Annotated in this window: 46 protein-coding genes and 3 pseudogenes (1 of these 49 running past the window's edge); 4 read left to right on the top strand and 45 right to left on the bottom strand. The window is 47.8% G+C overall.

The annotated features are described in order from the left end of the window. The 11 genes from PG418_RS09780 to PG418_RS09730 form a co-directional block, all read right to left on the bottom strand. On the bottom strand, window positions 1-1,289 hold a 1,289-nt coding region (locus tag PG418_RS09780; protein ID WP_498837332.1), incomplete at its 3' end, for a relaxase/mobilization nuclease domain-containing protein. Between the two features lie 88 nt (window positions 1,290-1,377). Further along, window positions 1,378-1,668 carry a CD1845 family protein gene (locus tag PG418_RS09775; RefSeq protein ID WP_117552653.1) on the bottom strand — a complete coding sequence of 97 codons (291 nt, stop codon included), beginning with the start codon at window positions 1,666-1,668 and terminating at the stop codon, window positions 1,378-1,380. Window positions 1,669-1,753: 85 nt separating this feature from the next. Then, window positions 1,754-2,098, bottom strand: a complete 345-nt coding sequence (locus PG418_RS09770) for a plasmid mobilization protein (protein WP_005361131.1) — start codon at window positions 2,096-2,098, stop codon at window positions 1,754-1,756. Next, window positions 2,095-2,793: a hypothetical protein gene (locus PG418_RS09765; protein ID WP_118654718.1), complete on the bottom strand. Its 699-nt coding sequence runs from the start codon at window positions 2,791-2,793 to the stop codon at window positions 2,095-2,097. The genes PG418_RS09770 and PG418_RS09765 overlap by 4 nt, the downstream gene beginning before the upstream one ends. Beyond that, window positions 2,793-3,713: a DUF4316 domain-containing protein gene (locus tag PG418_RS09760; protein ID WP_064785837.1), complete on the bottom strand. Its 921-nt coding sequence runs from the start codon at window positions 3,711-3,713 to the stop codon at window positions 2,793-2,795. The genes PG418_RS09765 and PG418_RS09760 overlap by 1 nt, the downstream gene beginning before the upstream one ends. 13 nt (window positions 3,714-3,726) lie before the next feature. After that, the gene (locus PG418_RS09755) at window positions 3,727-4,320 is read right to left on the bottom strand and encodes a hypothetical protein (protein WP_442871277.1); all 594 of its coding nucleotides are present in this window, start codon (window positions 4,318-4,320) and stop codon (window positions 3,727-3,729) included. Between the two features lie 192 nt (window positions 4,321-4,512). Further along, window positions 4,513-4,881, bottom strand: coding sequence for a cysteine-rich VLP protein (locus tag PG418_RS09750; RefSeq protein WP_015542943.1), 369 nt, complete (start codon window positions 4,879-4,881; stop codon window positions 4,513-4,515). A gap of 5 nt (window positions 4,882-4,886) precedes the next feature. Next, a complete protein-coding gene (locus PG418_RS09745) occupies window positions 4,887-5,270 on the bottom strand; it encodes a hypothetical protein (RefSeq protein ID WP_015542944.1) in 384 nt (127 codons plus the stop codon). Continuing rightward, a complete protein-coding gene (locus PG418_RS09740) occupies window positions 5,267-7,375 on the bottom strand; it encodes a DNA topoisomerase 3 (protein WP_117650590.1) in 2,109 nt (702 codons plus the stop codon). Before PG418_RS09740 ends, PG418_RS09745 begins: the two co-directional genes overlap by 4 nt. A 3-nt stretch (window positions 7,376-7,378) precedes the next feature. Beyond that, window positions 7,379-7,504 carry a DUF3789 domain-containing protein gene (locus tag PG418_RS09735; RefSeq protein ID WP_117650589.1) on the bottom strand — a complete coding sequence of 42 codons (126 nt, stop codon included), beginning with the start codon at window positions 7,502-7,504 and terminating at the stop codon, window positions 7,379-7,381. A gap of 65 nt (window positions 7,505-7,569) precedes the next feature. Further along, window positions 7,570-8,079 carry an SLOG family protein gene (locus PG418_RS09730; protein WP_055158503.1) on the bottom strand — a complete coding sequence of 170 codons (510 nt, stop codon included), beginning with the start codon at window positions 8,077-8,079 and terminating at the stop codon, window positions 7,570-7,572. A gap of 149 nt (window positions 8,080-8,228) precedes the next feature. Here PG418_RS09730 and PG418_RS09725 point away from each other — a divergent pair, with 149 nt between their 5' ends. Next, complete coding sequence (locus PG418_RS09725; protein WP_005361112.1) at window positions 8,229-8,543, top strand: helix-turn-helix domain-containing protein; 315 nt, start codon at window positions 8,229-8,231, stop codon at window positions 8,541-8,543. Window positions 8,544-8,662: 119 nt separating this feature from the next. On the opposite strand, the gene PG418_RS09720 is transcribed toward PG418_RS09725, so the two are convergent. From PG418_RS09720 to PG418_RS09570, 31 genes and pseudogenes are all read right to left on the bottom strand, one after another. Continuing rightward, entirely contained in the window at window positions 8,663-9,076 is a 414-nt protein-coding gene (locus PG418_RS09720; protein WP_005361111.1) for a dUTP diphosphatase, read from the bottom strand. Next, entirely contained in the window at window positions 9,073-9,840 is a 768-nt protein-coding gene (locus PG418_RS09715) for an FAD-dependent thymidylate synthase (protein WP_270614381.1), read from the bottom strand. The genes PG418_RS09720 and PG418_RS09715 overlap by 4 nt, the downstream gene beginning before the upstream one ends. Continuing rightward, entirely contained in the window at window positions 9,836-10,153 is a 318-nt protein-coding gene (locus PG418_RS09710) for a hypothetical protein (protein ID WP_117650594.1), read from the bottom strand. Before PG418_RS09710 ends, PG418_RS09715 begins: the two co-directional genes overlap by 5 nt. 83 nt (window positions 10,154-10,236) lie before the next feature. Continuing rightward, entirely contained in the window at window positions 10,237-11,235 is a 999-nt protein-coding gene (locus PG418_RS09705; RefSeq protein WP_055158508.1) for a nucleotidyl transferase AbiEii/AbiGii toxin family protein, read from the bottom strand. Continuing rightward, the gene (locus PG418_RS09700) at window positions 11,232-11,849 is read right to left on the bottom strand and encodes a DUF6088 family protein (protein WP_055158509.1); all 618 of its coding nucleotides are present in this window, start codon (window positions 11,847-11,849) and stop codon (window positions 11,232-11,234) included. Before PG418_RS09700 ends, PG418_RS09705 begins: the two co-directional genes overlap by 4 nt. A gap of 181 nt (window positions 11,850-12,030) precedes the next feature. Beyond that, entirely contained in the window at window positions 12,031-12,513 is a 483-nt protein-coding gene (locus PG418_RS09695; protein WP_015542949.1) for a hypothetical protein, read from the bottom strand. Between the two features lie 62 nt (window positions 12,514-12,575). After that, window positions 12,576-17,486 carry a class B sortase gene (gene srtB / locus PG418_RS09690; protein WP_067536897.1) on the bottom strand — a complete coding sequence of 1,637 codons (4,911 nt, stop codon included), beginning with the start codon at window positions 17,484-17,486 and terminating at the stop codon, window positions 12,576-12,578. 39 nt (window positions 17,487-17,525) lie between these two features. Then, window positions 17,526-18,638 carry a DUF4366 domain-containing protein gene (locus PG418_RS09685; protein ID WP_055158513.1) on the bottom strand — a complete coding sequence of 371 codons (1,113 nt, stop codon included), beginning with the start codon at window positions 18,636-18,638 and terminating at the stop codon, window positions 17,526-17,528. After that, window positions 18,628-18,873 carry a DUF4315 family protein gene (locus PG418_RS09680; RefSeq protein ID WP_025577937.1) on the bottom strand — a complete coding sequence of 82 codons (246 nt, stop codon included), beginning with the start codon at window positions 18,871-18,873 and terminating at the stop codon, window positions 18,628-18,630. Before PG418_RS09680 ends, PG418_RS09685 begins: the two co-directional genes overlap by 11 nt. Window positions 18,874-18,891: 18 nt before the next feature. Beyond that, window positions 18,892-21,570, bottom strand: coding sequence for a CD1108 family mobile element protein (locus tag PG418_RS09675; RefSeq protein WP_118609720.1), 2,679 nt, complete (start codon window positions 21,568-21,570; stop codon window positions 18,892-18,894). A gap of 33 nt (window positions 21,571-21,603) precedes the next feature. Next, the gene (locus tag PG418_RS09670) at window positions 21,604-24,039 is read right to left on the bottom strand and encodes a VirB4-like conjugal transfer ATPase, CD1110 family (protein WP_373130278.1); all 2,436 of its coding nucleotides are present in this window, start codon (window positions 24,037-24,039) and stop codon (window positions 21,604-21,606) included. Then, the gene (locus tag PG418_RS09665; RefSeq protein WP_005361092.1) at window positions 23,978-24,412 is read right to left on the bottom strand and encodes a PrgI family protein; all 435 of its coding nucleotides are present in this window, start codon (window positions 24,410-24,412) and stop codon (window positions 23,978-23,980) included. The genes PG418_RS09670 and PG418_RS09665 overlap by 62 nt, the downstream gene beginning before the upstream one ends. Window positions 24,413-24,448: 36 nt before the next feature. Then, the gene (locus PG418_RS09660) at window positions 24,449-25,189 is read right to left on the bottom strand and encodes a hypothetical protein (RefSeq protein ID WP_235695189.1); all 741 of its coding nucleotides are present in this window, start codon (window positions 25,187-25,189) and stop codon (window positions 24,449-24,451) included. A gap of 2 nt (window positions 25,190-25,191) precedes the next feature. Next, window positions 25,192-25,749, bottom strand: a complete 558-nt coding sequence (locus PG418_RS09655) for an MT-A70 family methyltransferase (RefSeq protein WP_005361089.1) — start codon at window positions 25,747-25,749, stop codon at window positions 25,192-25,194. Next, the gene (locus PG418_RS09650) at window positions 25,749-26,201 is read right to left on the bottom strand and encodes a SpoVG family protein (protein ID WP_005361086.1); all 453 of its coding nucleotides are present in this window, start codon (window positions 26,199-26,201) and stop codon (window positions 25,749-25,751) included. The genes PG418_RS09655 and PG418_RS09650 overlap by 1 nt, the downstream gene beginning before the upstream one ends. A gap of 38 nt (window positions 26,202-26,239) precedes the next feature. Next, window positions 26,240-27,103, bottom strand: coding sequence for a VirB6/TrbL-like conjugal transfer protein, CD1112 family (locus PG418_RS09645; RefSeq protein WP_005361084.1), 864 nt, complete (start codon window positions 27,101-27,103; stop codon window positions 26,240-26,242). Between the two features lie 10 nt (window positions 27,104-27,113). Beyond that, on the bottom strand, window positions 27,114-27,329 hold the full coding sequence (locus PG418_RS09640; protein WP_005361081.1) for a Maff2 family mobile element protein: 216 nt from the start codon (window positions 27,327-27,329) through the stop codon (window positions 27,114-27,116). A gap of 244 nt (window positions 27,330-27,573) precedes the next feature. Beyond that, a pseudogene (locus tag PG418_RS09635) lies at window positions 27,574-28,623 on the bottom strand (VirD4-like conjugal transfer protein, CD1115 family); the annotation flags it as partial. Window positions 28,624-28,757: 134 nt separating this feature from the next. Continuing rightward, on the bottom strand, window positions 28,758-30,665 hold the full coding sequence (gene ltrA, locus PG418_RS09630) for a group II intron reverse transcriptase/maturase (RefSeq protein WP_129796045.1): 1,908 nt from the start codon (window positions 30,663-30,665) through the stop codon (window positions 28,758-28,760). Window positions 30,666-31,371: 706 nt separating this feature from the next. Continuing rightward, window positions 31,372-32,169, bottom strand: a pseudogene (locus tag PG418_RS09625) (type IV secretory system conjugative DNA transfer family protein); the annotation flags it as partial. After that, the gene (locus PG418_RS09620; protein ID WP_223385988.1) at window positions 32,166-32,642 is read right to left on the bottom strand and encodes a PcfB family protein; all 477 of its coding nucleotides are present in this window, start codon (window positions 32,640-32,642) and stop codon (window positions 32,166-32,168) included. The gene PG418_RS09620 and the pseudogene PG418_RS09625, both read right to left, overlap by 4 nt. A gap of 45 nt (window positions 32,643-32,687) precedes the next feature. Further along, window positions 32,688-33,503: a hypothetical protein gene (locus PG418_RS09615; protein ID WP_117442480.1), complete on the bottom strand. Its 816-nt coding sequence runs from the start codon at window positions 33,501-33,503 to the stop codon at window positions 32,688-32,690. A gap of 17 nt (window positions 33,504-33,520) precedes the next feature. Continuing rightward, the gene (locus tag PG418_RS09610; RefSeq protein WP_064786913.1) at window positions 33,521-33,937 is read right to left on the bottom strand and encodes a DUF3846 domain-containing protein; all 417 of its coding nucleotides are present in this window, start codon (window positions 33,935-33,937) and stop codon (window positions 33,521-33,523) included. Continuing rightward, window positions 33,934-34,764: a hypothetical protein gene (locus PG418_RS09605; RefSeq protein ID WP_117552643.1), complete on the bottom strand. Its 831-nt coding sequence runs from the start codon at window positions 34,762-34,764 to the stop codon at window positions 33,934-33,936. The genes PG418_RS09610 and PG418_RS09605 overlap by 4 nt, the downstream gene beginning before the upstream one ends. A gap of 18 nt (window positions 34,765-34,782) precedes the next feature. Continuing rightward, window positions 34,783-36,711: an LPD1 domain-containing protein gene (locus PG418_RS09600; RefSeq protein WP_223387514.1), complete on the bottom strand. Its 1,929-nt coding sequence runs from the start codon at window positions 36,709-36,711 to the stop codon at window positions 34,783-34,785. A gap of 126 nt (window positions 36,712-36,837) precedes the next feature. Beyond that, window positions 36,838-37,740 (bottom strand): hypothetical protein, encoded by a 903-nt coding sequence (locus PG418_RS09595; protein ID WP_187566420.1) that lies wholly within the window; start codon window positions 37,738-37,740, stop codon window positions 36,838-36,840. Between the two features lie 82 nt (window positions 37,741-37,822). Then, window positions 37,823-38,104 carry a helix-turn-helix domain-containing protein gene (locus tag PG418_RS09590; protein ID WP_005361060.1) on the bottom strand — a complete coding sequence of 94 codons (282 nt, stop codon included), beginning with the start codon at window positions 38,102-38,104 and terminating at the stop codon, window positions 37,823-37,825. A gap of 32 nt (window positions 38,105-38,136) precedes the next feature. Further along, window positions 38,137-38,361 carry a hypothetical protein gene (locus PG418_RS09585; RefSeq protein ID WP_055156485.1) on the bottom strand — a complete coding sequence of 75 codons (225 nt, stop codon included), beginning with the start codon at window positions 38,359-38,361 and terminating at the stop codon, window positions 38,137-38,139. Between the two features lie 13 nt (window positions 38,362-38,374). Further along, on the bottom strand, window positions 38,375-39,355 hold the full coding sequence (locus tag PG418_RS09580; RefSeq protein WP_055156483.1) for a toprim domain-containing protein: 981 nt from the start codon (window positions 39,353-39,355) through the stop codon (window positions 38,375-38,377). A gap of 77 nt (window positions 39,356-39,432) precedes the next feature. Next, entirely contained in the window at window positions 39,433-40,305 is an 873-nt protein-coding gene (locus tag PG418_RS09575; RefSeq protein ID WP_187566419.1) for a DUF6017 domain-containing protein, read from the bottom strand. 29 nt (window positions 40,306-40,334) lie between these two features. Then, window positions 40,335-40,856: a DUF5720 family protein gene (locus PG418_RS09570; RefSeq protein ID WP_005361050.1), complete on the bottom strand. Its 522-nt coding sequence runs from the start codon at window positions 40,854-40,856 to the stop codon at window positions 40,335-40,337. Between the two features lie 269 nt (window positions 40,857-41,125). Between PG418_RS09570 and PG418_RS09565 the strand changes: the two are divergent. Continuing rightward, window positions 41,126-41,290, top strand: a pseudogene (locus tag PG418_RS09565) (tyrosine-type recombinase/integrase); the annotation flags it as partial. A 139-nt stretch (window positions 41,291-41,429) separates the two neighbouring features. Here the strand turns inward: PG418_RS09565 and rlmD are convergent. The 3 genes from rlmD to PG418_RS09550 are packed head-to-tail and all read right to left on the bottom strand — an operon-like array spanning window position 41,430 to window position 45,137. Beyond that, on the bottom strand, window positions 41,430-42,824 hold the full coding sequence (rlmD, locus tag PG418_RS09560) for a 23S rRNA (uracil(1939)-C(5))-methyltransferase RlmD (protein ID WP_498837331.1): 1,395 nt from the start codon (window positions 42,822-42,824) through the stop codon (window positions 41,430-41,432). Window positions 42,825-42,855: 31 nt separating this feature from the next. After that, window positions 42,856-43,797 (bottom strand): 3'-5' exoribonuclease YhaM family protein, encoded by a 942-nt coding sequence (locus PG418_RS09555; protein ID WP_008368874.1) that lies wholly within the window; start codon window positions 43,795-43,797, stop codon window positions 42,856-42,858. A gap of 56 nt (window positions 43,798-43,853) precedes the next feature. Next, window positions 43,854-45,137, bottom strand: a complete 1,284-nt coding sequence (locus PG418_RS09550; protein WP_055155535.1) for a S1C family serine protease — start codon at window positions 45,135-45,137, stop codon at window positions 43,854-43,856. A 158-nt stretch (window positions 45,138-45,295) separates the two neighbouring features. Here PG418_RS09550 and PG418_RS09545 point away from each other — a divergent pair, with 158 nt between their 5' ends. Next, a complete protein-coding gene (locus PG418_RS09545) occupies window positions 45,296-47,671 on the top strand; it encodes an endonuclease MutS2 (RefSeq protein ID WP_498837330.1) in 2,376 nt (791 codons plus the stop codon). 17 nt (window positions 47,672-47,688) lie between these two features. Next, window positions 47,689-47,992, top strand: the beginning of a protein-coding gene (locus PG418_RS09540) for a response regulator (protein ID WP_008368880.1). It continues 398 nt past the right edge of the window; 304 of the gene's 702 nt are visible here — the first part of the coding sequence; it begins with the start codon at window positions 47,689-47,691; its stop codon lies off the right edge, out of view.

Here is a 47,992-nt window from a genome sequence, read left to right as displayed (position 1 = left end):
GCAGAATAGGCTTTCCGTTTTTGTTCCAGAAGATCGGTGTATTCCTCCCGGAGAGATTTGACAGAGGGGAGCTTTTTGATTCCCAGCTCGTCAAAATGATTCTTTGCCGCCTGGTGCAGCAGAATTTCAGCTTCATGTTCTGTTCGGAATTTTTTGCTGTACCCGGCTTTGCGATATTCTACATAGACAGCCCGCGTTTTCGCATAGTTTACGATCTGTTTTTGCAGCTCGGCATTGGCGTTCATTTTTGACTCCAGATCTTTGATCTGAACGGATAAGGTATTGAAATTAGTGGTAGTGGCGTTGGCTTTTTCCAGAAGATCCTCATAACCCATATCGCCATGTTCTTTTAAGTAGAGCACTGCCTGAGAAAGCTGCTTTAGGTTGAACACTTTTGCCCAGCGCTCATAACCAGGGCCCTTGCCGGAACGGATTGCAACTTCAATATCAACCAGCAATCCAACTTTGGAAACCGTTTTTTTAGAAAAGGCATGGCGGGGTTTTACTGTCCGTGTACCGGCAATCCGTTCTTTGATGGCTTGTTCTGTATAATCGCCTTTGAGCGTATCGCATCGGGTATAATTTTCTTGTCCCGGAACTCGGAACCGAAGATGTTTTCTTTCACGGTTGACTTCCAGCCCAGCAGTTTCCAGCTTCTGTAGAAGTTCCTCAAAATCTTTTGGCTTTTCCTCTAATGCAGCATCAATAGCAATGCGTATCTGCTCCTGAAAGGAAGGCTGCTTTTTATTCCCCAGCCATGTGCCATAATGCTCTCGGCTGGGTTTCGGATTTTCTACAATCGAAAGTCCATGTTCCAAACACAGCTTGTCATTCATTCGCCGGATTGCCCAGGTAGAACCCCAGAAGTTGCGAAATTTTTTCTGACAGTCCAGTGTAGTAGAGTTGATAATGATGTGATTATGGACATGGTGCTTATCCACATGGGTGCAGACAACAAAGGCATGGTTTCCTTTTGTGAGCTTCAGTGCCAGCTCCCTGCCGATCTGATTAGCTTCTTCTGGCGTAACTTCGCCGGGCTTAAATGCCTGACGGAGATGGTAGGCGATCACATCATCTGCACCCTGATTTCTGCCGGTCAGATTTGCATACTGTCGTTTGGACAGAAGAAACTCTGCATCAGCAAGCCGGGTATCACACTCATAGCCATAAATGAATTTTCCAAAATCGGTTTTCTGCGGATTTTCTACATAATCAATAATATCTGCAATCGCAGTAGAGATATTCCGACCTTTTCCTACATGCAGAGGCATCAGTCTTGTGGTCGCTATTTTCGTCACCTCCTTAACTTAATTTCAATCAGAGAAGTTATAATTGCAGAAAAAGAGCGGGGCTGCCTATGCGCCCCGCCAAATCTGCTTAACCAAATATAAAATCCTTTAAGGCACTGTTTGCCCCGCCAATGATCCCTACCAGCCATGCAGCCGCCAGAGGCAGACCGTATGGACTGATAAGAAAGGCGATCATAAGCCATGCAAGACCCGGCAAAAAACCTGCGACAAAGAACAGCACCAATGCCGCCAGAAAGATGATCCCGGAAAGAATCCCAAGTACCGCACCGGAAAAAACCACTAAAAATTTACATACCAGATAAAGAATCCCCGTAACCAGCATAAAGGGAAGTGCCAGTAATTTACCTATCAAACGCATACGCTTTGCCTCCTTTCAGAAGGGCATCTGCCCTTATAAAAATTTTACCGTGACGGCAAAAAGAAAGCAACGGCTTTCCGGCTGTTTATGAAATGTTTGCAAATCCCCGGATCAGTTTGTCCATGCCATCCCAAAGGCTGTCCAGACGGGTGCGGATGTCATCTATATCTGCGGCATAAATATTGCCGGTCTCATTGGCCCGTCTGGTATATTGGTTTAAGTTATTGGAACAAATGCGGAGAAGCCGGATCATTTCCTGAATATCTCCCATATCAAGGTGAATGATGTAACCGTCTACGGCCATCTTTCGCAGATATGCCGACAGGTTGGTAATGCCAAGTTCCGCCATGCGTTCTTTTACCAGTTCGGCCTCCGGTTCGGACATGACAAATTCGACGCGGACGGATTTTTTGTTATGCCCGCCCTTCATCGTTCCAACCCTCTTTTATGAGATGAGACCTCCTGTGTTGAAACCACCGTCTTTGCTCTTTTGAGTTTTTCCCGCAGGGTGGTCTTTTCCAGCTTATCAAGATATTCCTCCAGATTTCCGGCTGTCGCATGATAGCTGCGTTTGAAGCGTTCCCGTTTTAGAATCATCATCAGCTCCGGCTCATTTTCCGGCAGATAAGTCATTGTTTTAGGGACTCCATGCTCTGGCATAAACCGGTTCATAAGCTGTCTCCGTTCCTGATAGGGAATCGTGATAACATTTCCATCCGCAAATGCAACGGCTACATTTCCGATTGGACAGGTCAGCTTTTTCATCCGTTCCACATGTTCTCTATAATTTAGCGGATAGAGATTGCCAAATATTTTTCCGTCCCTGACTTCTTTCAAAGAGATGGCATAAGCCAAAACGGGATCATTTGTCTGTTCCTGGTAAAACCGCCACACTTTATTTTCATGGCTTCCATCCAGATAAACTTCCCGTTCGCGCAGGGTATAGGTTCCGCAAGGGCGTGACATCCAAAGAAGCTGTTTATCCTCTGAACGGTCTGACACAGCCAGTTTTGAAATCAGTTCCTTATCCAGGTCAAAGTCCTCTTTATAATGTTGGGTATGAAGATCTACGATACGGGAAAGAGCACCCAAAAGATCTACATCCTCAAATCTTACCCCGGCCATCAGCGTTCCCTTTCCGGCACAGGAGGGATCATCTGCCTTGCTTCATGCTCCGGTTTGTCTGCTTTCAAACGGTCCATCAAAGACGGCTTTGCTTCCGGCACCAGCTCCCGGATTTCTTCATCCGTCTGTCCGTCTGTCAGATCCGGGCGCACAGGAGGTTCGTTGTTCAGCCTGCCATCCAGCATATTGTAGTTCCCGGTTTGTCCTTCCTCATAAAGTTCCGCATTGCGAAGATAACTTTCCGGCGCCTGAAACGGCTGTCCGGCAAACAGAATTTCTCTTTGGGTGGTAAACTGTGCAAGGACCCCATTTTGCAGTCTCGCAAATTCTTCATACTGGCGCAAGGTAAGCCCTCGTTCCAACATTTCCGTCTGGGTATGCGCCCAGCCTTCTCCATAAAGAAAATAATACATATCGGGCTGATCACAGACAAAACACAGGGAACCGTCCTGATTGTCATAGTAAGATGGCTGCATATCCTGGTAATGGCAACGTTCCTCACGCCCCAAATACACACGGTTGTCCGCACCCAGCATAGCGACCATACCCGCGTAATTACTATGGACCGCAGAGCGGATTTCTACCAGCGGATCTGTTTGAGAAGGAATCTGTCGGCCCGGAATCTCGTTTTGTTTTTCCGCTGCATCATTTCTTGGTATTACTTCTTCATGGCTGCGCGCATCCAGTTCCGGTTGAGATGTTCCTTTCCGAACAGCGCCGGGTTCCGGTTCTTTTTCTTTCACATAGTATCGGACATTTGCTGTCGTATGCTCGTTGGCTTCCTTTGCATAGTTTTCAGCGTCGGCTTTGCTATCAAACTCCAACGGTTTTCCATTTTCCTTGCACCAGCTTTGTGCCGGTCCGAAAATAGAAGTGCTGCTTCGTACTGCCCATACACCATAGGTCCGTTTCCTTTCCATTTCGCATCCCTCCTTATCGTTCCTGCTGTTTGGAAGTTTGTTGCTTTTTTACTGGGTCTGCCGGTTTTGTTGCCTTTAGCTGCTGACGGAGAGAATTCTTATGCTCTGGTTCGGAATCTGTGATGTTGACATATTCGCCAATGATACAGAGCGCTTCTCCATAACTGCCGGAAGCAAATACCCGGTCAGACATTTCTTTTGCCTGTTCTTTTAGACCATGCTCCCGCAAAGTACGGGAAGCAATACCAAGCAGATTAAAAATGTTCCCATCTGCTCCGATCAGAGGGCAGTCCGGTTTATCTGCCAATGGTTCCGGTGTTTCTATAAATCCGCCTAAATAATTCGGCACAAAGTCCGACAGCCATGTGCCGCCATAGACTTCATGGGTCTGTAAACGCCACAGGGCAAGTTTCCCTATATCCAGTTTCACATCATCAAAAGGGTAAAGCAGACAGGTCAGTTCTCCGTGCTGAAAAGCAAACACATTTTCAAACTGGCTGCCATCTTTCAATATGCCTGCATTTGTCAACATTTCGTTGATCCCGTCCACCCATTCTGTCAGATCTCCGCCGCAGCCCTGTAAAATCAGTCCTTCCTTATCCGGCATACGGCGAAGATCCTCTGCAGTAATCGTGTTGATATTCAAAAAATCGCCTCCTATCGTTTTTGTTAAAATATAAGTTTTGTCCGCAACTTAACCTCATTTCAAAGCACCGGAGTATTCTTATACAGCTCCCTTAAAAACAGATGCGAATAGCCATTGAAAATCAAGGACTTTTGGGGCTAAGTTGCGGACATATCATGGTTGGTTTTGCCGCTGCCGACGTTTGCGTTTCCGCTCGGATTTCCGTCTTGCATAGACCCGGCAGGCATCGGAGCAATATGCCTGGCTGGTTATAGGAAGATATGATTTTCCACACACAGAGCATATTTTCTGTCTCATGGAGGTGTCCTCGCCGGTAATGGCTGATTCCAGTGCTGCATCCACCGGCAACACCGCTTTTTCAAAGTACCGGCAATAAGCACCGGTCCACCATTTATTCAGCATGTAGCAAGGGCTGTCCAGGGGAAGGCAGATCTTATCCTGAGAGTCATAGTTGGCGCAAAGCTCTGTAACCAGCTTTCGGATTGCAGACTGCTCCGAGCGTTTTAATTCCCTCTCTGCCATAATGCCTACCTTTCCGGGTCACTGCTTTGTCTGCCGCCGGAAATTCCGGTTGCATCAGTAACATTCCTGGACTGTGAAAGGGCATCGGCGATAGAGTTCCGCTTTTTCTGTTTTGGTTCATGGTAAATAAAAAGTTCGTTTTTTCCCGGTACATACAACAAGCCATTTTCTTCGCAGCGGAAAATATCACATTCTTTGTCAGTTGAAACAGCATAAAACCCTCTATAATCAAAGGGTACCTTTTGCCGCTCCTGATAGGTACACAGCCCTAAGTTGGGGTCACTTGCCAGCCGTTTCGATATGGCGAAAAAGTCGCCTTCTTTTTTGTAAAATTTTCGTATGGGCGTGAAGTGATAACCTCCATATTCAAAGGTTTTTCGATCAATCATTTGCGCCTGCCTTTCTTTACGGGAAATTCCAGCTTGAAATTCACATATTTACCGCCGGTATCATCCAGGATCACTTCCGCATCATAGGTCCTTCCTGTTTTTTCACTGTAAAGCCCGGACATAGAAATGCGGCCCTCTTTCAAAAGAGCCGCTGCCACAGACTTTGTGATAGATTTTTTCTTGCTGGAAAAGAAACGGTTATCTTTCCAAAGAGCAAAAGAACATTCCCTGTTGCCGCAGAAAAAACCTTTCTTTCCTTCAAATACCGGGGCACCGCAGCGGGGACATACCCCCACGGCTTCGTGTGCAGTTCCTTTGGAAGAAGGAAACAGATCCGCAAAACGTTCTTCCGGGGTAGTATGTTCTTTTACCAGCGTCCGGCTCATATCTGCAATCTGATCCATAAAAGATGTTGCCGACAGTTCGCCATGTTCCACTTGTTTCAGCATGGATTCCCATTCTGCAGTTAAGATGGGAGATTTGATATTGTCCGGCAGGACTGCGATCAGGTTCTTTCCTTTTTCCGTAGGAATGAGCTGCTTTTTCTTTCGCTGTACAAATCCGGCAGAAACCAGCTTTTCCAGTGTTGCCGCACGGGTAGCCGGAGTACCCAATCCTTTACGCTCGGCATCTTCCGGCATATCTTCCGCACCGGCAGTCTCCATAGCGGACAGCAGTGTGTCCTCCGTATAGTGCTTCGGCGGTGAAGTTTTCCCTTCACGGAGACTTGCTGATACAGCTTCAAAAGTCTGTCCTTCCTGCAGCACAGGGAGAGCGACAGCTTCATTTTCTTTGTGTTCCGTTTCACTCTGCCTGATACTCATACGGTGAATCCGTTCCACCTCTTTCCAGCCGGACTGTAAAATAGTCTTTCCTTTTGCCGTAAAAGTATATCCCTGGCAGTCCAATATAGCGGTGACCGCTTCAAATCGGTGTACCTGCGTTGTGGCACAAAGCAGTCTGACGGCAAGCAGGGTAAGCACATCCCGCTCCCCGGAAGGAAGCTCTGACAGGTCTGTCCGTGCGATTTCCACAGTTGGGATAATGGCATGGTGGTCAGTCACTTTGCTGTCATCTGTTACCCGGTCAATGTCCGGCTCTCCGGCGTAGCCTTTTCCAAAGGTCATATTGTCACGCAGCCACAGGATCAGGGAAGCGGCGGTTGCCTGCATGTCCTTCGTCAAATACTGGCTGTCCGTTCTCGGATAGGTTGCCAGCTTCTTTTCATAGAGAGATTGCACATAATCAAGGGTCTGTTGAGCCGTATAGCCATAAATACGGTTACATTCCCTTTGCAGAGTTGTAAGGTCATAAAGGCGGGGAGGCTGTATAGTTTTTACCTGCTTTTCCACAGAACGCACAAAAGCGGAGTTGTGGTCACAGTCCATACGGATTTTTTCAGCCTCGGATCGTTCCGTCATTTTTTCGCCGGAAGCAGTAAAACCTCCGCAGGTGATTTCCGGCACATAAAAAGGCTTACTGATGAAGGATTCAATATCCGACTCACGCTGTACCAAAAGTGCCAGTGTCGGTGACATAACACGGCCGACATTTAGGGTGACACCATACAGGACAGAAAAAAGCCGGGTGGCATTGATCCCGATCAGCCAGTCGGCTCCTGCCCGGCATACTGCCGCATCATAGAGCTTATCGTAATCACTGCCGGGACAGAGATGGTCAAAACCCTCACGGATCGCCGCATCCTCCATACTGGAAATCCAAAGCCGTTCCATAGGCTTATTACATCCGGCATATTCATAGACCAGACGGAAGATCAGTTCTCCTTCACGCCCGGCATCCGTAGCGCATACCACGGAATCAACCCGTTTGTCCTTCATCAGCCGGCACAAAAGAGCAAGCTGCGTTTTCTTATCCTTTGGAACTTCATATTTCCAGTTTTCCGGCAGGATCGGAAGGTCCTCATACCGCCATTTGGCGTACTGTTCTTTGTAAGCCTCCGGCTGTGCCAGTTCCAAAAGATGTCCCACGCACCAGCTCACCAGATAGCCGGAACCTTCGAGATAACCATCTTTTCTTTTCGTTGCGCCTAATACTGCTGCCAGTGACATAGCAACAGAGGGCTTTTCTGCAATCACAAGTTTCAATTTTTATTCCTCCTTCATAGTTTCAAATTCTTTATCCGCAAGTTTTCCGGTTTGCATAAGACACATCAGCATAACGCCGGAAGCCATTCCTCCGGCAAAGGTAAGGAAATATGAAATCAGGTTCCACATAAGCATTCCTCCTAAAAATGGGTAAAGAAAAACGCCCACTTCAAAGTGAGCGCATCAATAGGTATCTATTTTGTTTTTGGTTTCAAGTGATCCGGCAGGACGATCTCTCCAACCGGGATTTCCCGCAGTTCCTTCTTCATCCGATGGGTGAAGCGGATCGTCTTTGCCGTACCGCCGGTTTCCCGTCCGTCATATACAGCGATCACTCGGTCGGAGTGCTCCACCATATAGCGGTTTCTGTGGGAGTAGACGCTTGGGAGATATTTTTCCTGTATGACAACAACATCCGCACAAGCCTCCAGCAGTTCACGGGTTCTTGTTTTCTTATTCAGGCTGTCCAGACGCTTGCGGTAAGGGATCACTGCGATCAGCTCCAGCGCCGGATTGGTCTGCTTTCTTTCCAACACCAGCTCTGCAAAATACTGATCCACGCCATCTGCAAAGCCACTCATAAAACAGGTGAATCCATCTGTAACGGCAGCATCGATCTCATGTTCCAAAGCGGCTTTTATTTTGTTAATCTCATTCTGCGGCAAATCCCTGTGTCCGGTAACACAGCAAGTCTTTCCTTTCATCGGTCATCCCTCCATCTGATAGGTAAAATTCTTCACTTTTCACATAGTAATAGATTTTATTTAGCAAGTCAACGATAATACCCTTTTTCTCTTTGCGGATAATAAAGGGGTGTAAGGTACAATCTATTACAGAATGGGAGGTGAAGGCGATGTATGAAGATTTTGTCCCGGAACGATTAGCGAAGCTGCGGACACAAAAAGGAGTTTCCGCACGCGATATGTCTTTATCGTTAGGTCAGGCAAACAACTACATCAATAATATTGAGAATAAAAAGTCACTTCCCGCTATGCAGTCTTTTTTCTACATCTGCGAATATCTGGGTGTGACTCCGCAGGAATTCTTTGATGAAGGAAATACTTACCCGGAAACCTTGAAGGAATTCATTGCAGAGGCAAGACAGCTTGATCCTCAATCCATGCAATATATCCTCGGTATTATGAAAGAACTCAATAGCAGAAAGTAAGCGGTCACGGTAATGGCCGCTTTTTTCGTGACTTTCTTTATTATATTTTATAATGTTCTCGAAATGTCCGCTCCCTATACCGATAAGTATTCAAAAACTGTTCTCCAAACAGCCTTTTTCTATTCGCCGGTACTGCCAAAGCTGCCGGTTCCTCGTTCTGTTCCCAGATCGGTTACAAAATCCGCAATGACGATCGGCGTGATCACAAGCTGCCCGATACGGGCTCCCTTAAAAAGAGACTGCGCCTGATTGCTTACATTGCTGATGATCGCATGGATCTCTCCACGGTAGCCGGAATCCACAGGTGGCAGTTCACAGACCAGACCTTTTACCGCCATACTGGTACGGGGAAAGATATATCCTGCATACCCATCCGGTATTTCCAGTCCAAAACCAAGAGGAATTTTGGCGATTTCTCCGGGCTGTAAGGTGCAGTCATAGGGCAGATAAACATCTGCCCCGGCATCATTGCCATGCGGACGGTAAGGACGCTGGTGCTCCGGTACGCCAAAGTCAATCAGTTTTATTTTCATCGGCAGCCTCCTTCCCAAAGAGCAGGATAGTCTTTTTCTAAAATATCCTTTGGCGTCATATCTGCCTGCAGTTTTCGTCCACAGGTCATTTTACCTTCCAGACATCGATCTATCTGACAGAAAGGCCCGGTCAGTGACGGGGCAAACAAAGCAGGGCTTAGTTCATAAAGTTCTTTCCAGACCTTTAGCAGCACGATCCTTGTTTCATCTGTATTTCTCCGGCATACCCGCTGGCTGATGATATGTTTCCACTGATAAGGGGTGGCGCTGATGAGCAGTACATTCCGTAATCCCTGGGGCGTGGCATAGCCGGCCGCATCGTGCCCACTTCCGGCAGTGCACAGGGCTTCATAACATTTCATGCTTTCATTACAGCTTTTTAAGTACAATTCCCGTACCACTGCCGGAGCCGTCATAATAGAATACGGGACAGCGAAATCCGCCTGTCCCGTATAGTTGCTGTACTGCAGCGATGCACTCATAAATTTTACTTCGTTCTGGTGGCGGGTGATCTGCGCCAGAAAACGCCTGCTGGCGCCGACAATGGCTACCGTGATCACCGCAAATTTCTGGATGGTAGGATGGGGAAGCGCCCCCATAGCTGCTACTGTCTGAACGCTGAATGATTTTTCGTAGAGCTCCATCAGGTCGTCCATTGAGGCAATCTTATGTCCCTGCTGGGTAAGTCTTGCCGCAAAGACCATGTTTTTTTCTGCTTCCGCTACCGCCTGGCAGTTCAAAATTTTTACTTCAATCTGTTTAATTGGTATGTCCCTCCTTTACAATCGCTTTCAGTAAGAACAGATAGTTAAGACTGTCTGTGATCTTTTCGTCCCATGTGTCCATCGGATAAACTGTTTCCTCGGCAAAGCACATATCGTACAGAGAAACAATATGCTTTGCCAGCATACCGGCAAGGGCACGCTGGGGCGTTGTATGCTGTAAAGCTGCCGCTGCCTTAAATGCAATCAGCCGGTCCGGGTCATCCCCGGTGTATTCTTTGGTTTTTCGTTTCAAGGTATCAGCACAGAGCCGTACCTGTTCGTCAAAAACGGCATTGACTTCATTTTGCGTAATATAGCATCCCTCCTTTGAAAACAAGAAACCGGCTATTCTAAAGCATCTTAGAATAGCCGGCAAATAAATGGATATGTAATTGTTTATAGTGTATTGATCTCTTTTTCCAGTTCCTGGACCGCTGCTATGACTGTCTCAAATGTCGGAATATCCCCATACAACATATCCTGCATAGAGTTATAGTCCGTTTCCAATGCTGCGAACCGATATTCCGGCGGGAGTAATTTTAATGTGCCCGGCACAGCCTCCGGGTACTTCGCCCATGCTCTGGGATAGAATTTCATTTTGAAATCTACAACTTTCTTCAGGAGATCCAGCCTGGAAAAAGCAGCTTCTTTGACCGGTGTTGCAGCCATGCGGTAGAGATCATAATAATGTCTGGAATACCGCTGCGGCATTTCCAAATGTTCCGGTCTGTTCGCTTCATGGTGCAGGATTGTGGCTTTTTCCCAGAAGGTCCGTTCCGGGGCAACGGTAAGGATTGCGGTTTCTTTTTGCTCAAAAATCTTCGGATAATATTTTGCCGCGTATGGTTCGATCAGCGCTGTTTTTGCAGGAGTCCACGCTGCCAGCGCACCAATCTCTAAACGGATCACCTGTAAAGTCGCCGTATTCGTAAAAAGGTGCGGATAGGCGAAAATGACCGTCTGTTTATCCTTTTCATCTATGTAGACATTTGCTTCACAACCGATTTCCTGGGATAAGCCGGCTTTGACTGCCGGGCAGAATGTTTCGGACAGAAATACCTCTGCACGCACATTGGCTTCTTTGTTAAAAGCATCCTGTTTTGTATTGGAACGTTTCTCCCATGGTTCATCTTTGCCATATCCCAATACACGCCAGTCCAGAATCAAATCAATATCTTCTGAAAACCGGCTGATCAGGTGAAAGGCTTTTGAAAGGCTGGTACCTCCCTTAAAGGTGATGGACTCTTTCCATGGTGAGCGGTGAAATAAATAATCCAGCGTAAAACATACCCAAAAGTCTTTTTCCACGATGGCATCATTCAGCCCCATTTTATCTGCTGTATTTCTGAACAGCTCCCTGCGGTCGTTATCTGAAAGTCTTGCTATATTTCTCATTGTACCTTTTCACCTCCACAAATCTGCCGTATCGTATCGTAAACCCAATCCGTAGACTCGGTTGCTTCCTTCAAACAAGCCTGTTTATCCTTGTCTGTCAGTTTTTCGGAAAGCATCTGTATGACTTCTGGCGTAACATTCGATCTGCCAAGCGTTTTTAATGCCTGTATAACCAAACTTGTCATATAGGACAATCCGGTAATCTCCTTATTGGTCCGGTGCTTAAATTCCAGCTTTGTAGAGTTCCACTCGTAGGTCTTATATGGACCATCGCTGATATAGGACCATACTGCTGTTACCTGTGTTGAAAGACCTAACAGGTTCAATGCTGTATTCCCACATGGGGCAATCGTCCAGTGATAACTTCGTGCCAATGCGTTCGCCACCGCTTCCGGGTCTGCCGCCACATATTCATCCAGAAGTTTGCTATATTTTGGTTTTTCATAAACTCCTTTCAAAATACGGCGCAATGTTCCTGATTGCACTAAACGGCTTAAACTTTGACGAATAGTGGATGTATCTGCAATATCCGCAAAATCAGACATCACAAAAACAGTTCCATCTTCAAGAGAAAGAACACGCTCTCGTATTCGTTTTGTATATCCGTTGTCCACAATACCGCCTCCCTTCATGTCACGAATATTATATATTATTCGTGACATGATTGCAATAGGTCCTATTCCTCTTATTTTGAGTGTTCCCATTAAAAATCTGATTTATACATCAAAAATCAAAAATTTTGCAAGGCAGTACAGTTTTCATATATGTCACATATTTTATATATTATTCGTGACATCAGGCAGTTGGCAGGTAGATCCAGTCGTGCATCAGGCACACGCTGGGTTCATCCTCCCTGGGAACCAGACGGTAGGTACATTCCCCATAGACCGTGCGTTTGTCCTCGATCTCCATGCCATAGGCTTTATAAAAGCGGTATTCCAGATTGGAGATAATACAGCGCAGGGTTTGCAGAGCCTCCCTTTGAGCTGATACGATCAGGTCACGGTCAATGCTGCGCTTCAAAAACAGCAGCGATTTGTAAAGCTGTACCTCTGTGCGGTAAGGGCGGCAGTCTTTCGTTTCCAGCCATCCGCAAAAAGCGACCGGTCCGCTCTGGATCACACTGCGGTCCGGGTGATAATACTCATAGCAGTCCAGGTTTGCCGTATTCAGAAGATAGAGCATTTCCCGGACTTCATTTTCCGGCATGTCGTAAAACCGCAAAAGCGAGCGGTAAAGATGGACATAGCCGGGAATGGAAATCATGGTATTTACCATAAAATAAAATCCTCCTTGTAAACAGCAGGTGCGGGAGCTTTTGCCCCCGCACCGTCTAAAATCTATATTTCGTTATCTACTTTCACGAGTTTTCCCATGACAAGAAAGCGTCCTGTGCCGCCCGGCGTACAGGTAGAAAGGGTCAGTACCTTATCGCTGCAGGTCACAGTCACATCACTTTCCACCGCAGAACGTTCCTTCATAGCTGTAAGCCAGGTAGTATAAGCACCGTCATCCTTCCAGGAAAGCTGCCAGGGAGAAGTTTTACTGCCGGATTCTTCCGGTTTTGCTGCAAATGCCGTAAAGATCTCCATGACATAACCCCCCTTCGGAGTAACGAGATACATCTGCCTGTGAGTATCAAAGTAACTTTGTTCATCGTACCGGTTCAGCAAGGCAAACATGGAACCATCCCGCATATTATGACCGTAAATGATCGTATTGCGGTCTGAAAAATCTGCCCGGTTTTCATAGTCGGCAAACAGGCAGCCAACCTTGTTATAGGTCCCGTCATAAAGATGGTTCAGGTAATACTCGTTGTTGTCGGTATGCGTCACCGGATAATTGAGCACCGTATCAGGAAGAGAAAGCCATCCGATGATGTCCGGTCCATTTTCACGGAGCGTTTCAAAGTCTACCGAAGGCAGGACAATATCGGCATCGTCCCGTTTTGGTTCTGTCGGATCGGGTGCCGACTCCGGGGAAGCTGTCTGCTCCGGTACTTCCACATATCCGGCAAGATCTCGATAGGCATCTTTACTCTCAGCATACTGGTTCAAGTCACGGAACACCAAAAAACCGCTGCCAAGAGCCACCAGAACGCAGAGTGAAAGGACAGAAACCCCGACAGCCGTTCTTTTCGGGGAAGTCCTGCTGTATTTTCCCTTTTTGAAATAATACACAGCAAATACGCTGCCACCGATCAGTACGGCTGCCAGCAGTCCGCCATACAGGAAAATATACGGATCATCCCCGGTCTGCGGTACCGGCTTTTGAGGGGTGGAAGGATTGGAGGGAACAGAAGGCTTTTCCGGGTTCTTTGGGTTATCCGGCTTTTCCGGTTTTTCATTAAAGAACTGGACTGTAGATGTCTGATCTGCCTTGATCTCCACCGTAGCGGCATCAGGAATGATGTAATCCTTGCTTGCCCGGTTTGCAACTTCTGTTACGGTATAAATACCGACACGAAGGCCCTTAACTTCAATCACGCCGGATTTTGGAGTGGTGAATGTCTCGCAGTAGGAGCCGTCCGCACTCTTAACCTCGATGGCAAAACCATCTTTGCGCCCGTCGCTGGAATCCTTTGTGATCTTTAAGTTGCCGCGGTAAGCCTCATTGGTAAACCCGTGCCCGGCTTCTCCATTTTCCACAACTGCGACCTGTCCATCTTCTGTGATGGAAAAATAGTAAGCGTTTGAGTCAGGCTGATAGCCCTCCGGCGCTTTGCTTTCTTTGATAAAGTAGCCGCCAGCCAGAAGGTTTTCCGCCGTATGATAGCCTGCATCGGTTTCTTTCAGCGTACCGATCTTTTGATCGTCAGGATCATATTCCTGGTTGGCGTTGGAATCCGCATACAGGTCGAACACTGCACCGGGCAGGAAGCGCAGGAAAGAATTCTTGTCTTTCTTATCCTCCTTTTCCACAGGGGACGGTTCCTCCACAGCTTCGGTTTTAGTTACCTGCACACTGCCGCGGATCAGGGTGTTTTCCACACGGATCTCGATATGCTGTCCGTCTGCACCGATATATACATGGTGCTGCTGCGGGCTTACCGTATAAAGGTCAGGGGCAGAGATCTCCTTGACGATCCAGTGTCCGTAAGGAATGTTCTCAAAGGAAAAACTGCCGTCTTTTCCGGTAATAGCAGTAAGCAGCGCATTTTCTTCAGTAAATTCTTCGGTATCAGGTCTAAACAGACCCATGAGCGCACCGGCAAGCGTGACATCCTCGCCGCCTTCCGGGTTTTCCCCGACTTTTACACCGTCTACACGCCCACGGAGAAGTTCATTGGAAACAGCCTCGCCTTCATTGACAAGGATCTGTACCAGGGCGGTTTCCTGACCAGCATACTCAAAGACAACCGGATATTCCTGATCCGAAAGGATATAGGCGCCGTTGGTTGTGCGTTCCTTGACATAATAGCTGCCAAAAGGCAGGTCGGAAGCGAAGGAAGCGCTGTAACCGCCGGATTCCTCAGACGAAACAGAGACCACTTCCAGAAGTCCACCTGCCGGGATTACGCTGCCATCTGCCGCCGTCAGGTCTGCGGAAGCATAAAGTCCAAAGGAAATATCCTTATATTCCTCGTTCATGCCAAGACCGAACAGGTCATCGGTCTCCATTGCCTTGAAAAGTGTGACATCCACTTTCTGGCGTTCGTCATAAAGACCGGCCGCTGTCTGTGTAACCTCTATGGTCTCACCCGCATAGGTCAGTTCCACATATTCCGGTTGAGGATTCAACACACAGCCGGAAGGCGCCTGACGTTCCTCCAGACGATAACGGCCAAGATAGAGAGACCCGCTTTTCGCTGTGCCGTCCTCGCCGGTCGTAAGTGTTTCCACAACCGTATCTTTTTCTGCCCGCAAGGTACCGTCACCGGTATAAATATCTTCATCTGCGATCACATCATAGACCGCTCCAGGAAGTCCGGCAACCTCATATACCGGTTGGTACAGTCCGTCGTTTTCCTGGACAGAAGCAAATACTTCTCCGGTCTTTGTGATGGTAAGCTGGCCTTTCTGCGGCATATTGTACTGCGTGACCGTCACAACCGCCTCGCTGCCGTCAATGGTAAACGGTACCGGCTGGTCGGAAAGCACATAGCCGTAAGGAGCAGCTACCTCATAAAGTTCATAATCCCCGGCGGCCAAAGGCTCCGGCAGCATCAGCCAGCCCTCGTCAGAAACATAGAAGGTATTCAGTGTTTCCGGGTTCGGATAGTAGACGGTCTGGGTGATAAATTCCCCGGTGGAAAGATCCTTGATCTGAAAACCGGTTCCGGTCACAGGGATAATCTTTCCGGTCTCTGCGTCACATTTTTCAACTTTCAGACGGGCTGTGATGGTGCGGTTGTTCAGGATATAGCTGTAAGTCTTTCCGTCAGAGGAAATGAATACCGTAAAGTCCGGGACAAAGGCTTTGCCTTCCTCGCCTGCGATTTGATGGACCGTATAATGCCCATACGGAAGCGGTTTACTGGAAGCAAAACCATCCGCATCCGTGGTAAGAAGGTCGCGTTCACTTTCCTTTGCCGCGTCATAGCTTCCGGCTGCCTTTAAGTAAATTTCAAAGACTGCGCCTGCTTCCGGGCGTTCGATGATACCGGCATTGGGATCGTCGGTATTTTCGCCCTCAGGCACATCCGGGTCCAGGTCATCGGTGTGCTTGACAAGCTGGATATTTCCGTAAATAACCGTTTCCGTCACCTGATTTTCTGTGGTATTGAGTTCCACTTCATACAGGGAAGGGGATGCACCCACTTCATAAACGGTTTCATTCAGAAGATACCCGGTGCTCGGTTCGATCTCCCGGATCGTCCAGTTATCCCCGCACACATAATAGCGAGTCATAAAGCTGCCATCCGGCCCGGTAGTATAAGTGTCGATCAGTTCGCCATCACGGAAGATCCCATAGGTCGCCCCTGCAAGCGTGGCGTCCCCCTGGGCATTTCCGGTATCAGCGTCGCTCTTTACCACATGGACGCGGAACTTCTTCAGGATATTGCTGAAATGTACCGAAGAAGTTTGCCCGCTTTCAATGGTCACGTACTGTGCGGAAGGGGTCACATAGCGGTCCACCGGCAGCTCTTTTACCAGATAGGTTCCCGGCAGGAGCTTCTTTTCAATCTGGCCGTTTTCTCCGGTCGTGACTTCCTCATTGACTTCATTTCCCAAAATGTCCGTACCGGAAATATGGAAGGTGATACCGGAAACAATGCCGTCCTCACTGGTCTTGACAAGTTTTGCAGTACCGTAAGTTTCCGTTTTGATCTTTACAAAGAAGGAAACCGGATCGCTGGCGCCGGTCATCATGGTCTGGTAGCCTGGTCTGCCCCAGATCAGCATGTCATTTGCCACCGGGATATTCTTTCGGAATTCAAACAGCACCGGGTCCATCATCATCTGCCTGCTGGTAAAGGTGTATTCATTTCCGTTTCTTGTCACAGAAACGCCGCTGCCTTTCAAAGCCTCCAGGTCGATCTTCAAGTTGTTGGTATCTGTGACCGTCAGGGTATAGACCTTTTTTTCTACATCCCATTTCAGTTCCAGTTCCGGTGCTTCGCTTTTCTTAGAAGAAGTAAAGGAAGGGACTGTGGAATGGGAAGCGACCTGTGCCAGAATCCAGTCATAGGCTTTTTCAGCCGGTCGTCCGGCGATCACGCTGAAATACTGGTCACCATCTGCGTGGCCGTTTCCGTGGCGGTTGTACGGATCGCTTCTAAGCTGCTGCTGGTATTCCCAAAGGATGATCTGGGTTGCCATCTTATAGTCATCCTCGTTGATCCCGGAAACAGGGAGCGTCGCACCGGGTTTCCAGCCATAGATCGCAGTCAGGGTGATCCCCCTCCTTGCCTCGGCAGGAAGCAGGTTCAGGTATTGGCTGTTGGTCCCGCTTTCTGAAACATAGGTGTTTTCCGAAGTATGGTAAGGAATCCCGCTCTCCACACAGTAAACCTGATGGCTGATCCCGTCAGAATCCGTCAGCATATAGTGCCGGTAAGCATTGCCCCCGGAACTGGTGTGTACGTCGATGGTTCCGTCTGCATGGTAGGCAAGATAGGTGTAAGGTGCCGGGGCGCGGTAGTGGTTTCCATCAGAGCCCACATACTGGTCGCCCAGCCAGGAGCTTGCCGTTTGTCCGACAGACATGGCAAAAGCCTGAGCCGGAAGAAGCCCCAAAATGCTTGCCATACAAAGCAAAAACGCCAACAGCTTGCGAAAGCCGCGGCGCCTGGTTATGATATGTTCCATGAAAAAATCCTCACTTTCATAAAATCTAAAAGGACAGCCTTATTTGCTGTCCTTGTCGTCAAAATCATCCTCGGAAAGATATTCCGGTTCCCCGTATGCCTCATCCGGGTCAAAGCCTTCTCCATAACCGTCATCCTCAAATTCCGCATCGTCCTCGGCCTGCTGTTTCGGACGCACGATTTTTACATAGTAACCGATCCCGCCGACCGCAAGTAAGGCAGCAAGGATAAACAGGATCGTGCCGACACTGCCGGTCTCTTTCTTCGGCTTTTCCGGTTCAGCCGGTTTTTCGGTTTCCGTCGGCTTTTCTTTTCCTTTGCAGCCACTCAAGTCATTTTTGCAGACCGGACAGCCGGTATTGACTTTTCCTGCCTCACATTTTTCGGTGCAGTTGCAGCTTTCTTCCTGGGGAATCATGCTCATGCTGCCATTGTTCTTTTCTGCAAGCGCCATCAGGTCGGACTCTGTGACGCCGTTTAAGAAGTAGACATTGTTATCTTCCCGTTTCCCGTCGATCACCAGATAAAAGACATTGCCCGCGTCCGTAGTGATGGTGTAAAACTGTTTTTCCCCATCCGTACCGCTGATGTTGTCCTGTACCGTTCCGGTGCCTTCCGGGGTAAATGCACCTTCCGGGATCGCAGAAGTATTTTCCTGCTGTCCGGTACTGTTATCTGAACCGGAAGAATTTCCGCCGCCGGAAGGGGTTGCAGCGTTTGAGCCGGAAGGTTTTTCTTCCTTAGGCGGTTTTGTCTGTGTACCGGACGGACTCTGGGGTGCTGCCGCAGCAGGTTTCTTTTCAGGAGCCGGTTCTTTGTAATACGGATTATCCAGCTTTACCACATCAGAACGGTTGCCGGCATAATCTTTTGCGTATATGCTTACCTGTTTTTCTGTTCCTGCATAATCTTTTAGTGCAACCGACGCTTTCCCATCGGTGAGGGAGTTGATACGGTTTTCATCAACAAAGACCGCCTCCACGCCGGATAGATCGTCACTGCTTTCTATTTTCAGGGCATCGCCCTCCAGGGAAGCAGTCAGCGTTGGCGGTGTGGTGTCTTTGGAACCGCCGGCATGAGCCGTTACAGGTAATGCGCTGACACTTACAAGAAGCGTAAGCGCCAGCAGCAGGGAAAGTTTTTTAAGCCTCATGCACATCCTCCTTCTCCTGCGGTAAAACAGTTTCCGAAGGGGCTGCCTGCTGTGATTTCAAAAAATCCGCAAGCTGCTGGGGCGTCAGTTTGAAACTGCGCGCCACCGCCACATAATCGGTATTTTCCAGTTCTGTTTTCTGTTCCTCCAGCTTATGGAGCTTTGCCTGCATTTCCGCAATCTTTGTTTTGGTCTTTTCAATTTCCTTTTCCAGTTTTTCAATTTTAGGATTCAATTTATTACCTCCAATCTGTTAAGGCAGACGCCCAAATGTATAAAAATGCTGCTGCCAGTAGCTTGTATTGATGTTTGCATAAGAAATCGGGTCTCCACAGTGGATCATCATTCCATTTCCCACATAGATCCCTACATGGCTTGCGCCGCTGGTGTTGTAGGTCCCCTGGAAGAAGATCAGGTCGCCCGGTTTTGCATCCGCACTTGATACCGGCGTACATACACCTAAAAGACCATCCGCGGTCAGCCTTCCGAAATTCCAGCCAACGCCGCAGTTGTTGATCACCCAGGACACATAGCCGGAACAGTCAAAGGAAGTGGAAGGGCTTGCGCCTCCCCATACATACGGATAGCCAAGATATTTTTCCGCCTCGGCCATCATTGCGGCAAACTGTTCATCCGCAAGGGCTTCCGGTGGAATGTCATAATCGAAGTAGTTTCCTGTGCCGCCTGAACCAACTTCCGGCAGGTGCCGTTCGCTGGTATCGCCGGTATCGGCAAAATACAGGGGATTCAAATACTGGCCGTCAACCAGGACTTCTAAGTGCAGGTGGGCCCCGGTAGAATTTCCGGTATTCCCGACCTTTGCAATCACATCCCCGGCTTTGACCTCCTGCCCGGCAGAAACAAGGATCTGGGAACAGTGCCCGTATTTGGTCGTCAGGGTATGTCCTTCGTATGCCTCGCCTTCAATAGCGACACACAAGCCATAACCGCCGACATTTCCCGCAAGGGTGACCGTTCCGTCATGCCCGGCAAGGATCTCTGTGCCCTCCGGCATCCCGATGTCCACACCGGTGTGATAGTTCTTTTCCCCACTGATGGGATGTACCCGGTAGCCGTAATAACTGGTCACATAAGGGAGCCAGTTGGTGCCAAAGACATTTTTGACATACTGGCGGTTTCCTTTTGTCTGCAGCAGGATCTCGCAGATCTCTTTCTGGTCTGCGTTCATCCGGGAAACGACCAGGTTTTCCAGAGGTATAACCGTGAGCTTGACATTTAAGATGCGCCATTCATAAGGCACTTCCTCCTGGGTTTCTTCCCCGGTTTCCGGATCAACGGAAGTTTCGGTGCGGTAACGGATCTCGGTTTCTTCTGAAAAGGACAGGGTATATTGTTCCTGGAAAAGCTGCCGCAGCACGCTTTCCACTTCATCGTAAGTAAATCCCTGATAAGCAGAAGTCAGATACCCCATCAGCACATACGGGTCATGCTCGATTGCGCCCAGGTTATACTGGTATTCGTCATAGCCGGGGCGGTCTGATTCCACCCGGTCTATTTCCATTTGCAGATCCGTTTCCCATTCGGTATAGGTAAGCTCCGCCTGGTTGATGTCCTGATCATCTGCAAGATAGGTAGAAGCAGCCAGACTTCCCAAACCGCCGGTCCCGATATTGGAGAACGTGGAAAACAGGGATGTGATCAGGAAAATTACCAAAAGGAGAAGCAGGAGGACAAGGCAGATTACAGGGTGCCGTTTGACCGCATGGACAATACCGACGCTGACCCTCTCTGTTGTGACTGCGGCATTTTTTGCCTGTTTCCCGGCTTCACGGGCAGCCTTGGCATACTGCCTTTTCAGTTTTTGTTTCTGCCATATCCGGGCAATCGCATGTTTCTTCAGCTCCGGGTGGTCGCTAAGAGCCTGCCGGTAAGCAAGTCTTGCGTTGGCCTTTGCTGATTTTTGCTGTAATTTCGCTGCCTTTCGGTAGGGGGCAGTTTTATGCCGGTGATATGCCGTGCGAAGCCCTGCCTCGCCCACAAGTTCAGAGCGGTGGGATGCCTTGATCCCCACATTTTCATCCTCTGCCTCATAAATCTTTTTATGGGCGTAACCAATGGCAGTATTGGCGCCCGCCTTGACCGGACGCAGTGGTACAGGCCCTTTTACATGGGCCTTTTGTGATTTGACCTCCTTTTCAAATTTTAAGTGTTTTTTGGCTTTTCCGGTCTCCGGGTCGGAAACCGTCTCCATGCGCAGTTTCTTCCGGGCCGGCAGACGATTTTGTGCCTGCTCTGCTTTTTGTGCAGTACGTTCGGCCTTCCGCCTTGCATGGGTGAGCTTTTTATCCTCTGTCTGCGGCGGCAGTTCATCCGCAGTAAATTCCAGCTTGGATGTTTTTGGCGGTTCGCTATCCACACCCTTTTCCTTCTGCGCTGCCTGTTCCTCCGCCTGTGCCGCTTCCTGAAAACGCTGTTGATATTTGTTCCCATGCTGATGTGTCCGGTAACGGTGTTCCTGACTGGATCTGTCTGTGCTGTCCGGTGTGGCTGAGCCTTCGGAAGAAGGAGCATATTTTCCGGTATCATGGTCTGTCGCATTCTCTGTTACAAGAAAACGTCTGGAAGCCTCCTGCCGGAAATTGCTTCGCACGTTGTCCTGTATCGGGGGCGCTGTCCTGGCAGCATCCGGTGTCTCAAAGTGTTCCGAAAAACCATCCAAAGCGGTTGCATACGCTTCGCCCTGTTCCAACAAGGACTCCGGTGTTTCCGGTGACAGATGGGAAAATTCCGTCTGTACAGGGATGTCCTGCCTGTGTGTCTTGCCGTTGACAGAAGAAGGGGTGTCCCGTGCCCTGCGCAGGTCAAAATCCTGTTCGGTCTGCCTGGCTGCCGGCTGATCCTCCCCGTGGGAATCACGCACCGGCATCCGGGTATCTTTACGCTTCCTTTGAAATTCCCTGTCGTGTGCCATTGTTCTCACCTCCGATCCATTTTAATTTTTGCCTCATGCTTTGGTCCCCGCCACTTCATCCGGTCTTGTGGTAAGCACGCTGTACAAGAGTGTGTCCTTCGGGAAGTGGTCCACAAAGGGGATGATCACATTTCCAAAGAACAAAAGCCCCTCGCCGGGACCGGAATGGGTCACATACGAAAGCTGGTGCGGGGAGATCCCCAACTGCTTTGCCAAAATCTGACGGTCTCCCTGGGCCTGGTTGAGCATATAGATAAAGTCCGAGTTCTCAAAAATATTTTCGATCTCACGGGAAGCCAGAAGGTCCTTGACATTCTGCGTTAAACCTGATGGGATTCCGCCCCATTTACGGAAGCGTTTCCAGATCTCCACGCTGAAACTTCCTGTCTGCCCTTTCAAAAGAAGATGGAATTCGTCGATATAGAACCAGGTTGTTTTATGTTTGGAGCGATTGGCCGTGACACGGTTCCACACCGCATCCTGCATGATCAAAAGCCCGATTTCCTTTAAGGCTTTTCCCAGTGACTTAAGCTGGAAACACAGTACCCGGTGTTGATCCATCTGGATATTGGAACGGTGGTTGAACACGTTAAGGGAACCATTGACATAGATTTCCAGTGCCGTTGCGATATTCTGTGCTTCCGGTTCAGACTGTTTCAAAAGCAGCTCGTAAAGATCGCCTAAGATCGGCATATTTTCCGGGCATGGGTTCTGCAGGTATTCCCGGTACACCAGTCTGGTACAACGGTCGATGATCGTCCTTTCAATAGGGGAAAGCCCTTCTTTGCCGCCGATGATAAGGTCGCACAGCGACAGGATAAAATCACTTTTCAAAGTAATTGGGTTTTCATCATCGGAATAGTCCAGATTGATGTCCATCGGGTTGATGTAGTTCGTGGAAGTAGGAGAAATATCAATGACCTGCCCCTGGGAACCGAACTGCTGTACCAGCGGCCCATACTCATTTTCCGGGTCAGCGATAATGATGTCGTCCTCCGTCAGAAGAAACACATTGACGATCTCACGCTTGGCAGAGAAAGATTTACCGCTTCCTGGGGTACCGAGAAACAGCCCATTGGGATTTTTCAGCGTTTTTCTGTTCGCCATGATCAGGTTATTGGAAAGGGCGTTCAGACCGTAATACAACGCCTCGCCCTCCTGGAACAATTCACAGGTGGTAAACGGTACAAAGATCGCTGTGCTGCTGGTCGTAAGCCCGCGCTCAATTTCAATCTGGTTCGTGCCAAGAGCAAGCGAGGACATAAGCCCCTGTTCCTGTTGGTAATCCAGCCGTTTTAAGGCACAGTTGTATTTCTGTGCCACACCCGAAGCGGCAAAAATATCATTAAACAGCTTCTGACGTTTGGCAGCGATATTTTCCACCAGTACCGTCACAAGGAACATGCGCTCATTGCGGCTCTGTAAATCCTGCAAAAGATTTTTGGCTTCCTCTCCATAGGTGGCAAGGTCGGTGGGAATGATGTCCATGTCATACCCGGATCGGACCGCTTTCTTTTGTTCCTCAATGGTCATTTTCTGCAGGTCCGACATTTTACGCTTGATGTTTCGGATCGCCTGCGCCTGGTCGATAGACTGGATATGCAGGTTGACGGTCACGGCGTCGTTTAAGTCAAGAAGATCCGCTAAAAGCCGGTCGGTAAGCTCCGGCGCCAAAATCTGCAAAAAGGAGACAGCACCGGAATGGTCGCCTACCCGGAATGTCTTTCCATCCTTTGAAAAAGACAGCCCGGATGGGGAAATGAAGTCTTTGGTAGAAAGACCAGTCTTAGGCAGATCCGACCACTGGAAATGAAACTTTTCCTGACCGTCCGGGTGAAGCTGGCTGTGAAGAAGTTCCAGACGTTCCAGTCCGTTTAAGGATCTCGCCTGAACTCCCAGGGTCTTGAAATTTGCCAGCACATCCGTTTCAATGCGTTCCAGACGCATTTTCGCAGTACGCAGGTCATCTGCCTCGATTCCAAAGGTAATGTATTTGCGTTTGGTGAGACCGTTATTTCCTTTCTGCAACTGGTTCTTTAACATATCCCCGTATTCCCTGCGGATTCCGTCATACTCGTCGCCGCGGGGAGGGATGTCAATGCTTCTGGTAAAATCCTGCATATTGGCCCGCTGGTTGATAAAGGTAAGCTGCACATGGATCGAGGCATCGAAGTAATTTAAGAAATCGCAGTAACCCTCGAAGATCTGTGCTTTATCATCTGCCTGTGCAAGCTGATAGTTAATATCAAAAAACTGCACCGTTTTGGTGTAAAGGGTATCAGTCAGCCGGCAGATCCCATCCCGGTACATTTCACGGTAGGGGATGCTCTGCTGGACCGTCTGCGGGGCATCTGCTTTCAGCCCGGCAAAAAAGCCGCCTTTTTTAGACGGCTTGGAACGGGCAGACTTAGTTTTGCCCTGCTTTGCATCGGCTCTGGTCTTTTTGGCCTGCCTGATATTTTTTTGCAGACGCTTTTCCTGAGCTTCCTGCTGCTTGTTTTTTGGCAATCTTTGTAACCTCCTTCTTTGACATAGATTTATACAGGTTATCCGTCCTGTATGGACGGTCCTTCGGCCAGAGCTTATAACGGAGCCGGTTCTTCAAGATCTTTTCTGCCGGCTGCCCGTCACGCTCATACATGGCGAAGAAGAAAAAGGGCATCATCAGCCCGATCATCAAAAGTACAGCCGCCGAATTGCCGATCGCCCCGCGGGTAAAGAAATACACCGGAAGGCCGACAAGTCCGGCAAGGCTGAAACAAATAAGCTGGCGCTTCGTCAGATTGAAGGCCAGCTTAGTCTTAACTTTGGTTAAATCCTTTGGTACAGGTACATAAGGCATCTATACACCTCCCATCGTAATATAATTTCCGGCCCATTACCGTGCACCGAAATCGCGTACCGGTTTCTCCGCAGCCGGACATTCCCGCACTTCCTGAGCCGCATTTTGCAGCCGTGCCAGGACAGAAACAGCCGGCTCTCTCTGACACAGGTATTCCTGGCTGTCTCGGATTCCGGCAATATTTTCCCGAATATCCATATCCACGTCGAACACATCTGAAACCGGCATAAGCCAACGGTCTGCAAAGTATTTCAAAGGATTCTCAAGCGCCAGCACATCATCCAGCATTTCATCCCTGAACTCAAACTTTGTTGTCAGATAGGAATACGCCTCCTGCATGGCTGTAATTTCAGCAGCTTTTTCAATTAAGGATTCCTTATCTCTTGACATAAGGCTTTCCCTGTAAGCAAAGTAATTCTGTCCCAGCCGTTTCATCAGGAGCGTATATTTGTCCTGTGCGGAAGGTTCGCTTGTGAAATGTTCAAATTTTTGCTCTGCATCAATTTCTTTGAGAAGATCGCAGATCGGGAAACTGTGTTCATGGTTATTTTCTTCCCAGCACCATCGGGCTACATCCAACGGGTCCTGAAAAGAAAGAAGTGCCTCTACTTCCGCCGGAGTAAATACATGCTCAACCTTCAGATAATAGTGGAGTTCCGAAAATCCCTGCAACTCGTAAATGCTGCCGATGTTCTGTGCATCCAGCATATCCGCATGAACCTTCAAACACTCGTCCAGCCGTTCCATAAGCAGCCGCTTTGCATCTTGTTCTATCAAAATCACCCCTTTCGCTCCGGCATAGTCAGCGTACAGTTCACTTCATTGCCCCATACATCCCAGCCGGGAGTCTTTTGTCTTGCAAACAGTTCCACTCTGGGCTGATCGCCCATGAGTTTTACGATCTTATCCCGCACCTCGTCCGGTTTCTTGCTGTGCTGCTCAATATGGGAGATCACAAACTGATGGATTCCCGCACACTGGCGTTTCGGACGGCCTCTGGTTGCCAGCAGGCAGACCTCCGCGTTTGAGCGGGTCCAAAAGCCCATGCCATAAAACCAGCTATCCGCTTTCCGGTTCTGTTTGAGCCATAGAAAAGCCAGCGTTTTATATTTGAACCCCCAGGCGTCGATCACCCGGAAGGCTTCATTAAGCTGCGGAAAGGTTGCCCACAGAAAGAGGGCGCTGTCTTTTGCGGCAAGTTCCGATACCGGCAGGGCACAGATTTCTTCAATGCTCATTGTGGGGTAATGGTTTTCCGCAACGCCGCTTCCATGTTTCCTGTCATAATGCCAGGGCGGATCGGCATAGATAATGCCGTACTGTTTCGTTTCCGGCATTAGCGAGCCTGCTCATTCTTAGATGGGGCAGGTTTAGTCGGCTGTTCTTTGACCTTACCGGCATTTTCCTTCAATGTACCGGTCAGGGAAGGTTTTTCCGCAGCTCCCTTTGTCGCTTCAAGAGTCGCCTGCAAATTTTCAATAGCCTGGCCGTACCCATCAATGAGAGCATCGTTGAGCTGCTTGCGGAACTCTGCCGTAACCGGCCAGCAGACATCTTTCCAGTTGCCGCCCTTATCCTGGGTTGCGGGCATATTGACATACAGCCCCTTTTCACTGGAACAGATACGGAAACCGTCAATCTTAAAGCATCCGCCAATCGTAACATTGGCAAACGCCAGCAGGTTTCCCATTGGAGCAATCGGACGCACGCGGACATCCAGCTTCATGCCGTTTGCCATTTCCGGCGTCTGTGTTTCCGGCGCCATTTTTTCTGTATTGGTTTTACTCATATATAAAATCCTCCTTTTTAGAATTGGTTTTGTTCATGCTATCTTGCATTAAATATGGATTTGGATAACGAACCTGTCTTAAACAGGGCAAAAGCCAGCAGTACCGTATAACCCGCCGTTCCCCAGATCGCGCCGTGCACGTCGCCGGACGATGGGATAGACTGGACCAGCACTGCATAAATGGCAACACAGATCAGGATCAAAAAACCCTGAAAACCCAGGGCAAAAAGGGAACGCAGATACCCGGTTCCCATTTGTCCCCATTCCCGGTTTGCCATTGTGGAAAACGGGATCGGTGCAAGGCTCACGGTTAAATAAATCTCGATCATACGGCCATATACAATGACAAAGATCACGATGGACAGTACCCACATACACAGATTGATGATGTTGGTTTCCAGCCACAATCCAATCAGTTCCCACATTCCCATTGCTTCAAGCTGGGTTTCCAGGTCAGACAATGCCGCCTGCACATCCAGGTTCCCGTTTATGACACCGGCACTTTGCGACACCACATTTTGGGCCACATCAAAGACCGCCATCACAATCGTAAAACAGTTGGTGAGCAGGTAAGTGGCAACAAAAGTCTTGAAAATCCACTTGAAGATGTTGAATGTATCGAATTCGTGCATGTTGTTCTTTTCGAGAATCATCTGGATCAGTTCATACACCAGAACAAAGGTAAGGATCATGCCCGCAATGGGAATGACGACGGTTTCCGAAAGATTCTGGATCATGGAAAACACGCCGCCATTCCAGCCCTGCGGGGTCTGTCCTACCTGATTTGCCACATCCGCAACCTGGTTGTTGACGGAGTTGAAAATACTGGTGTACTGTCCGGTGATCGCATCGATCAGGCCCTCTTTAATCCAGTCTGTTATCCATTCAAACAGACTGCCCATAAGTCAGCCCTTAACCGAACAGGCCGGAAAGCAGCGGGATCAGCGTTGCACCAACCAGAGCGATACCTCCGCCTGCCATAAGCTGCTTGATCCCCTGGGATTTTGCACCTGGGTTATCATTTCCGTAACCTTCGAGAAGGTTTACAACACCCCATGCGCCCAGACCTGCGCCCAGGGCGATCACAAGGATCTTCAAAGTATCAATCGCGCTTGCAAAAAATGCCATAATGTTCCTCCTTTAATTTCAGAAATTTTAATTTGTGATATGGCCGTATCAGGCCGGAAACAAAAAAAGCCGCCGCACTGTTTTTAGAAAAAATCTGTTTCAAACAGCACGGCGGCATGGGGCAGGAAAAATCCTGCGGTTATTTACTTTTCAGGGAGAATCACGAATCCTCAAAAAATCCTCCTTTCATCGTGACAAAAACAAAGCCTGCCAGGGCGTCATGCTTTGACAGGCAGGAACAACTTTATAAAGTCTGGGAAGCCAGATCTTCGGCTGTGACTTCATAATTGCGGTATCGTTCACCGGGACGCATCGGCATCCGGGTAGAAAGAAACTTTTCGATATTAAAAGCGTTCTTCTCATTAAAATCGGAAAGCAGTTTGTAATTTGGGTGTTTGGTTATATCGTATTTCCGGGAGAGGAACGGCCGCACACCCCTGATCTGCAACAGACATTTACCCCCGTCCATGACTGCCAGTTCATCCACCGACATCAGATCCTTTCCCAGCTTTTGAAAATTTTGTCCGTGGGATTCCTGATTGCCCTTTGTGACACTGGTGTTATACAGGTCGATGGTCTCTTTCCCCAATAGGGAGTTCCAGCTTTTTAAGGTGGTTTCTTCTTTGCCTCCTAAGAAAAGGGAGGCGTCACAGTTACCGATGATGGTGTCCATGTTGTCTTTATACAGGGCTTTGAGCTGGCTTTGCGCCTGCAGCACCAGGCAGGCAGAGATCTCACGGCTTCGGATGGTCGCCATAAGACGCTCCAGGTTCGGGATCTGCCCGATATTTGCCGCCTCGTCGATCAGGCAGCGCACATGGATGGGAAGCCTTCCACCATATACATCATCCGCCCGCTCACACAAGCGGTTAAACAAAATGGAATAGATCAGACTGATCAAAAATGCAAAGGTCCCGTCCGTATCACTCATAATAAGGAAAAGAGCAGTCCGTTCATCTCCCAGCATATCCAGATCCAGTTCGTCATACATGGTAATTTCCCTGACTTCTTTAATGTCAAAAGGAGCCAGTCTGGAAGCACAGGAAATAAGGATCGACTTGGCTGTTTTTCCGGCAGCGAGCTTATATTTCTTATATTGACGCAGGGCAAAATGATCCGGGTCTTTCTGTTCCAGCGCGTCAAAGAGAAGGTCAACGGCATTTTTGAACGACTCATCATCCTCACGGACTTCCATTGCGTTCAGCATTTCTACCAGTGTGGCAAAATTCTGTTCGTTTGCCGGAGCCTCATAATAGATATATCCGATCAGTGCCGTATAGAGCAGGGTTTCTGCCTATAGTGATAGGTAAGGTTTTGATATTATCTCCACCTTTTCCCCCACTTCACACCGGACATGCGACTTTCACCGCATCCGGCGCTCCATCGATTGTCTTCACGAGACATTTAATCAGTCACCAAATTTAAGTTTTATATTATTGCTGACAGGTTCGCCTGCTCTCGCAGACTATTGATTTTCACGAGCATCTTTTTTGTGATATTGAGTGTTTTTATCAGGTCTTTTATTACTGCTTGGGGCAGTTCTTGTAACAGAATCAGATATTTTTTGTGAATCAGAACCATGTTTTTATATCTTTCAAATCCACCAAGTGCTCTTGGTACTTTGAGCCATACAGCTACATGTTCCGCATCTGCGAATTCTTCTCCACTGATTGCACATTTTCCCTTTTGAGCAGAAAATAAAGATATTTTACTGTCATGGTATTCTGTGCTATGACCAACGGATATTTTTTCTCTCAGTCCTTTCAGAACATACTGATTAAGGTTAAGTTCTGTATGAATCGGAGCACGACCTTCTTTTGTATAACTACAAACGATTGATCGCTTCGCCATCGGTATTTTATTTTTGATGAATGCAATCGGATAGATCATCTGGTCAATTCCTGAAACATATCGAATCATTTTTGACTGTCCGAATCTTTCCTTTTCTGCTTGGGTGATAGTTCCACCCTCATGTTTTAGCATACTTCCTGTTTCTGTATTTAACCTGTTCGTCAAAACTGTCATTACTCGCCTATGGAATTCTCTGCAATCAATACTGATACAGGTGGCAAGCTGATAGTAATTCTGTATGCCTAACACCATAGAGTTATATAGCTGAATTTCTGATAAACAACTTTTTTTCTCTCGGGGTTTTGCGATGTTTTTCGCTTGTTCCACTAGCTTTGCTCTTTCAATTTCAACCTTTTTGTCACAGATTGCCGACTGCACCACATATTTATGATGCTTCAACCTTACCCTTATTTTGAATCCAAGAAACTCTGACCACCGTTTTCTGGTGTTCACAATCCTTGTTTTCTCAGGGGACACCTCTAATTTCAACCTCTCTTCAATCCACGCCGTAACCGCTTCTTTTGTCCTGACTGCGTCCTCTTTCGTTCTACAGAAAATCCTAAAATCATCCGCATACCGAATGATATGCATTTCTTTCATTTCTGTGTTTTTCATAATCCTATAACCATGGCTTTTATCAAAAACTTTAGTTTTTCCGATTATTCTTTCTCGCCCTCTGCTTATAGCAATCGGATTTTCCTCCCATTGACTAGCTATCCACCAATCCAATTCATTTAGAACGATGTTTGCCAGTAGTGGTGAGATAATTCCTCCCTGTGGTGTACCCTTGTTGGGCAGTACCGTTGTATTATCGGGCATTTTAATTGGAGCTGTTAGTATTCGCTTGATAATAAAAATCAGCGTTTTATCATGGATACCCAGCGACCATATCTGTCTGATTAACTTGCTATGATTTACGTTATCGAAAAATCCTTTAATATCAAACTCAATAACATAATGAAGATTCATCATTTGAAGCATGGTGTAGGTTCTGTTAATGGCATGTTCAACGGATCTATTCGGACGAAATCCATAACTATTATTGCAGAACTTTGCTTCGCAGATTGGTTCCATGATCTGCTTGATACATTGCTGTATCAACCTATCCCATATGCATGGGATTCCCAGCGGACGTGTTTTTCCGTTTGGTTTCGGGATATCTTTCCGTCTTACAGGCTTTGGTCTGTAGCCGTGTTTGCTTCCGGTAACAATAAATCTCACTCTTTTTACCACATCATCAGGAGTTTGACTCCCAATATCTGTGATGTTCTTTTTGTCTGTTCCTGCCGTGTAGCTGCCTTTGTTCGCTTTGATGTTTCGGTACGCAAGTAAAATGTTATCCCTGCTCAGCATCAAATCCATAAGATTCTCAAATACTTCACCGTTCTGACTTTTTTGATATAGTTCATCAAAAGTACCTTGCATTCCGTAGTACTCCGCATGACGCAAGTCATCTACACATAATGTTTTACTTTTCTTTGGCATAAGGCATCACCTCCTCTCGAAAGTGACCCTTTTGGTCTTACTCGTAATCCTTATCATTAGACTGAATAATGCCTGTTTATTTCAACCGACTTGTGACCATTCCTCCGAGTTCCTCTTTTTCGCAGAACTCATCATAAGTTCGATCACGGCTTTTCAGCACCAGTTCACCTGCTTATTTTCTTCGTCAGGCTATCCCCTAATGGAATCTGGTGCCTTTCCACGTTCCGATAATCCTATCTGTACATATATCCTTAGATCTCTGCTATAGTCCTGTCAGCTTGGATGTGCCTGTAACACAACATGGTCGTTCGTAGGGCGAATTTCTACTGAACCACACTGACTGCGCTTTAACGCACCCATACATTTCTATATGGTCTTCTTTTAGAACCGTACATTCGCAGTTTTCGTCAGTTTACTCGCCAAAGTAAACATTCTAATCATAGATATTTTATAGATCCTAGACCTATAGGTAGCGCACCCCACCTCTGGGGCGTTTTCGAGAATCTTTTGGCAGATTCCTACGACTACTCTCGGTCGTTGTCACGGAGCTTCTCACCCCAACCATTACAGCTGACGCAAGTCCGTCAAGGATAGACGTTTCAGGGCGTTACCCCATCATTCCACCTATCGGATTACCAGTTCACAGACTGGTTATTATTTAATAAACCAACACTGTGCGCAGACTTTTTACCGCCTGCGAACGTGTCGCACTGACCCAGAAATCGTCTCCGGCTTTTCCTTCGCCTTTGGTATTGGCGATTAGGGTAGTGACGATCTTCAGAATATCTTTCTCGGAATGAATGTAGGCGAACGGGTTAAAGTGCATACTTTTCTGGAAATTGATCGTATTGAATACCCGTATTTTATAGGACTCATAGATGATCTTTCCTTTTTCATTACGCACAGGCTTTCCGTCCTTGTCCAGCTTTGGTGTGCCTCGCTGCAACATCTTTCCGCATTCCACAAGGACTGTACCTTTCGGATCGGTGACGACGTAGGAACTGTGCATTTGCATCAGATTGGGCTTGATGAAAAAGCGCGTTTTTCCCGAACCTGATCCTCCGACTACCAGTACATTTTTATTTCTTGCATTGGCCGGATTTTTGGGCCTTCCGTTTAACATCAGTCCTTCACTTTGGGTAAGAATGATATTGTTTTCCGGATTTGGGTCCATAAACGGGGCAATATCGGCTTTATTTCCCCATCTTGCAGAACCATATTCCACATTTTTGCGGTATTTCTTAGCGTCTTTCCCTCTAAGATAGACTGCCAGCCGCATAATGGCTGCACCGCATAAACCAATCAGCCAGTCCATTGCCGCTCCCGGCCACATACTCTGAAACGCAAGGGCAAAGCCTTCGGACAGTCCTAACAGCTTTTGGGAAGCGTCTGCTCCGGGAGCCAGACGCACCGCCTCGCCCAGCTTGGCAAATACCAGAAGGAACAGAATATAAGGCAGATGGAGAATGACCTGTTTTTTCAGTGTTTCTGCATCAATCTTCATCGTTCCGGTCCTCCGTGTTCTTTGTTCTTTACACGGTCACGGCCAAGCGACTGCGCCAGTTCTTTGAACTTATGAAGCTGTGTAAGCAGCGACGGTCTGGTGCTGCGTGTAAGGTCTTTCTTCGTATATTCCTTAAAAGCTGCCGTCAGTGCATCCGCCTGGTTTGCCTTGAAATATACCGTCCATTTTGGGGGATCGGTCCCAAGTTCCTTTTCTATATGGTAGCGTACCTGATGTTTCCTGGCATACCGTTCAAAAGAGCGGATTCGCCCTGAAACTTCAATGGTATTGGCTCCGGGGTCTTTATAAGTCAGCCGCTTCATGCTGTTGCGCCCGACTTTTGGCATTGTGCGTTCCTGTTCCATCTTTTGGAGTACCGCAGCAATAGCCGCACGCAGTACCCGCCCTGACAGTTTTGCTGCCTGTATAGAAACAGAAACCGTTCGTTGTTCGAGATCTTCCTGCAAGAGCATCCTCCTTTCTGATAAAATCGGTATTTATAATATGGAAATAACTTTTTACCGGCTTTCCCCAAGAACCTGCTGTCGAGAAGCGTGTTCAAAGGCTTTTGCTGCCTGATCGACCTGAATTTTAGCATGTTTCAAAAGCGTCTTGATGATCGTAGCCGGGCGTTCCTGTTCCTCCAGATGATCGACCATCCCTTTGCACTCATCCGGGAGGTATTCCGCCATATCTTTCAACACATCGGAAAAGTTACCCATAAAGCCCCAGCAGCTATCCGACAGCTCCCCGTTTTTATAAAGCTCAAACCCATAACATTCGCCATGCAGATAGGAATCGTAAGCGGCGACTTCACTGCGCATCAGTGCGTCCGCTTTCTGCCGGATGGCGCCGGTCATCTTGTCAGCGTCAAATTCCTTTAGGGCATCTTCTTTGGAAACATAGATCCAGCCGACCTGTCCGCTGTCCCATTCTGCATGAGGGGCCCTGCCTGAGAAACTTTCTGTACTCATGGCAAGACCTGAGTGGTCGTAGAGATAGAGGGGGAGCATCAGATACTTTTCCGAAATTACTTTCTGCATTGCTTCATCGATCGCCCGTTCCTCTGTCTTTGGTCCATGCCGGAAACGGCTGCTTACAATGTTTACCATCCGTTCATAGCGTTTCATGCCGGCTTCATCATGTCCTACGGTATCTAAATACATTTCCCGCAGGAAGTCGTCTTTGTCCATATAGTTGTGATGGTCGCCCAGCGCATAGCGGGGATGGAAGCATACCATCGTCCCAAAATGTTCATCTACCTCACGGGGAGAGATCAGAATATCGTCCGGCTGCACCATAAGGGCATAAGGTTCATTTACTGCCATTAACATAATTGGCTCCTTTCTTTCTACAAATCCGGGCCGGAATGGTGCATCATCGGTTTTTCCCGGTGTTCATTGGTTGCAGGCTGCTTGACTGCAATGATCTCGCCGGCAATCCTTGCAAATTTTTCAGGGTACTTGAACTGCTCCCCGTATTTCTCCATCAAGTCCGGGGAAAGGTCTGTAAAATCTTCCTCGCCAAGACCAACGATCAGAAAATTCCCGGACACAATATCATAAACGTGGCCGTCATCATCAAAGAGAGCCCGGTTCAGAGGCAGTCCCATCAGCTTGCCTTCATCATTGCAGATCAGAGCCACCGGGTCCTCATACGGATAGACCGCCTGAATGTCTCCACCCACTGCCGCCTGCAAAGATTTCAGACCGCTTTCAATCTCCGCAGCATAAGGGGACTTGCCCGGCTCTACCATTAACACTTTCATAACTGTATATCCTCCTTCTTTTTCATTGCCATACCGGGAGCGGCTGGCGTTTTTTCCTGGGTTTTTGCCACAGAGAGCTTCCCCAGGACGGAAGGCTTCTCCTGGTTTTGGGGCGTAAAAATACCGCCCTCCGAAACCTCGGCGGCGGCATGTTCCGTTTTGGTCTGTTCCAGTCCTTCAACCGTATAACCAGGTAAGAGAGTGCCATGAACCATAAAATGACGCTCATATTCTTTCGGAATTGGCGGGGAAATTTCCGTGAATAAATGGGAATAGGCTTTCTTCCGCCCGTCCAGGTATTTTATGGCTGCATTCTTATCTGTATATCGTTTCTGGTTTTGTCCGGCAATCTTTTCTCCATATCCCTGCTTCGGGGAATGAATACGGACTTCCCATGTCACATACCAGGCAACCGGAATACTCTGTTTTGTTTCCCTGTCATATTTCGTATCTTCCCAAATACTGCAGGTCATCTGATAGACCCGGTTGCTGATTTTCTGATCCGCCCTCCAGTTATCGGTGTCTTTCCACTGATTGCCGGTATGTTCAATCTCAGGTGTACGAAGATATTCCAAAGCCCGGTTGATCGTCTGTGTTGCCGCTGCCTGCTGTTCCCACTGTTTTGCGGCAGCCACCACGATTTCATAGGCTTTCTGCTCCCCGTCGATACTTCCCTGGCGCATGGCTTCCAGGCTATCGGTTCCCATTGTGATCAGTGTAGAAATATCCACATTTTCACAAACTACGCTGTGCTCAATTTTAAGCTCCGATCCCGGCGTCAAGTGGTCGCCATACCGGTAGGCACGATAATCTTTATTTTCTTCCAAAATGCTGTTCACCTCCTGCTATATTTCCGGCTCGTGGTTTTTTCTGGAAAACGTCTGTGCCGGTGATTTTTTATCTGCCGGCCTGTTTGCCGCAAGCTGATCCATCACGGAAGGACGGCCGACGCCGAACATGGATAGCTGCCCGTCCGCCGCCTCACGAAGTTCAGAAACAGAGAGGGGAAGCGTTACATCGGCATGGGTCAATAGCTGTTCCCGTTTCAAATCCTGAATGATCTCGTCAAAAACAGCGTTGATTGCACGGCGTTCTTCCCCCACAGGGAAGGCTTTCAATACCTCCATTTCTCCGTCTTTACCGGAAACCAGGGTAAGGGCACAGTCGGCATGGCCTGCCAGATAATCCGATGTGTAGGGCAGTTTGTCCTTGATATAACAGGCAAAGGCTCTGGCTGTCATTTCCACATTGCTGTCCCAATAACCGCCGTCTTTTTCACATTCTTTTCCCATGCGTACCGAATTACGGTAAAAATCAGTTTCCGTCCGTCCAATCTGCGGAGCTTCCTGCGCCTGCATCCCGGAAAGCATACGCTCAAAAATTTCCAGCCGTTCCCGTTCACTTTTGGGAATTACCCGGCCGGTAACATTCTTCTTAAATGCGCTGATCTGTTCCACAGAGCCGGGTTCGCCGGACAAAAATGCTTCCCGCAAGACTGCGTAGGTTTCCATCTGTTCCTCATTGCCATACCGTTTCAGGGAGGCAAGAACCGAGGAATCCAGCCAGCTTGCCGCATTTTTCCGGGTGCGTTCTGTTTGTGCTTCCGTGCGCTTTGCTGCCTGTTCCGGTGTTTCCGGTTTATACTTCATGGTGTCAATGAGTTTTTGGAACGGCGCATAGAGGTGGGGCTGTTCTGACAGCATCCCTTTTGCTCCCATCTTTGTACCAAGATAATCGTCAAGTCCATGCCACCATTCATGTGCCAGGGAACCGGCCCCGTGCATTTTTGTAAGATTGATGACTGTACGCAAAGGTTCATAATGAGCTGCAGCATTGCCACTGCCTCTTGCACCAAAAGCGATAGCAAGTGTTCCCTGATAAGCAATATCTTTATCGCTGATCTTAAGGGCTGACGCCAGATCCTTTAGTGCTTCAAATCCCATGTTAAGGGAGGTCTGCCGGTCGTTCTGGTTCATCCAGTTTCCAAACTCACCGCCGCGGAACCCAAAGGTATCAAGATAATGCTGTCCGGTGATCTCCACGCCATTCCGATAATCCGGTCCGGTACGTTTGACATGGGCAAGCTGTGGAGGGACAAAACGGATCTTTCCGTTTTTGTTCCTGCCTTTGGCAAGTTCCTGCACCCATTTCAGGGCAGCTTCTTTGGTCTCAAAATTGGTCCGCAGGATCGAATAGCCTTTTGTCACATAGTAGGTACCGGGTTTCCAGTCCCCATTTTTAGAATAGGTCTGTTTCCCGTCGTTGAAGTGGATCGCATAACCTTTCGGTATTTTCTGCTCTTTGGAAACACAAAACTGTTCCTTTTTTGCTTTCTGAGCAAAGTTGCGCTCAAAATATTCAGCCGAGCGGATCAGCATGGTATTGGACAATTTGTTTGTGATCACGGGATTGTCCTGTCCCTTTTTCGTTGCCCGGTAATGGATTCCGCTTCCCCAGCCCTGTACCTTTTCTAAGTATCCATTGTCAGCGAAAAAGCGGTCATAGGCTCTTATGGCATCCTCCACAGTACGGACATCTGAAAGCACTGTCTGCAATTCCCGGACTGTTTTTATATATTCCTTTTGTCTCGCGGTCCGTTTTTCCGGGGTGTCATCCGTGCGGTAATACTGAGGGGAAGCGTTTAAGCCGTCCCTCGCTTTTTTGATAAAATAGACCACGCCAAGAGGAATCCCTTCCTCCAGCATGGCTGCATAGTCCGGCTTTTTCCAGACATTATCCTTTTTCACAAATTTTTCGGCTTCGCGCTCATTCATGGCTTCCAGATCATCCGCATACAGCCCGCGGTCTTTCCACAGGTCTTTTTTCGCACCGCCGATCTTTTCGCCGAAATCTTCATGCACTCCTGCCAATCTTCATCACCTCCAGTCTGTGTAGAATTCTTATCGCTCCGGGGCAGGGCGGCGTTCTTCGTTTTTGAGAAGTTGTGGGAGGTTTCCTGTGAGCCGGTCAGTTTCCCTGCGGATCAGTTTGTCCAGAGCGCCTAAATCCTCCGGTGCAATGGCAAACTCCCGGTAATTTTCATACCACAGGCCCGTAGAGACTGCCGCAATGGGCGCAATTTTCTCCGAACCGGATGGAAGAAGGCGATACACAGGGGCTTCGTCATAAAGAAGCATCTGTTTTGCCGTTCCCTGTGGTATGCGGTACTTATCCATATCCGGGTTCTGGGCTGCCTCCATATATTGCATATTCAGGCGTTCTTCTAAATCCTGGGGCATATAACGAAATGCCTGATCCATCCACTGTCTGAACATCGTGGAATAGTGGTACTGCCATTCCGTAACTTGATTCGGGGCATAAGAAAACCCCCAACTTTTCAGAGCATCTTTTTCGTAAAGCTCCATTTCAGTCCATTCTTTCAGGCTGACCGTAGCCGCTGAACCATCTTTGCGTTCGATATTGACGCCGCAAGGATAGAGGATATTTCTTTTTATATCCTGCCGCAGCGTGTCTAAATCCATCATCAGGACATCTCCGTACAAGTGACCGCCCTCTCTGCGATCCGTATGAAACAGGAAAGCCCTCGCTCCGATAAACTCCGTTGTTGAGATCATTTGATAAAGATCCGCCGTAGAACAATAAGCAAACAAAGCGTCGGAAAGCCATATGTGATTTTTTCCCATGATGGCAATGGAATCAGCCCCGGTATTTGTCGCCAGAGAACGCATATTAAATTCGCATTCCCTAAGAAAATCTCCGGCAAAAATATGGAGCTCATACGCAAAGACGGATAAGTCTGTATCACGGATCAAATGAATCTGCGGTAGTGGTTCCTGATTCAATCAAATTCCTCCTTTCATGTGAAGCAGCTCTTTGACCTGCTCATTTTCCGCAAACGGCTGGCTATCTGTCTCCGCCATTTAATCAATCCCTCCCATCTGCCGGTAGCTGCCCGCCGGCAATCTTGCCGACAATCTCCGGACCGGTTTCATAAATCTGCATGAGGCGTTTTGCTGTGCCGCAGGGCTGTGCAGCTCCGCTGGTCCAAAGACGCACTGTGGATGGGGCAACATTCATCAAAAGAGCAAAGCCCTTTTCGTTCATGTCCAGCTTTTTCATCAGCGATTTAACCATATCGGGGCCGTAGTCTGGACACCGGGAAGCCTCGGCAATCATCTGCAAAGCGGTATTTTCAATTTTTTTCATTTTCAAATCCTCCTGTTATTTGTTTTCCAGCCTTATGCCGGAGCAAAGCTGATCTGGTTGTGTTTCATCCTTTTGGCAAAATCCGGCAGCGAATAATTTACCCCGTCAATTTCTGCATGGGTGTCATCCAGACGATGACAAACAGCAAAGTGCCTGTCCCCGTTTCCATAGAACAGGCAGAGTAAACCATTGTCGGGAATGGAAAACAGCGCTTTTCCGGCGCTGTCTGTAAAGCAGATATGTTGAGATCCATTCATGTTGAAATCCTCCCTAAATTGAAACAGCCGCCTCTTTTGGGCGGCGTTGGTGCTGGCTGGTTTGCAGTTGTTCCCGAACCAGCAGCAATTTCTCATTGTAATCTTTTCCCATCCGGGGAGGGTTGACACTTACCCGGATATGACGGAAACGTTTATCCTCGTGAAGCATGGTCTTGATTTTCCGGGCATTGACAAATCCGGCAAGGTCGTGGTCCATATAAAGGGTAACACGCCGTATCTCCGGGTGGCGTTCCAGGAAAGAAGTCAGCGCCACATGGGAAGTACCGCCCAAAGACAAGCGATAACCATTCCATTTCCATCCCTCCAGCTCTTGAAGTGTCGCATGGGAAAGCGCATCAATAGGAGCTTCAAAGACTGCCACATGCCGGCTGCCCGGACTTTGCGGGGGATAACAAAAGTTATATCCTTTGTCGCTGCCATAGACATCCTTTTTGAGATTGCCGCTGATACTGCGCATACAAGCAAACTTCGCTTTCCCGGAATCATCTTTCCCAACAAACACACAAACCGGTTCTCCATGATACCGGGCTTCGTAAAAAATCCCGGCTTGTAAACACTGGCGAATGACTTCTGAGCTGATCCCCCGTTTCTGCAAATAGGAGACCGCAGCGGTCGCGCAACGTCTGGCCCAGGGGAGAGCGAATGTTTTCTTTTCCGGCTCTTTTGATACCTGTATTTCTGCCGTACTTCGGTAAGCCGGTTCCTGTGGGATTTCGCCACCTACCAGAGCATGAACCGCATCCACAAGACCATATCCCCGAATCTGGATCAGGTAGTCCAGCGCATTGATACTCCGTCCGCGGCTGTTCCAGTACCAGTACCTTTTCCCGGTCACATATACTAGACTGTCATGCTCCTTATGCCGGAAATTAGGTCCATCCTGTTTCAGCACGCCGGGTTCATGGAATTGCAGGTAAGTAAACAAGTCAGCTTCCCGCGCTGCCTGAATCTGTTCTTTGGTTACGCCGGGCATAGTACCGGCACAGTGTTTCTTTTCATTGTGCTTTGCCTCCTTCCTGTGATGAAATGAAAAAAGACACCCAAAGGTGCCTAACAGCCGTACAGGTCGTGATTGACCTCGGCACGGTAATAGCTGTCCATTGTAGCCGGGGCATTATACAGCGCCGCCAGCAGATACGCTTTGATGTTTCCGACCTTCGTTGTGTTCTTGTCGATACAGTCAAAGACATACTCTAAGTGGCCGGAATTGATCTTCAGGAACCGGCTCTTGACGATCTCCCTCGGAAAATCATCTCCGGCAATGCGAATGTAAGGGCGTTTCGACAAAATCACTTCAAGCATAAGTTCAAGGGCTTCATCCAAACGTTCCCTGCCATACCGTAAGACCAGTAAGTCATATTCAATATTTTCTTTGATGATTTCACGATAGGCTTCTATCAGCTCTATCCGATCCATCCCATCCGTGCGGTTTGCCGCTTCCGGCTCTGCCGGATAGATTGATGGATACGTTATTGATTTATCTTTTTTTGATTTTTTTGTTTTTAATGGATTAGTATTTAATTGTGCCGGATTTTCCTGTTCAGGTTCCGCCTGTTTAGGTTTTGCCTGTTCTGGTTTTACCTGTCTTGGATTTTCCCGTTTAGGTGAAAGCCCTGTGTTTTCGGTACTTACAGGCTGCTCATGGATCGTATATTCAATGTCTCCCAACTGCCCGTTATCATAGCGGAGGCGCTGTCTGGTGAGATAACCATGCCGCTCCAGTTCCTTCAGGGCAGTAGTGATAGAATCCACACCATCCTTGCAGATATGGGCGAGTCCCTTTGTGGTATAATCCCAATCTTCCGGCAGCGACAACATAAGTGATAAAAGCCCCTTTGCCTTTAAGGACAACTCCGTATTGCGCAGATGGTGATTGCCCATTATCGTAAAGTCCTTTGTTTTCTCTACACGGAATACTGCCATTGTACCGCCTCCTTTCTTCGACTATTCCGTTACAAGGCATGATCCCTGCGGTCATAATGGAGATGACCGTCAGAGACCTTCGCATGGTTTTTCAGTTTCACTTCGCCCCGTTCCTGGCTCTCTAAAAATTTCTGATAGCCGGCATCTGTAAGGAACAAGCGCATCTTATCGCCTTTGTCGCCAACAGGGGAATCGTAAGACAATACATCAAAGACGATCATGTGCTTTACTTCTGGATCAAAGCGTTCAAGTGCCATGATGTCATGCCCCTTCAATTTTTCTGCCCCTGATTGTTGTCTGGCCTCGGCGATCTTTTCTCCAATCGTCCGGGCTGGATAGGGCAGACGGTAATTCTTCTGAATATCTTTTACCAAGTCCATGCACTCTGCATTTGACAGAACACGAAGTTTTGCCATAAGACCTTCTGCCGCCTCCCGCTGTTCGGAATTATTTGAATACCGCACGGTCATATAAAGTTCATTCAGGATCTTTGTCTGATAATCGCCCTCCACTTGAAAGAGCAGCTTTTTTTCCATTTCGTTTAATTCCATGTGGATCTCCTTTCTCTCGAAAATGAGTATGAAAAAAGGGCGTCCACCTATAAAAGTGAAACGCCCACGGCAACCAGCGGTCAGACATAAAGCCGGACCGCTGGCACTATTAAATTTTGTCGTTAATAAAACAGCCTCCTTTTTTCTTTATAGTTTTCGTCAATTTTCAACTTGGAAAAGGAATTGAATAAAAGACGACAAACGCTCAAACCCCTTGAAAATAAAGGCTTTTTCTGTTTGTCGTTATTATACCGTAACGGCATACACACGCAACACTGTTGATTGAATCCGGTGCTGATGTTAAGAATGTTCAGACACGATTAGGACACACCAACATAGAAACCACATTGCAGACCTACGTGCATGATACTGAAAAGATGGCTGAACGTTCTGTTGATCTCTTTGAAAAAATCACACAAGCAAAAACGTCATAAATAAAAATATTGGGAGTGAATCCGATAATTGTTCAGCGTGTTCACTCCCTTTTCTTTGTTCAGTGATAATTTTAAAAATTACGGTGGCAAATGGGTGGCAAATAGACTGAACTCCACTTATAAAAGCCTGTAAAACCGCTTATTTACGTGATAATAAACAGACTGTCTCAACATGCACACTCATCGGAAACATATCAGTCGCCTTCACCTTCCTGATCTCATACCCATTCTCCCGCAGATACTTCACATCCCGAGCCAAAGTCGCTGAATCGCAGCTCACATATACGATCCTCTCTGGCTCCATCTGAACCATCGTATCCAGTACGCTTCTCTCACATCCTTTTCTCGGTGGATCGACTACGATCACATCCGCTCTCGCATGCTCTCCCGGATGCTCTTTTGCATAATCCGCATAATACTCCGGCAGCACTTCTTCTGCCTTTCCTACAAAAAACTCCGCGTTTGTAATCTCATTGATCTCAGCATTATGCTTTGCATCTTCAATTGCCTGCGGCACGATTTCCACGCCATAAACTTTCTGTGCTTTCTGCGCAAGGAAAAGGGAAATCGTTCCGATACCACAATACACATCCCAAACCGTCTCTTTTCCAGTAAGCCCGGCGTATTCCAGTGCGGTTCCGTAAAGTACCTCTGTCTGTACCGGATTCACCTGATAGAAAGACAGCGGTGAAATCTGGTATTTGACATTACCGATATAATCGGTGATATACGTCTGTCCCCAGAGCGGACAAACCTTTGATCCCATGATCACATTCGTCTTTTCTTTATTGATATTATAAGTAATACTTGTCATTCCCGGAATCTTTGTCAGCTTTTCCAACAATTTTTCACTGCTGGGAAGCTTATCCCCGTTAATGATCAGACAAACCATGATCTCTTTTGTTGTAAATCCATACCGGACCAGGACATGGCGCACCAGCCCTTTGTGCCGTTCCTCATCATATGCAGAAATCTTCTCTTCCCGCATGTAGTCCAGAATCTGATCCAGGATCACTTTATTCTCCGGTACTCCAAGTACGCAGTCCCTGTTCGGAACCGGGATGATCTGATGGGTTCTTCCGGCATAGAATCCGGCAATCAGATTCCCTTCTTTATCCACTCCGATCGGGAACTGTGCTTTATTCCGGTAACGGAACGGTTCCTCCATTCCTGCGATCGGCTCCATGATCTGATCCAGCAATTCTTCTTCCACACTGCCAAGACGGATCAGGTTATTTCTTACTTTTGTATTTTTAAACTCCAGCTGTTTCCGGTAATCCATCTCCTGAATCTGGCATCCGCCACAGCGTCTTGCCTCCGGACAGCGTGCAGATACACGAAATGCGGATTCTTTTACAATCCGCATTAATCTCGCATATCCGTAGTTCTTTTTTGCTTTCATTACTTTTACTTCAACGGTATCTCCGATGACTGCATCCTTGATAAACAGAGTATATCCATCAACCTTTCCGATTCCTTCACCACCGATTCCGATATCTGTAACTTCTACCGTCACTACGTCATTTTTCTTCATTTTTATACTCATCTTTCTTTCAGAACTTCTCTTAGATACTGGTCTTTCTTAAGTTAGATTCAAACAGACGGTTATAACCTAACCAGTCCTTTGTATCTTTTGCCTTAAAAATCTCTGTCAGTGTCTGCATCTTTGCATCAGCATTATCTGCACAATTAAGTGCCATTGCCTCAGCAAGCGCCGGTTTCTTCGGCGAACCGTATTCGAGTTCTCCGTGATGCGCTACGATACAGTGCTTTAATTCGCTGGCAAGCTTCTTTGGAAAATCCGGGATCTCACGAATTGCATCATCCAGCATTTCCACACCGATCACAATATGACCGAGCAGCTGCCCATCATCGGTATAATCATTATCCGGGAACAGGGAAAGTTCCTGTGTCTTTCCGATATCATGACACATTGCCGCTGTATACAGAAGATCCTTATTCAGGATCGGATATGCCCCTGCCATATATTCACAGAATTTCACTACGCTTAATGTGTGCTCCAGAAGTCCTCCGGCAAATCCATGATGTACACTCTTTGCTGCAGAATGTGCCTTGAAGCTCTTGATAAACTGTTCATCATTTACAAAATAATACCGGATCACCTGCTGCAGATACGGGTTCTTCACCTGCTTTCCATAACGCATCAGTTCTTCATACATTCCATCCACACTTTTCTCGCTGGTCGGCATATAATCCGCCGGATCGTATTCTCCCTCGTCTGCTACACGGAGCTGCTTGATGTTCATCTGAAGATTGCCGTTATAGCTGATGATCTCCCCGTAAACTTCAATAAAATCTTTTTCGCTGTAATCTGCAATTCCATTTGAATTCGGATCCCAGATCTTTCCATCTAAAGTTCCTGTCTTGTCCTGAAGGATCAGGTTGTCATATGGTTTTCCGTTCCTTGTCTCCGCACTTCTTTTCCCTTTGCAAAGATACGTATTTCTGATTGTCTCGCCTTCGTGTAATGTCTCAATATATCTCATGTCATTCCTCTTCCTGCTTTATATTTTAAATTTATGGTTGCTTTTTATCTGCAAATCTATTCTTTACTTCCAACTGTCACATCAAATGTTACATCGACATAACCATCTGCGCCACGCCTCTGCCCTTTGATCCTGATCTGTGTACCGGTTCCGGCTTCTGCGATCTGTTTATGAAGTCCTGTTATACCGGTGATATCTGTCTTGTTAATCTCTGTGATCACATCACCATTCTGGATTCCAGCCTGCATCGCAGGCGAATCAGCCTCTACTTCCCTGACATAAATGCCTTTCGGGATTCCCTGTTCGCCGGCAAGCTTCTCCGTCACTACAACTCCGTGAACGCCAATATACGGAACTCCCTGTCCATTTGCCAGAAGTTCGATCTCTTCCTTGATATCCGAAATCGCATAGGCACTTACAAGATTTCCGTCTCTCTGCAGTTCTGACTGGTCACAGATTCCAATCACTTCACCCGCCGTGTTAAACAGAATTCCGCTCCCTTTTTCACTTCCTGCAATATCTGTATCAAGCAGCCGGTACTGCCCGTCCGCCACTGTCCGGTAATTTCTGGTGGAACTGATGATCCCATATCCGACACCACCTGCATATCCAAACTGCTCACCAAGAACGATCACGCCGTCCCCACGGTTCACTGCATTAGAATTACCAAGCATCGCCGTCTGGATCTGGTTCCTCGTACTATCCGACAGATCTGATCTCTTGATCGCAATGATCGCAAGTCCAAGATTCCGGTCCTGCTTTTTCAAAGTTGCGTTATATGTAGTATTGTCTGAAAATGTGGCTTTCAGTGCTTCTGCATCTTTTACAATTCTTGCCGGTGCCGCAATCAAAAGATCTGCTCCATTATCCCAGAAAATAACTCCCGATACAGCCTGCTCCCCTGCATTCTCCCAGCCTTCATCCCGGTGCACGGCATAGATCTCAACCACACTTTTTCCTGCTGACAATGCCACCTGGTATAATGCATGGTTCATCTCCTGATAATCTTCGACAGTCAGATCCGGATACTGAATCTCTTCCTCCTGTGCTTCCTGATCCTTGGTATCCGTCTCATTCTCAACCGGAGTTTCCTCCTGATCCAGCGGAATCGTTACCTTCTCTCCGCCCAGATGTGTCATCGCCCATGGGCGAAGGGCATAAAACGCAAGGCCTGCTGCAAGTCCAAAAATCAGTCCTCTTCCTGCAAGCCTGCACAGATTTCCCATGATTCCTTTTTTACTTCGCTGTTCATCTTTTACTGTTTCCTGCAAAAACGAATATTTTTCTTCCTCACTGTCGTGCGGTTCTTCGTTATGCTTATTCTCTCGATTATCAGACATTGTGCTTCTCCTTAGGCCTCCGGAGTGCTTTCAGCCACACCTGGTTTTAGTATACATGATTCCCCGCAAATGTTCAACGAAATTTCACCTTTCCACTTTCATTTAGACGGTAAATAAGTTAGAATAGAACCAGACAAAATATGAGGTATAAATGTATTATGAATCAAAAATCTTTAACAAAATTGGAATTTCCAAAAATTATAGAGATACTGACCGATCACGCTTCTTCCCCTGGCGGAGCTTCATTCTGCCGACGGATCAAGCCGATGACCGACCTTAACAAAATCATCACTGCACAGGAACAGACTGCCGCAGCATTTACCCGCATTGTAAAGAAGGGAATTCCTTCTTTCAGCGGCTGCTATGCTGTCTCCGACTCTCTTAAGCGCCTGGAGATCGGAAGTGCCTTAAGCGCACCGGAACTCCTCCGGATCGGCAAGCTTCTTCAGACAACCGCCCGGATCAAATCCTACGGCCGTCATGAAAATGCAGACGATCAGGCAGATTGTCTGGACGTATATTTTGAACAGCTTGCGCCGCTTACACCACTTTCTGCCGAAATTGACCGCTGCATTCTTGGTGAAGATGAGATCAGCGATGATGCCAGCAGCAAATTAAAGCAGATCCGCCGCAGTATTAACGGCATGAATGACAAGATCCATTCTACCATGACCGGACTTTTGAACGGTTCCATGCGCACCTATCTCCAGGATGCCATTATTACCATGCGTGGCGACCGTTACTGTCTCCCGGTAAAAGCCGAATACCGCAGCCAGGTAAATGGTCTGATCCATGACCAGTCAGCAACCGGATCCACACTTTTCATTGAGCCGATGGCCGTTGTCAAACTGAACAATGATCTGAAAGAATTATATGCCCAGGAGCAGGAAGAAATCCAGGTGATCCTTGCCCGCCTCAGTGTGGATGCAGCTGAATATATTGAAGAAATCCGTCTGAACTACAAAGCACTTGTAGAACTGGATTTTACTTTTGCAAAAGGTGCACTGGCACTGGATATGAACGCCAGCCGCCCAGTCTTTAACACCGAAGGCCGGATCCGGATCCGTGAGGGAAGACACCCTCTTCTGGACCGTAAAAAAGTTGTTCCGATCAGTCTGACACTTGGAGATACCTTTGATCTTCTCGTCATAACCGGTCCGAACACAGGTGGTAAGACCGTTTCCCTCAAGACTGTGGGGCTTTTTACCCTCATGGGTCAGGCAGGTCTGCACATTCCTGCACTTGACCGTTCAGAACTTGCTGTATTTAACCAGGTTTATGCTGATATTGGTGACGAACAGAGTATTGAACAGTCTTTAAGTACCTTCTCTTCTCACATGACAAATGTGGTTTCTTTCCTAAATCATGTGGATGAGAATTCATTAGTCCTTTTCGATGAACTTGGTGCGGGAACCGATCCGACTGAGGGTGCTGCACTCGCTATCGCCATTCTGTCACATCTGCATAACCGTGGAATCCGCACTATGGCAACGACACACTACAGCGAACTGAAGGTATTTGCTCTTTCTACTCCTGGAGTAGAAAATGCCTGCTGTGAATTTGACGTGGAGACATTGAGCCCGACTTACCATCTTCTGATTGGTATTCCTGGAAAAAGTAATGCTTTCGCGATTTCCGAAAAACTCGGCCTTCCGGATTATATCATCCAGGATGCCAAAACGCATCTGACCGAGGAGGATGAATCTTTTGAAGATCTCCTTACTGATCTGGAACAGAGCCGCAAGACCATCGAGAAAGAACGGGAAGAGGTTGCTTCTTACCGCCGCGAGATGGAGCGTCTCAAGTCCGAACTCAAGAACCAACAGGAAAAGCTGGATACACAGCGCGACCGGATCATTCGTGAGGCAAATGCCAGAGCAACCGACATTGTTCAGGAAGCCAAAGATTTTGCTGATGAGACAATGAAGAACTTCCGCAAATTCGGCAAAGCCAGTATTTCCGCTTCCGAGATGGAAAAAGAAAGAGAACGGATCCGCAAGCAGCTTTCCAAAACTGAAAATAAAAACCGTCTGGAAAAGAAAAAACCTTCCAAAGCTTACAAGGCAAGCGATTTCCATCTGGGCGATTCTGTAAAAGTACTGAGCATGAATCTGACCGGAACGGTAAATTCACTACCGGATGCCAAAGGCAACCTGTTTGTCCAGATGGGTATTCTCCGGTCACAGGTCAATATTTCCGATCTCGAACTGATCGAAGAACCGCTTACGGTTACTGCAAAGCAGATGCGCAGAACCAGCAGTGGCAAGATGAAGATGGGCAAATCCATGCATGTCAGTCCAGAGATCAATCTTCTTGGCAAAACAGTCGATGAAGCAGTTGCCGAACTTGACAAATATCTGGATGATGCCTATATCGCACACTTAAGTCCGGTACGAATTGTACACGGGAAAGGAACCGGCGCACTCAGGAACGGGATCCATCAGTATCTGCGCCGCCAGAAACATATCAAATCCTTCCGGCTGGGAGCTTTCGGGGAGGGCGATGCCGGTGTAACTATCGTAGAATTCAAATAATCATTGGGGGAACTATCATGGTGACTAAACAGAAAATCTTAATTGTAGATGACGACGAGAATATTGCAGAACTGATTTCTCTCTACCTTACAAAGGAATGCTTCGATACGATGATCGTACACGACGGGGAAGAAGCTCTTACCGCATTTGAATCCTATCAGCCAAACCTGATGCTGCTCGACCTGATGCTTCCGGGCATCGATGGCTATCAGGTCTGTCGCGAGATCCGCAGTAAGCACAATACCCCAATCATTATGCTTTCCGCAAAAGGAGAAGTATTTGACAAGGTGCTCGGTCTGGAGCTTGGTGCCGATGATTACG

The organism is Bariatricus sp. TF06-38A, from assembly GCF_027690675.1.
Classification (GTDB): Bacteria; Bacillota; Clostridia; order Lachnospirales; family Lachnospiraceae; genus Allocoprococcus; species Allocoprococcus comes.
This window is presented reverse-complemented; position numbering and strand designations above follow the sequence as displayed.

Coding starts and splice junctions, on each gene's coding strand:
- PG418_RS09775 (WP_117552653.1), bottom strand. CDS start 1,668: ATGCGTTTGATAGGTAAATTACTGGCACTTCCCTTTATGCTGGTTACG.
- PG418_RS09770 (WP_005361131.1), bottom strand. CDS start 2,098: ATGAAGGGCGGGCATAACAAAAAATCCGTCCGCGTCGAATTTGTCATG.
- PG418_RS09765 (WP_118654718.1), bottom strand. CDS start 2,793: ATGGCCGGGGTAAGATTTGAGGATGTAGATCTTTTGGGTGCTCTTTCC.
- PG418_RS09760 (WP_064785837.1), bottom strand. CDS start 3,713: ATGGAAAGGAAACGGACCTATGGTGTATGGGCAGTACGAAGCAGCACT.
- PG418_RS09755 (WP_442871277.1), bottom strand. CDS start 4,320: ATGCCGGATAAGGAAGGACTGATTTTACAGGGCTGCGGCGGAGATCTG.
- PG418_RS09750 (WP_015542943.1), bottom strand. CDS start 4,881: ATGGCAGAGAGGGAATTAAAACGCTCGGAGCAGTCTGCAATCCGAAAG.
- PG418_RS09745 (WP_015542944.1), bottom strand. CDS start 5,270: ATGATTGATCGAAAAACCTTTGAATATGGAGGTTATCACTTCACGCCC.
- PG418_RS09735 (WP_117650589.1), bottom strand. CDS start 7,504: ATGTGGAACCTGATTTCATATTTCCTTACCTTTGCCGGAGGAATGGCT.
- PG418_RS09730 (WP_055158503.1), bottom strand. CDS start 8,079: ATGAAAGGAAAGACTTGCTGTGTTACCGGACACAGGGATTTGCCGCAG.
- PG418_RS09725 (WP_005361112.1), top strand. CDS start 8,229: ATGTATGAAGATTTTGTCCCGGAACGATTAGCGAAGCTGCGGACACAA.
- PG418_RS09720 (WP_005361111.1), bottom strand. CDS start 9,076: ATGAAAATAAAACTGATTGACTTTGGCGTACCGGAGCACCAGCGTCCT.
- PG418_RS09705 (WP_055158508.1), bottom strand. CDS start 11,235: ATGAGAAATATAGCAAGACTTTCAGATAACGACCGCAGGGAGCTGTTC.
- PG418_RS09695 (WP_015542949.1), bottom strand. CDS start 12,513: ATGGTAAATACCATGATTTCCATTCCCGGCTATGTCCATCTTTACCGC.
- srtB (WP_067536897.1), bottom strand. CDS start 17,486: ATGGAACATATCATAACCAGGCGCCGCGGCTTTCGCAAGCTGTTGGCG.
- PG418_RS09685 (WP_055158513.1), bottom strand. CDS start 18,638: ATGAGGCTTAAAAAACTTTCCCTGCTGCTGGCGCTTACGCTTCTTGTA.
- PG418_RS09675 (WP_118609720.1), bottom strand. CDS start 21,570: ATGGCACACGACAGGGAATTTCAAAGGAAGCGTAAAGATACCCGGATG.
- PG418_RS09665 (WP_005361092.1), bottom strand. CDS start 24,412: ATGCCTTATGTACCTGTACCAAAGGATTTAACCAAAGTTAAGACTAAG.
- PG418_RS09655 (WP_005361089.1), bottom strand. CDS start 25,749: ATGCCGGAAACGAAACAGTACGGCATTATCTATGCCGATCCGCCCTGG.
- PG418_RS09650 (WP_005361086.1), bottom strand. CDS start 26,201: ATGAGTAAAACCAATACAGAAAAAATGGCGCCGGAAACACAGACGCCG.
- PG418_RS09645 (WP_005361084.1), bottom strand. CDS start 27,103: ATGGGCAGTCTGTTTGAATGGATAACAGACTGGATTAAAGAGGGCCTG.
- PG418_RS09640 (WP_005361081.1), bottom strand. CDS start 27,329: ATGGCATTTTTTGCAAGCGCGATTGATACTTTGAAGATCCTTGTGATC.
- ltrA (WP_129796045.1), bottom strand. CDS start 30,665: ATGCCAAAGAAAAGTAAAACATTATGTGTAGATGACTTGCGTCATGCG.
- PG418_RS09620 (WP_223385988.1), bottom strand. CDS start 32,642: ATGCTCTTGCAGGAAGATCTCGAACAACGAACGGTTTCTGTTTCTATA.
- PG418_RS09615 (WP_117442480.1), bottom strand. CDS start 33,503: ATGTTAATGGCAGTAAATGAACCTTATGCCCTTATGGTGCAGCCGGAC.
- PG418_RS09610 (WP_064786913.1), bottom strand. CDS start 33,937: ATGAAAGTGTTAATGGTAGAGCCGGGCAAGTCCCCTTATGCTGCGGAG.
- PG418_RS09600 (WP_223387514.1), bottom strand. CDS start 36,711: ATGAATGAGCGCGAAGCCGAAAAATTTGTGAAAAAGGATAATGTCTGG.
- PG418_RS09590 (WP_005361060.1), bottom strand. CDS start 38,104: ATGAAAAAAATTGAAAATACCGCTTTGCAGATGATTGCCGAGGCTTCC.
- PG418_RS09585 (WP_055156485.1), bottom strand. CDS start 38,361: ATGAATGGATCTCAACATATCTGCTTTACAGACAGCGCCGGAAAAGCG.
- PG418_RS09580 (WP_055156483.1), bottom strand. CDS start 39,355: ATGCCCGGCGTAACCAAAGAACAGATTCAGGCAGCGCGGGAAGCTGAC.
- PG418_RS09575 (WP_187566419.1), bottom strand. CDS start 40,305: ATGGCAGTATTCCGTGTAGAGAAAACAAAGGACTTTACGATAATGGGC.
- PG418_RS09570 (WP_005361050.1), bottom strand. CDS start 40,856: ATGGAATTAAACGAAATGGAAAAAAAGCTGCTCTTTCAAGTGGAGGGC.
- rlmD (WP_498837331.1), bottom strand. CDS start 42,824: ATGAAGAAAAATGACGTAGTGACGGTAGAAGTTACAGATATCGGAATC.
- PG418_RS09555 (WP_008368874.1), bottom strand. CDS start 43,797: ATGAGATATATTGAGACATTACACGAAGGCGAGACAATCAGAAATACG.
- PG418_RS09550 (WP_055155535.1), bottom strand. CDS start 45,137: ATGTCTGATAATCGAGAGAATAAGCATAACGAAGAACCGCACGACAGT.
- PG418_RS09545 (WP_498837330.1), top strand. CDS start 45,296: ATGAATCAAAAATCTTTAACAAAATTGGAATTTCCAAAAATTATAGAG.